50 protein-coding genes and 5 tRNA genes (1 of these 55 cut by a window edge) are annotated in these 56917 nt (G+C 65.9%); 28 read left to right on the top strand and 27 right to left on the bottom strand.

The window, feature by feature from the left end; translation table 11 throughout:
- Positions 1–405 carry the 5' portion of a TetR/AcrR family transcriptional regulator gene (locus tag BMW87_RS31655; RefSeq protein ID WP_093059556.1) on the bottom strand. It extends 204 nt beyond the left edge of the window, so the window shows 405 of its 609 coding nt (coding positions 1–405); it begins with the start codon at positions 403–405; the stop codon falls past the left edge of the window.
- A 109-nt stretch (positions 406–514) separates the two neighbouring features.
- On the opposite strand from BMW87_RS31655, the gene BMW87_RS31650 reads away from it, so the two are divergent.
- The 3 genes from BMW87_RS31650 (at position 515) to BMW87_RS31640 (ending at position 6413) form a co-directional block, all read left to right on the top strand.
- On the top strand, positions 515–1546 hold the full coding sequence (locus BMW87_RS31650) for an MBL fold metallo-hydrolase (RefSeq protein ID WP_093081867.1): 1032 nt from the start codon (positions 515–517) through the stop codon (positions 1544–1546).
- A 129-nt stretch (positions 1547–1675) separates the two neighbouring features.
- Entirely contained in the window at positions 1676–3796 is a 2121-nt protein-coding gene (locus BMW87_RS31645) for a TonB-dependent siderophore receptor (protein ID WP_093081864.1), read from the top strand.
- Between the two features lie 52 nt (positions 3797–3848).
- Positions 3849–6413 (top strand): PepSY domain-containing protein, encoded by a 2565-nt coding sequence (locus tag BMW87_RS31640; RefSeq protein ID WP_093081862.1) that lies wholly within the window; start codon positions 3849–3851, stop codon positions 6411–6413.
- Between the two features lie 79 nt (positions 6414–6492).
- Here the strand turns inward: BMW87_RS31640 and BMW87_RS35610 are convergent, their stop codons facing one another.
- The 8 genes from BMW87_RS35610 to BMW87_RS31605 form a co-directional block, all read right to left on the bottom strand.
- A complete protein-coding gene (locus BMW87_RS35610; RefSeq protein WP_256216992.1) occupies positions 6493–6792 on the bottom strand; it encodes a TetR-type transcription factor C-terminal domain-containing protein in 300 nt (99 codons plus the stop codon).
- A complete protein-coding gene (locus BMW87_RS31635; RefSeq protein ID WP_093081859.1) occupies positions 6729–7634 on the bottom strand; it encodes a 2OG-Fe(II) oxygenase in 906 nt (301 codons plus the stop codon). Before BMW87_RS31635 ends, BMW87_RS35610 begins: the two co-directional genes overlap by 64 nt.
- Positions 7635–7653: 19 nt before the next feature.
- Positions 7654–8325 carry a hypothetical protein gene (locus BMW87_RS31630; protein WP_093081857.1) on the bottom strand — a complete coding sequence of 224 codons (672 nt, stop codon included), beginning with the start codon at positions 8323–8325 and terminating at the stop codon, positions 7654–7656.
- A 51-nt stretch (positions 8326–8376) separates the two neighbouring features.
- The gene (locus BMW87_RS31625; protein WP_256216991.1) at positions 8377–9030 is read right to left on the bottom strand and encodes a hypothetical protein; all 654 of its coding nucleotides are present in this window, start codon (positions 9028–9030) and stop codon (positions 8377–8379) included.
- Entirely contained in the window at positions 9027–10430 is a 1404-nt protein-coding gene (locus BMW87_RS31620) for a cytochrome-c peroxidase (RefSeq protein ID WP_093081854.1), read from the bottom strand. Before BMW87_RS31620 ends, BMW87_RS31625 begins: the two co-directional genes overlap by 4 nt.
- Before the next feature lie 157 nt (positions 10431–10587).
- A complete protein-coding gene (locus BMW87_RS31615; RefSeq protein ID WP_093081852.1) occupies positions 10588–13044 on the bottom strand; it encodes an alkaline phosphatase family protein in 2457 nt (818 codons plus the stop codon).
- 557 nt (positions 13045–13601) lie between these two features.
- On the bottom strand, positions 13602–14813 hold the full coding sequence (locus tag BMW87_RS31610; protein WP_093081849.1) for an MFS transporter: 1212 nt from the start codon (positions 14811–14813) through the stop codon (positions 13602–13604).
- 168 nt (positions 14814–14981) lie between these two features.
- Positions 14982–15770, bottom strand: a complete 789-nt coding sequence (locus BMW87_RS31605) for a DeoR/GlpR family DNA-binding transcription regulator (protein WP_093059624.1) — start codon at positions 15768–15770, stop codon at positions 14982–14984.
- Positions 15771–15982: 212 nt separating this feature from the next.
- On the opposite strand from BMW87_RS31605, the gene deoC reads away from it, so the two are divergent.
- From deoC to BMW87_RS31560, 9 genes are all read left to right on the top strand, one after another.
- Entirely contained in the window at positions 15983–17062 is a 1080-nt protein-coding gene (gene deoC / locus BMW87_RS31600; protein ID WP_093081847.1) for a deoxyribose-phosphate aldolase, read from the top strand.
- Positions 17063–17066: 4 nt separating this feature from the next.
- Positions 17067–19475 carry an aldehyde dehydrogenase family protein gene (locus tag BMW87_RS31595; protein WP_093081844.1) on the top strand — a complete coding sequence of 803 codons (2409 nt, stop codon included), beginning with the start codon at positions 17067–17069 and terminating at the stop codon, positions 19473–19475.
- A 123-nt stretch (positions 19476–19598) separates the two neighbouring features.
- Positions 19599–20051, top strand: a complete 453-nt coding sequence (locus BMW87_RS31590; RefSeq protein ID WP_093059596.1) for an RbsD/FucU family protein — start codon at positions 19599–19601, stop codon at positions 20049–20051.
- A gap of 4 nt (positions 20052–20055) precedes the next feature.
- Entirely contained in the window at positions 20056–21000 is a 945-nt protein-coding gene (rbsK, locus tag BMW87_RS31585) for a ribokinase (protein WP_093081843.1), read from the top strand.
- 13 nt (positions 21001–21013) lie between these two features.
- Entirely contained in the window at positions 21014–22066 is a 1053-nt protein-coding gene (locus tag BMW87_RS31580; protein ID WP_177192888.1) for an ABC transporter permease, read from the top strand.
- Between the two features lie 8 nt (positions 22067–22074).
- A complete protein-coding gene (locus BMW87_RS31575; protein ID WP_093059600.1) occupies positions 22075–23079 on the top strand; it encodes a substrate-binding domain-containing protein in 1005 nt (334 codons plus the stop codon).
- Positions 23080–23090: 11 nt separating this feature from the next.
- A complete protein-coding gene (locus BMW87_RS31570) occupies positions 23091–24680 on the top strand; it encodes a sugar ABC transporter ATP-binding protein (protein ID WP_177192887.1) in 1590 nt (529 codons plus the stop codon).
- A complete protein-coding gene (locus BMW87_RS31565) occupies positions 24677–25720 on the top strand; it encodes an ABC transporter permease (RefSeq protein WP_093059604.1) in 1044 nt (347 codons plus the stop codon). Before BMW87_RS31570 ends, BMW87_RS31565 begins: the two co-directional genes overlap by 4 nt.
- 432 nt (positions 25721–26152) lie before the next feature.
- On the top strand, positions 26153–26422 hold the full coding sequence (locus BMW87_RS31560) for a hypothetical protein (protein WP_093059610.1): 270 nt from the start codon (positions 26153–26155) through the stop codon (positions 26420–26422).
- A 12-nt stretch (positions 26423–26434) separates the two neighbouring features.
- On the opposite strand, the gene BMW87_RS31555 is transcribed toward BMW87_RS31560, so the two are convergent.
- From BMW87_RS31555 to BMW87_RS31515, 9 genes are all read right to left on the bottom strand, one after another.
- Entirely contained in the window at positions 26435–27196 is a 762-nt protein-coding gene (locus BMW87_RS31555; RefSeq protein WP_093059616.1) for an ABC transporter permease, read from the bottom strand.
- Positions 27193–28269 carry an ABC transporter ATP-binding protein gene (locus tag BMW87_RS31550; protein WP_093081841.1) on the bottom strand — a complete coding sequence of 359 codons (1077 nt, stop codon included), beginning with the start codon at positions 28267–28269 and terminating at the stop codon, positions 27193–27195. Before BMW87_RS31550 ends, BMW87_RS31555 begins: the two co-directional genes overlap by 4 nt.
- A 9-nt stretch (positions 28270–28278) precedes the next feature.
- Positions 28279–30672: a DNA polymerase II gene (locus BMW87_RS31545; RefSeq protein ID WP_093081885.1), complete on the bottom strand. Its 2394-nt coding sequence runs from the start codon at positions 30670–30672 to the stop codon at positions 28279–28281.
- A 244-nt stretch (positions 30673–30916) separates the two neighbouring features.
- A tRNA-Ser gene (locus BMW87_RS31540) sits at positions 30917–31004 on the bottom strand.
- Between the two features lie 32 nt (positions 31005–31036).
- Positions 31037–32299: a radical SAM family heme chaperone HemW gene (gene hemW, locus BMW87_RS31535; RefSeq protein ID WP_093059679.1), complete on the bottom strand. Its 1263-nt coding sequence runs from the start codon at positions 32297–32299 to the stop codon at positions 31037–31039.
- Positions 32299–32898, bottom strand: coding sequence for a non-canonical purine NTP pyrophosphatase (locus BMW87_RS31530; protein ID WP_093081840.1), 600 nt, complete (start codon positions 32896–32898; stop codon positions 32299–32301). Before BMW87_RS31530 ends, hemW begins: the two co-directional genes overlap by 1 nt.
- A 53-nt stretch (positions 32899–32951) precedes the next feature.
- A complete protein-coding gene (rph, locus tag BMW87_RS31525) occupies positions 32952–33686 on the bottom strand; it encodes a ribonuclease PH (protein ID WP_093059683.1) in 735 nt (244 codons plus the stop codon).
- Positions 33687–33726: 40 nt separating this feature from the next.
- Positions 33727–34635, bottom strand: a complete 909-nt coding sequence (locus BMW87_RS31520; RefSeq protein ID WP_093059685.1) for a PP2C family protein-serine/threonine phosphatase — start codon at positions 34633–34635, stop codon at positions 33727–33729.
- A gap of 4 nt (positions 34636–34639) precedes the next feature.
- The gene (locus BMW87_RS31515) at positions 34640–35647 is read right to left on the bottom strand and encodes a serine/threonine protein kinase (RefSeq protein ID WP_042673779.1); all 1008 of its coding nucleotides are present in this window, start codon (positions 35645–35647) and stop codon (positions 34640–34642) included.
- A 91-nt stretch (positions 35648–35738) separates the two neighbouring features.
- Here BMW87_RS31515 and BMW87_RS31510 point away from each other — a divergent pair, with 91 nt between their 5' ends.
- The 4 genes from BMW87_RS31510 to BMW87_RS31495 all read left to right on the top strand — a co-directional run bounded on the left by BMW87_RS31510 (position 35739) and on the right by BMW87_RS31495 (position 39890).
- The gene (locus BMW87_RS31510) at positions 35739–36662 is read left to right on the top strand and encodes a YicC/YloC family endoribonuclease (RefSeq protein ID WP_093059687.1); all 924 of its coding nucleotides are present in this window, start codon (positions 35739–35741) and stop codon (positions 36660–36662) included.
- 14 nt (positions 36663–36676) lie between these two features.
- Positions 36677–37297 carry a guanylate kinase gene (gene gmk, locus BMW87_RS31505; protein ID WP_093059689.1) on the top strand — a complete coding sequence of 207 codons (621 nt, stop codon included), beginning with the start codon at positions 36677–36679 and terminating at the stop codon, positions 37295–37297.
- Positions 37298–37337: 40 nt separating this feature from the next.
- The gene (rpoZ, locus tag BMW87_RS31500) at positions 37338–37541 is read left to right on the top strand and encodes a DNA-directed RNA polymerase subunit omega (protein WP_007835875.1); all 204 of its coding nucleotides are present in this window, start codon (positions 37338–37340) and stop codon (positions 37539–37541) included.
- A gap of 93 nt (positions 37542–37634) precedes the next feature.
- Positions 37635–39890, top strand: a complete 2256-nt coding sequence (locus tag BMW87_RS31495) for a RelA/SpoT family protein (RefSeq protein WP_093081838.1) — start codon at positions 37635–37637, stop codon at positions 39888–39890.
- Between the two features lie 7 nt (positions 39891–39897).
- On the opposite strand, the gene greB is transcribed toward BMW87_RS31495, so the two are convergent.
- From greB to hrcA, 5 genes are all read right to left on the bottom strand, one after another.
- Positions 39898–40473 carry a transcription elongation factor GreB gene (greB, locus tag BMW87_RS31490; protein WP_093059692.1) on the bottom strand — a complete coding sequence of 192 codons (576 nt, stop codon included), beginning with the start codon at positions 40471–40473 and terminating at the stop codon, positions 39898–39900.
- A 57-nt stretch (positions 40474–40530) separates the two neighbouring features.
- A tRNA-Arg gene (locus tag BMW87_RS31485) sits at positions 40531–40607 on the bottom strand.
- Positions 40608–40724: 117 nt separating this feature from the next.
- A tRNA-Arg gene (locus tag BMW87_RS31480) sits at positions 40725–40801 on the bottom strand.
- A gap of 62 nt (positions 40802–40863) precedes the next feature.
- Positions 40864–40940, bottom strand: a tRNA-Ile gene (locus BMW87_RS31475).
- A gap of 31 nt (positions 40941–40971) precedes the next feature.
- Positions 40972–41979, bottom strand: coding sequence for a heat-inducible transcriptional repressor HrcA (hrcA, locus tag BMW87_RS31470; protein WP_093059694.1), 1008 nt, complete (start codon positions 41977–41979; stop codon positions 40972–40974).
- A gap of 31 nt (positions 41980–42010) precedes the next feature.
- Here hrcA and BMW87_RS31465 point away from each other — a divergent pair, with 31 nt between their 5' ends.
- From BMW87_RS31465 to rapZ, 3 genes are read left to right on the top strand one after another with little or no spacing between them, the layout of a single operon-like run.
- Entirely contained in the window at positions 42011–42922 is a 912-nt protein-coding gene (locus BMW87_RS31465; protein ID WP_093059696.1) for an NAD kinase, read from the top strand.
- Between the two features lies 1 nt (position 42923).
- Positions 42924–44606, top strand: a complete 1683-nt coding sequence (recN, locus tag BMW87_RS31460) for a DNA repair protein RecN (RefSeq protein WP_093081836.1) — start codon at positions 42924–42926, stop codon at positions 44604–44606.
- Positions 44603–45481: an RNase adapter RapZ gene (rapZ, locus tag BMW87_RS31455; RefSeq protein ID WP_093059700.1), complete on the top strand. Its 879-nt coding sequence runs from the start codon at positions 44603–44605 to the stop codon at positions 45479–45481. The genes recN and rapZ overlap by 4 nt, the downstream gene beginning before the upstream one ends.
- A gap of 32 nt (positions 45482–45513) precedes the next feature.
- Here rapZ and mutY read toward each other — a convergent pair whose 3' ends face one another.
- From mutY to mutM, 3 genes are all read right to left on the bottom strand, one after another.
- A complete protein-coding gene (gene mutY / locus BMW87_RS31450) occupies positions 45514–46548 on the bottom strand; it encodes an A/G-specific adenine glycosylase (protein WP_093081834.1) in 1035 nt (344 codons plus the stop codon).
- 34 nt (positions 46549–46582) lie between these two features.
- Complete coding sequence (locus BMW87_RS31445) at positions 46583–48544, bottom strand: dynamin family protein (protein ID WP_093081831.1); 1962 nt, start codon at positions 48542–48544, stop codon at positions 46583–46585.
- A gap of 112 nt (positions 48545–48656) precedes the next feature.
- The gene (gene mutM, locus BMW87_RS31440; protein WP_093081828.1) at positions 48657–49469 is read right to left on the bottom strand and encodes a bifunctional DNA-formamidopyrimidine glycosylase/DNA-(apurinic or apyrimidinic site) lyase; all 813 of its coding nucleotides are present in this window, start codon (positions 49467–49469) and stop codon (positions 48657–48659) included.
- A gap of 80 nt (positions 49470–49549) precedes the next feature.
- On the opposite strand from mutM, the gene BMW87_RS31435 reads away from it, so the two are divergent.
- The 8 genes from BMW87_RS31435 (at position 49550) to BMW87_RS31400 (ending at position 56111) form a co-directional block, all read left to right on the top strand.
- Entirely contained in the window at positions 49550–51415 is a 1866-nt protein-coding gene (locus tag BMW87_RS31435; protein ID WP_093081826.1) for a tetratricopeptide repeat protein, read from the top strand.
- An 88-nt stretch (positions 51416–51503) separates the two neighbouring features.
- Positions 51504–51950 carry a lipoprotein insertase outer membrane protein LolB gene (locus BMW87_RS31430; RefSeq protein ID WP_256216990.1) on the top strand — a complete coding sequence of 149 codons (447 nt, stop codon included), beginning with the start codon at positions 51504–51506 and terminating at the stop codon, positions 51948–51950.
- Entirely contained in the window at positions 51947–52828 is an 882-nt protein-coding gene (ispE, locus tag BMW87_RS31425) for a 4-(cytidine 5'-diphospho)-2-C-methyl-D-erythritol kinase (protein ID WP_093081821.1), read from the top strand. Before BMW87_RS31430 ends, ispE begins: the two co-directional genes overlap by 4 nt.
- 70 nt (positions 52829–52898) lie before the next feature.
- Positions 52899–52975, top strand: a tRNA-Gln gene (locus tag BMW87_RS31420).
- A 140-nt stretch (positions 52976–53115) separates the two neighbouring features.
- Positions 53116–54090 (top strand): ribose-phosphate pyrophosphokinase, encoded by a 975-nt coding sequence (locus tag BMW87_RS31415; protein ID WP_081269883.1) that lies wholly within the window; start codon positions 53116–53118, stop codon positions 54088–54090.
- 85 nt (positions 54091–54175) lie between these two features.
- Positions 54176–54862: a 50S ribosomal protein L25/general stress protein Ctc gene (locus BMW87_RS31410; protein ID WP_093059712.1), complete on the top strand. Its 687-nt coding sequence runs from the start codon at positions 54176–54178 to the stop codon at positions 54860–54862.
- 82 nt (positions 54863–54944) lie between these two features.
- Positions 54945–55577 carry an aminoacyl-tRNA hydrolase gene (pth, locus tag BMW87_RS31405; RefSeq protein WP_093059713.1) on the top strand — a complete coding sequence of 211 codons (633 nt, stop codon included), beginning with the start codon at positions 54945–54947 and terminating at the stop codon, positions 55575–55577.
- A gap of 36 nt (positions 55578–55613) precedes the next feature.
- Positions 55614–56111 (top strand): hypothetical protein, encoded by a 498-nt coding sequence (locus tag BMW87_RS31400; protein ID WP_177192886.1) that lies wholly within the window; start codon positions 55614–55616, stop codon positions 56109–56111.
- Here BMW87_RS31400 and BMW87_RS31395 read toward each other — a convergent pair.
- Entirely contained in the window at positions 56108–56383 is a 276-nt protein-coding gene (locus tag BMW87_RS31395; protein ID WP_093059717.1) for a YfhL family 4Fe-4S dicluster ferredoxin, read from the bottom strand. The genes BMW87_RS31400 and BMW87_RS31395 overlap by 4 nt on opposite strands.
- A 103-nt stretch (positions 56384–56486) precedes the next feature.
- Between BMW87_RS31395 and BMW87_RS31390 the strand changes: the two genes are divergently transcribed.
- Positions 56487–56917 (top strand): ABC transporter permease (locus BMW87_RS31390; protein WP_143062640.1); only part of this gene is annotated, 431 nt, incomplete at its 3' end.

Here is a 56917-nt window from a genome sequence, read left to right as displayed (position 1 = left end):
CACCCCGCCTTCCTTCTGGCCCAGGCGATTCATCATCTCCTGCACGCGTTCGGGCGAATGGATGGCGGCCGCGATGGCCACGCGTGCGAGGTCGAGAAAGTTGTCGTCGGCCAGCAGGGACATTTTCTGCATCAGCAACGCCAGCAACTGCTCGCGCACCGGCGCATCGGCGCGATAGGGCAGCTCTTCCTGGCTCGCGGCGCTTTCCCACAGCACGCGCAGGATCTCGGCGAAGAGTTCGTCCTTGCTCGGAAAGTGGTTGTACAGCGTGCGCTTCGAAACCTCGGCGCGGGCGGCGATCTTGTCGACGCTCGTAGCCTCGAAGCCGCTGGCGCGGAACTCGGCGATGGCGGCCTGGACGATCGCCTCGCGCTTGCGGTCGGTAAGACGTATAGCCTGGGTCATGGGCGGATTTTACACCGCTGAGTTTACTTTTTTGAATTTCGCTGTACACTCCGAAAAATTACACCGCGTGGTGTACTTTTTATCCTCCCTCTTGATCGGAGTGCTCCGCATGACCAACCAGTCCCTCTGCCTTCGCCGCAGCGAGCCCGTCGTTCGCGCCTCGTCGCCGCGACAGCTTGACGGCAAGTTCCGCAACGTCGTGCCGCGCGAAGAACCCGGCTTCGCCAAGACGCTCGCCATCGCCTGGCGCATATTGACGCAGAAGCCCGACACCACGGTGCCGCGCGCGCCGATTCCGGTGCAGCCCCTCAGCGCGGCAGCACTGGCCGCCGCACCCGACGCAAGCCTGTTCCGTCTCGGGCATTCCACCCTGCTCCTGAAGCTCGCCGGCGAGTTCTGGCTTACCGACCCGGTGTTCTCCGAACGCGCATCACCGTTCCAGTGGATGGGGCCGAAGCGCTTTCATGCGCCGCCCATTGCCATCGACGATCTGCCGCCGATCAAGGGCGTGATCCTGTCGCACGACCACTACGACCATCTCGACCACGCAGCCATCATGAAGCTGGCGCCCAAGGTGGATGTGTTCATCACGCCCATCGGCGTGGGCGACCGCCTGATCGCCTGGGGCGTGGACGCGGCCAAGGTGCAGCAGCTCGACTGGTGGCAGCAGACGGCTGTGGCGGGCGTGCGGCTGGTGGCGGTGCCGGCGCAGCATTTTTCCGGGCGCAGCCTTACCGACAGCGATCGCACCCTGTGGGTGTCGTGGGTGATCATGGCCGGCGACCTGCGCCTGTTCTTCAGCGGCGACACCGGCTACCACGCCGACTTCAAGACCATCGGCGAGCGCTTCGGCCCCTTCGATGTGACGATGCTCGAAACCGGCGCGTACGACGCACAGTGGCCCGAAGTGCACATGCAGCCCGAAGAAACGCTGCAGGCCCATCTCGATCTCAAAGGCCGCTGGCTGATGCCCGTGCACAACGGCACCTTCGACCTGGCGATGCACGCCTGGCACGAGCCCTTCGACCGCATCCAGGCACTGGCTGAAGCAGCCGGCATCGAGCTGGCCACACCGGCCATGGGCGAACAACTGTCGCTGGCCCAGCCGCACACGGGGCGGCGCTGGTGGCGCGAGCTCTAGCAGCAAACTCCGCATCGAAGGCACCCGCACAAAATAGAGAATGATTCTCATCCGTACGCATGAGATAAACTTCGCGTGAATTCTCTTTGAGTACTGCGCGCTTGCACGCGGCGCGGGCTCGCACGCTCCATGCACAAGCTTCTTCTGGCAACGCCACTCGCGCTCGCGGGCGCCGTTTCTTACTCTCACGCACAAACGCCCGATCCCGCCTCCGATGCGTCCGGGCAACTCAGCACAGTCACGGTGCAATCCAGCGCGGCCAACGGATTCGTCGCGAACACCGTGGAGGCCGGCACATTCCGGGGCGCTAACATCCTGGAGGTTCCCGCGACGGTCAACACGGTCACGAGCGACGTGTTCGAACTCCAGGGCGCGACAGGTATCTACGACGTGCTGCGCAACACCGCCGGCGTGACGCGCCAGCAGAACGGCGGCGACACCTTCGACCAGCTCGTGATCCGCGGCATCGCGGTCGAGAACCGGACGAACTACCGGCTCAACGGCTCCCTCGCAATTCCCAACGTCTCCGAGATCCCCATGGAGAACAAGGAGCGCGTCGAGGTGCTGAAGGGCGCCTCTGCGCTCTACTACGGCTTCACCACGCCGGCCGGCATCATCAACCTGGTGACCAAGCGCGCCGGCAGCACGCCGGTGACTTCCGTCGGCCTCACCGTCGACGACAAGGGCTCCTTGCAGGCCTCCACCGACATCGGGCGCCAATTCGGCGACCAGAACCAGTTCGGGGTGCGAATCAACGCGGCCGGCGGCCGCGTCGGCTCCAACATCGACGGCATAGACGGCAATCGCCGGTTCGTGTCGGCCGCTTTCGACTGGCGCGTCAACAGCCGCCTCACCCTCAAGGCCGACGTCGAAAACTACCGCAAGCGCATCACCGAGCAGGCCGGCATCACGAGGCCGGCGGCCGTCAACGGCGTGATCACCCTGCCAGCCCTGCCCGACCCGGACAGGCTGCTGGGCCCGGCCTGGGCGGTCTTCGACGCCGAAGTCACCAACACCCAGCTGCGCGCCGACTATTCGCTCAGCGACAACTGGGCACTGACGGTGGAAGCCGGTCACTCCGAAGCCGAGCGCGACCGCAGGCTCGCCAGCTTCAGCAACTACAACGTGCTGACCGGCGCAGGCCGCATCACCGGCAACGACCAGAGCCTGAAGCAGACCTCCGACCTGTTCCGCACGGAGCTTTTCGGCACCTTCTCGACCGGCAGCGTGCAGCACGAACTCACCATCGGCGCCGCGCAGAGCAAGAAAACGCAGGATCCGATCTACCAGCGCAACTACGGCGGCGCGAGCACCGCGCAGAACCTGTACAACCCGGTCGTCATCGGCTACCTGCCGCTGACCGCGCTCCCGACCCGGCCCACCACCGGGGCACAGGACAGCAAGGAACTGGGTCTTTACGCACTCGACCGCATCACCTTCTCGCCGCAATGGCAACTGGTGGTCGGTGCGCGCCATACGCACTTCGAGAGCACGCAGGGCGCGAGCGCCACGATCCCCCTGATCGCATTCGACGTGCGCAAGACCACGCCGCTCGCGGCGCTCAGCTACAAGTTCACGCCGGACCTGGTGGGCTACGTGTCGTACGCGCAAGGTGTCGAGGAAGGCGAAATCGCACCCGCCGGCACCACCAACCAGAACGCCCACATGCCGCCCGGCGTGAGCAAGCAGAAAGAAATCGGCCTGCGCTGGCTCACCAGCGGGGGCATGCTGCTGTCCGGCGCCTTGTTCGACATCGAACGCCCGGGCGCCTACACCAACAGCGCCAACACCTTCGTGGCCGACGGCCGGCAGCGCTACCGCGGCCTCGAACTCTCGGCACAGGGCCGCCTGACCCGCGCACTCGCTTGGCAACTCTCGGCCCAATCGCTCGACGCAGAGTTCCGCGACATCAACGCGCAGTACAACGGGAAGATGCCCGAGAACACCGCCAAGCAAACGGCCAGCGCCTTCCTCTCGTACGACATCGCGGCAGTGCCGGGCCTGTCGGTCAATGGCGGGGCCTACTACACGGGGCGGCGCCCGGTGGACGACCTGAACCAGGCGTTCATCGGCGGAAACACCATCTTCGGCCTGGGCGCCCGCTACGTCACGCAGCTGTTCGGCAAGCGCACCCTGTGGCAGATCAACATCGACAACGTCGCCGACAAGCGCTACTGGGCGGCGGCCGGCACGCGGCTGGCCGTTGGAACGCCGCGCTCGGTCAAGGCAACGCTGAAGATCGATCTCTGACACCAACAACAACCCAGCCGCGCCCACGGCGGCCCCAACCCCACTTCCCGACATGGCCCTCCTGAGGCGCGCCTGGTTCCAGATCCACTGGTTCATCGGCATCACGGCCGGGTCCGTGCTCGTGCTGATCGGGCTGACCGGCGCCACGCTCTCCTTTCGCGCCGAGATCATCGACGCGATCAATCCCGAACTGCGCCATGCGCCCAACCCGGGCGGCGCGACGGCGCTGTTGCCCGCGGCACTGGCACAGCAGCTGCAGGCGGCGCATCCGAAGCGCCGGATCGTCACGCTCACCGTGTTTGCCGAACCCGGGCGGCCGGCGCGCGTCAACTTCGCCCCACCGGAAGGCCAGCGCCAGGGCGAAGTACGGCTGGTCGATCCATGGACGGCCGAGCTGCTGCCCGAGCCGAAGGGAGACGCCTTCTTCGAGTTCGTCGAAAGCCTGCACCGATGGCTCCTGCTGCCCCGCGACACAGGCAAGCCCGTCACCGGCACCCTGGCCACGGGCCTGTTGATCCTGGCGTTGTCGGGCCTCTATCTGCGCTGGCCGCGCCGGCCGCTTGCCTGGCGGGCCTGGCTGAAGCTGGACTTCGCGCTCACCGGTCGCGCATTCCTCTGGAACCTGCATGCGGTGGTCGGCACCATTGCACTGCTGGCGTACCTGGCCTCCAGCCTGACGGGCCTCTACTGGGGCTTCGATGGTGTGCGAACGCTGGTCGACAACGCAGCAGGCGAAGGTCGCATGGTCCGCACGCAGCGCATGCAGGCCGGCGGCGCGGCTGCCAAGGCAACTGCGGCGCCCAAGCCCGACCTGCAACGAGTGTGGCAATCCTTCCTGCAGGAAACCAACGGCGACTGGAGCCTGGTCACGCTGCGCATGCCCACGCGCAACGCAACGCAGATCGAAGCGACCTACCTGCGTGCCAACCCGGAGCACGAGCGCGCACGCAACCGCCTCTATCTCGACGCCGTCACCGGCGAAGCCACGCAACATGAACGCTACGCCGACAAGCCATTGGCGGGCCGGCTGGTCAACAGCATCTATCCGCTGCACATGGGAACCTACTGGGGCCTGCCGGGCCGCATCGTGATGACGCTCAGCAGCCTGGGGCTGTCGCTGTTCGCGATCACCGGATGGATGCTCTATCTCGGGCGCCGACGCACGAAGCGCGCGGTGCGCGACGAACGCGCACGCCTCAGCCCGGCCCTGCCACTGGACAGCCACGGCGCCGAGCCCGTGCTGCTCACCTTCGCGACCCAGACCGGCCATGCAGAGCGCATCGCGTTGCAGACGGCGGCGGTGCTGCAATCGGCTGGCGTCGCGGTGGTGCTGCAGCCACTGGTGCGCCTGAGCGTGGATGCGCTGCAGCGCTACCGCAAGGTGCTGCTGGTGGCCAGCACCTTCGGCGACGGCGATCCGCCAGACAGCCTGCGCGCCTTTGCACGCCAGTTCGCGCGACAGACCGGTTCCGGCTTGCAAAACGTGCACTACGGTTTGCTCGCATTGGGCGACAGGCACTACGCCAACTTCTGCGGCTTCGGCAGGGCGCTCGACCACGATCTGCGCGGCCATGGCGCGCAGGCGCTGTTCCCGATGATCGAGGTGAGCAACGGCGATGCCGGCGCCCTCGCGCGCTGGCAGCAGTCGCTGGCCGACACGTTCGCCGTGCAGGTCGACACTTGGCAAACGCACCAGCCGAAGGTGGCACCCTTCGAGCCGTGGCGCCTCGTGCGCCGCACCCTGCTCAACGCAGGCAGTCAAGGTGCCCCCCTCTTCGAGATCGAACTGGCCCGCCCCGATTCGGAAGCCTGGAAGCCAGGCGCACTCGTCGAACTGCTGCCGCGCCAGGCTGGCCCCGCGGTTGAACAGTTCCTGCGCAGCGCCGGGCTCGACGGACGAACGCTCGTCCGCTTCGATGGCCATGAGCGCACGCTCGAAGATGCCCTGTCTCGCAGCACGCTTACGACAGCGACATCCGCCGCAACCGCGCAGGCGTTGGCCAACACACTGGTGCCGCTGGCGCCGCGCAGCTACTCGGTGGCATCGATCACAACGGACGGTTGCGTGCAATTGCTGGTGCGCCAGGTCCGCCACGATGACGGACTGGGCATCGCATCGGGCTGGCTGACCGCCTCGGCTCCCGCTGACGCCGCCATCGAGCTGCGCCTGCTGCCCAATCCCGGTTTTGCGCTGGTCGACGACGAGGTGCCGTGCATCTTCATCGGCAACGGTTCCGGCTTCGCGGGCCTGCGCGCGCATCTTCGCGAACGCGCGCGGCGAGGACACGGGCGCAACTGGCTGGTCTACGGCGAGCGGAACGCCGCGCACGATTCCTTCTGCGCCACGGACATCGCGCAATGGCAGGCCGCCGGAGCGCTGGAGCGCGTCGACCTGGTGTTCTCCCGCGACCAAGCCCAACGCCGGTACGTGCAAGACCAGTTGCGCGAGGCTGCCGATGCGTTGCGGCAATGGGTTGCCGAGCGTGCCGTGATCTATGTCTGCGGCAGCCTCGAAGGCATGGCTCCGGGCGTCGATTCGGTGCTGCGCGAGGCTCTGGGTGAACAGGTCTTCGATGACCTGGTCGCGCAGGGCCGCTATCGCCGCGATGTCTATTGAGTCACGGCGGGACGCCGTACCCGGCGAGGGCCCGGCTCATGTGCAGCATCCCGAAGAGATTGGTCTCGAGTTGCTCGCGCTACTGCTTGCGCGTTGTCTTCCGTGGCTCGATGTCCATCCCTGAGATGCCGTTCACGAACAGCTGAGTCGCGATCGGGACCATCTGCTCGTAGGTGAATCGCCCCTCGGGGCGGAACCAGGTGAACATCCAGTTGAGCATGCCGAACAGGAACATCTGTCGAGCTGACGATCGTCGGCGCCTTGAAACGGTCTTGCGCCGATCCGCAGAAATCCGGATGGGCACGAAGACGATCTTCAAAGCCCCGCGAAGGGCCTCGCGACTTCGCCGGCGGCCACGAAGCGGCGCTCGCGCATCCATTTGGTCATGACCCACTTCTCGCCCCGGGTCACGATCGCGCTGGCGTGCAGGGAGCGCGTGTCGACGCGGCCGTTTTCATCGGTGTACTCGAAGTAGCAGGCATTGCCGCGAATCGGCGAAACCGCCAGGCCGAGTTGCGGAAAGACGGTCTGGCCGCCGTCCTGCACGTCGTTGAGATAGGTCACCAGGGTGCTCACGCGCTGGCCGCTTCGCGCGATGGATTCACGGTTGGCGGCGTTGGTGGGCGCCAGATAGTCGTAGTGAGGCTCGCTGCCCGCGCCGCTCGGGTAGTACAGCACCTGCAGCCCCTCGCCGTTTTCCAGCGGAAGGTTCATCAGCGCCGACAGGCGCCGATCGAGACGGGCGACCAGATCGTTCTCGCCCAGGCGGAAGAACATGCCCCAGCTGGCGCGCTTGTCGCTCACCACATCGCGGCCGCTCATCGGATCGACCAGCGTGGAAGGCTTCAGGCGCGGGCGCGCCATTTCGATGATGGCCTTGCACTCGTCGGCATCCACGACGTTGCCGAGCGCGGCAAAGACCGGATCTTCGCCGCGCGAGTGCACGACGATCTCGCGGTCGGCCGCTGCAATCCGCGTGCCTGGTGCAAGTCGCGCCACGGGCCTGGCCGGAGCTTCGTCCGGCAGTTCGATGGCGTCGGCCGGCATCGCTGCGCCACGCTGGCGCGCATCGACATAAGCCGCGACGATGGCCTGCGCCGCGCGCTCGTTCATGCCTTGCTTGAGCATGGTGGCCACCAACGCGTGCGGCGCTTGGCCGGCATTGAGGTTGTGCGTGAGCCAGCGGCCCAGGTCAGGCGAGAAGCGGATGACGGTGCTCATGAGGCACCACAGGTGCGAGTCAAACCGGCCCCATCCGGGCGACCCAGCCCTTGTCGCCGAGCGTGAAGCCCTGGCGCAGTTGCAACTGCCCGCCCGCGCCATTCGTGATGCGCGTGATCATCGGGAACACGCGCTGCGCGTCGGCGTTCTGCATCCACGGCACCGTGTCGATCTGGTAGGTGTAGCTCACCACCGCCAGCGGATGGCTTGCGTCGGATGCATCGACCTTGACGTCGACGATCTTCTCGCGCTTGAGGTGCGCCACGCAGAAGTCGTTGGCGTGCTCGGTGCCGTGGTTTGCATACGGATGCGGCTTGTAGAACTTGCGGCCGGCGTCGGTCAGCTCGAATCGCTTGACCGCGCCGTCCGGGTTCTCGCTGCTCTTCGGTACGGAGACGGTGGTGCTGTGCACCAGGCCCAGTTGTTCCATCACCGGAAACTGGATGGCGTGGCGTGCACCGGAGCCGGCCTCGGCTTCGGTCAGGTCGATCGGCCAGTCGAACATTGAAAGGCAGATGTCGCCACGCTGGGCCAAGTGGTCATCCAGTGCAGCCGCGAGGTTCTCGGCGGTGGGTGCCTTGGCATCGTGGCTGGCGCTGCATGCGGCCAGCGCACAGACGATGGCGATGCCCGTCAGGGTCTTGATCGAAGTCCGGGTGTGCCGGCCCGGGCGGATGGAGCGGAGATTCATGGGGTCTCTGGTTGATTTACGGGTAGCAGGCAGTGCATGGCGATCGCGGACCTAGTGCGCATCCAGTTCGTCCGCGACCCAGCCGCGCCGCGTGAGGTGAACGCCAAGGCGCACCTGCATCGTTCCTTCGCGCTGGATGGCGCGCGCCAGCAACGGAAAGACCTGCTGCACTTCGGGCGCTGTTGCCCAGGGATCGGGCGCGATGCGGTAGGTGAAGAGCAACGAGGTCGCGGTGCGGCCATCGCGTGTTTGCGGCGGGTCCCAGCCGATCAGGCGATCCAGGCTCAGGGTGGCCGCACAGAAGTCGGCCGGGTGCGTGACCGTCTGCGTCGTGGTGCGTATCACCACGGGCACCTGGAGGTAGTACTTGCGCCCCGCATCGGTCAGCGCGTATTCGCGGGCCGGCACGGTGATGGCGACATCCTTGCCGGTCACCAGGCCCAGCTTTTCGAGCACCGGCATCTGCTGCGCATCGGGCTCGTGCGATCCGGCCGGCACCGTGATCGGCCAGGCGTATTTGGCCAGGCAGACGTGCCCGCGCTGCGCGAGATAGTCGTTGACTGTCGCCGTGAAGTTGTCGCGATCCGGAAAGCGCGCCTGTTCGTTGTCGCAGCCGGCGAGCAAGACCAGCGAGGCCAGCAACACCAGCAGGGACGCGACGCCGCCGACGCGTCGGGCAAGGACTGAGGTTGTGTTCGTCTTCACTTCACGCACCTGCCCGTGGTCGGTGCGGCGGAGGGAGGCTGGTAACCGTCACTGAACGTGCCCAGGAAGCAGACCAGGTCGGCGATCTGCTGCGGTGTCATGACCGACGGGGAGCCGGGCGCGCGCGGCCGCGTGCCGCTGGCAAGCGTCTTCTCGCCGCCCTCGCCGGTGCCCAGCGGCACTTCCTCGTCGATGCTGCCTTGCTGCGAGCGCGGCAGGTCGTTGTACTTGTTGACCGTTGCGCCCGGCACATGGGTAGGTTGCAACGCCCAGCTCGGGTTGGCCTGCGGCGCACCGGAGCCGTCGTTGTTGGCGGGGTACCAATACTCCGGGTTGGTGTCCCGCGTGTTGTAGAAGTTGACGACCTGCTCCAGCGAGTGGAGCACGCCGTTATGGAAGAAGGCACCCCGCGTCGCCACGTTGCGCAACCCGGGAACCTTGAACATGCCGCAGTACGGGTTGGGCGTGTCCGGCGTGGCGGGCGTGTGGTCGGTGCGGTAGGGGCCGCACAGTCCCATGTCGAAGTATTTCGGGTCGTCGTTGGCCGGAATCGGATCCGGATTGTTCGGGATCGACCTGTCATTGCGCGGCGCACCCAGGGCCTGGTAGGTGAAGTCCGTCATCAGGCCGGTGTTGCCGTTGAAGTTGGCGCCCGTGTAGTGGCAGCCCGAGCAATTGGTGACGCCGGTGCTGTGAAACAGAACCTCGCCGCGCCGCTCGGCCGGCGTCAGCGTGCCGCCGAGCTTGTTGAAGACATGGAGGTCGTACTTGCTGCTGTACGGGTGAAAGCTGATGTCTTCAGTCTCCAGCGCCTGGATCGCGCGGCCGAGGGCGTCGAAGGCGGTGTCGGTGTTGTCGAACACATCGGCGCCAAAAGCCTGCTTGAACAAGCCGGCATAGGTGCTGCTCTGGACCACCTTCATGACGGCCTCCTTGGAGGCGTTGTTCATCTCGAGCGGGTTGAGCAGCGGCATTCCGGCCTGTGTCGCCAGCGTCGCCGCGCGGCCATCCGCCATGAAGCCGCCGCCGGGCGAACTGGTGGTCACGCCGTCGGGGTTCGGCGCGTTGTCGTCGTAGGCCGGCGTCGATTCCCTGTAGCGCAGCGAGGGCACGGCACGCGCGCCGGTCTGCGTGATGTCGGAGCCCAGCTGCACCGAGATGCTGTTCGGCGGACCGTAGGCGTATTGCGGGTCATGGCAGCTCGCGCACGACATATTCTTGCCGCTCGACAGGTTCTTGTCGAAGAAAGCTAACTGCCCGACCTGTGCGCCCAGGCTCAGGGGCGGCTTGCGCGGGCCGGTGGCGCTGCCAGCCGTCGTTGCAGTGCTCTTGCCATCGCAAGCCACCAAAGCCAATAGCGCTACCGAGAGCGCCATGACGAGCGGGACTGTCTTGTCCATTGCCAGATTCATCATTCACCGTTGCATCTCGCAAGAGCTGCCATGTCGCCTTGGATGAGTTCGCCTTGCGCGAGCTCGAAGGCCATAAAAAGCTGTTCCAGGCGGCCCCGCGAAGGATTCCGCCTGGAACGCCGCCTCTTGGCGGGCGGCTTTCTGCTTACTTGGTCGCCCAGACGTTGTTCTGGCTCGCGTCAGGACCCACTTGCGGGGTGATCTGGCCTTCCAGCTTGCCCGTGAGGGCGTCCTGTACACCCACGATGTCGTTCGCGTACAGCTTCTGGGTGTAGTTGGCCGGGATCACATAGGCATGGTTGATCGGCCGCACGGAGTCGAAGTGCGTGTCCGCGCTGTTCTGGTATTCCGGCAGCGCAAGGATGTTGGCCGTGATGAACGCTTCCGTGTATTTGGTGCGGTTCAGGTAAGACGCATCCACGGCCGGGTCGGCGATCTGGAACATGTCCTGCAGCGTGCGCAGGAACGCGAAGTGGCTGTATGCATCGCTGTCCGCAACCTGCTTCTTCGCCGTGCCCACGTCCTGCTGGTTGGACATGATGCCGAAGATCGAATTGCCGTGACCGAAGTTGCCTGCGGCGTAGTTGGCCGGCGGGGTGGTGGCTGTCGCCTTGCCGCTCGCGTCCACGGTCACCGGCGCCGCGCCGGAAGTCGGGCCGCCCGCGTTCCAGCCGCAGCAGGAGCCGTTGCTGCCGCCTTCGCCTTCGTCGTACATCACGACGATCGCGACGCGCTTGTGCGGGTTCTTCCACAGCGCCGAGCTGCGGATCTTGTTGACCACCATGCCCAGGTAGATGTCGGCGCGCACGGTGCCGGCGGCCTGGCCGTCGTTGTTGGTGTTCGCGCAGCTCGTGTCGGAGCCGACACCGTGCATGTCGTCGCACTGGTCCGGAACGATGAAGTTGATGTTGCCCACATCGCCCGTGTCCAGGTCCTTGCCGAACTGGTCGTAGATCCAGCCGCCCGGAACCGGGAAGATCGATGACTTGAGCCAGTCCGCTTCCTGGTACTGCGTGCCGAAGATGGTGCGGTTGTTGGCCACGAAATCGGGCAGGCTGCGGGCGCCCTGGAAGGCGATCGACGGGCCGTGCTTGACCTTGTAGAGGCCGCCCTGCGCGGCGAAGTTAGGGGAACCGACGAGAGTGGGCGGGGCGGAGCCGTCGAGGCTGGTGGCGCCCTTGAGCTTGCTCGAGTCGTACGTGGCGGTCACGGCGTTATCGAGGATGCTGTCGGCGCGCACGTCCTGCCCGGGGTTCATCGACTCGCTGTAGGTGCGGATGGTCAGGCCCGCCTTGGACATCGCCGTGAACAGGTTGCTGCCCGGGATGTTGTGCACGGTGCCGCCGGTCGGGTTGTCACCGCAAGTCGCGTCGGCTGCGGAGTAATGGGAGCGGCTCTGGCTGTTCGCCGGCGGGAGCTTGCCCTGAGCGGGCATGGTCTGGCCGTCGGAGGCCGCACCACCGGCAAATGCGACGTCCTTGATTTCGTAGGGGCTGCCGGGAACGGCGCCGCAACCGAACCAGTTGTCGTCGGTGATGCCGAAGTCGTCGCCGCCGCCCAGCGCGGTGTAGTTCGGCTCGGACGGGTTGCCGGTCGAGTAGTACGTCTTCAGCTGGTTGTAGTTGTTCAGGATGTAGTTGATGTTGGCCGCGCGCGGGTTGCCGACGATCACGTCGGTCGACTTGTTTTCCTCGACGATGACGAAGATGTTGTCGTAAGCCGGCACGCCTTCCACGTTGAAGGCCGCCTGCTGCGCCTGCGCGAAGGTAATGGGCGCCTGCTTCTGCGTCGGCACCGTGGGGGTGGCCTTGGTGCCATCGCTGTTGGTGAGCGTCACGCTCGACAGACCTGCGAGGCGGGGATCGCCGCCCAAGACGGCCAGGTTGTCGGGGAACAGGTCCTTGCGGTCGAGCTTGGTCGTCGCGTAGGTGTAGCGGTTGGTCAGCTGGTTGTCTTCATACAGCGCCGCATACTGGGTCGCGCCGGCCAGGGTGTTGACGTCTGCCAGCGGATCGGTGAACGCGGCCGTGCCCAGATTGAAGGCCGGCCCATTGAGGCGTGCGACGAGGTTGGCCTTTTCGGCCGCGTAGCTGCTGCCGTTGGCTTCCACCAGGCGTTGCGCTTCGCTCGACAACGGGCTGATGACGATCTTGCCCGCGCCCTGGTCGGCGATCTGGGCAGTCGAGGCGCGCAGGATCAGGTGGCTGGCCACGGTAGCGCCGGTCGCGGTATTGATCGCGGCGGTGCCGATATCGGCCACCAGCGGTCCGGTCTGGGTGGTCGTCAGCGTGAACTTGCCGCTGGCATCGGTGGTGGTCGAGACTTCGCCGCTGTCGAGCACACCATTGCCGTTGGCATCGACGAAGACCGTGGCCTTCTGGTAGTAGCCAGGCTTCAGGGTCGGGTTGCCCGTGGTGCTGCCCGGCACGTAGCCGCTGGCGGTCACCACGCCGCTGAAGGTCGTGCCGGGAGTGCTGGCGGGCGGAGTGGTGATCGGAAAGAAGCCGCCGCCCCCGTCGTTTCCTCCCCCGCAAGCGGCGAGCACGCAAGCTGCAACCGTCGTCAATGACGTGAGCAAAGCCTTTTTATCGAGAATTGGCATGTATATCCTGGGGCAGTGAGTTATGGATGGTTTTTACCGACCGGCAAGGGACAGCTGGGCATCGTCTTTTTCAGCAAGAAGCGCCAGATCGAGGAGGAATGTAGAAATAACGGGTGACATTCATGTGTCAAAAGAGCGATGAATATCCAATTCACGGAGCACGTGCCGACCCGTAATTTCGCTGCTTCCGCAATTAACTGACCGCAAGCTGACCGGAGAATTAGAAGACGATTAGCAACTAATTAGAAAAGAATTAGGAATGCAGCTTGCGGATAGACCTTCGGCCTTGCCATCCAGCGAGTGGAGATCGGTTCGCGCAGAGCTTCGCCTCCGGAATTTCCTGTTTAGAAATTGGAGATGGAGTTCTGCCGGGGAAGTCCTGGACGGAAATTTCTGCGTCAAGTGCGCCGTTTTTCGGCAGCAATAGATTCACGGAATCAATGAATCCTCTGAGGCACGGCTCTACCCCGACCTGATTGCGAGCGCGGAATCAGAGACCCTCAGGCCTGGTGCGAGTTGGCGGGTCATGCAATTGACCACCGCCGAATTTGTGGAATTCAGCGCCCGTGGCGCGGAATCCAATACGCCAGCGTCCCCGCCGCAGCGAAGGCGATCAGTCCGGTCACCGCGATTCCCGCGGCAAGGGACAGGCCGCCCGCCAGCAGAGACAGCAACGCCGGGCCGCACGAGGAGCCGATGTCGGACATCAGACGCCATATGCCGAGGAAGTGCGCGCGCCCGTGACGCGGCGAGTGGTCGGCGCCGAGGGTCATGATCATTCCCGAGCCGATACCGTTTCCGAAGCCGATCGCCAGTGCAGCGATCAACAGCGTGAGAACGCCGGACGTCAGGGGCATCAGCAGCATTGCCAGCCCCATGATCAGCATCGACGGCACCGCGACCCAGCGCCTGCCCTTCCTGTCCATCACCTTGCCGGCCGGGTAGAACACCAGCATGTCGACACCACCGGCCAGGCCGTAGATCAGCGAGGCCACCGAGGGCGCAAGCATCAGGTGGTCGGCCCACAGCGGGATCACGGCCTGGCGCGAAGCGCGCACTGCGCTGACCAGCACCACGCCGACACCGAGCGTGAGGAACACATGACGGTGATCCCGCAGCGTCGAGACAACGGACGTCGAAGCCGGCGCCGCCTGCCCGGCCGGGAGCGGCGGCGCCTCGAGGTCGGGGATGCGCGCGCCGATGGCCGCAGCCGCCATCACCGCCACGATGCCGACCACATAGGCCGCCGACAGGCCGAACACATGCACCGCCCCGGCAGCGAGAAAAGGCCCGGCGAACATGCCGATGCGCATGACGCCGCCCAGCGTCGACAGCGCCCGCGCGCGGTATTCGATGGGCACCGCCTCGGTCATGTAGCTCTGGCGCGCGAGGTTGTAGACCGCCTGCGACATGCCCACCATGAAGCACCCCGTGGCGAACAGGCCGAGATGCGAAGTCAGCACGCACAGGAGCATGCCAAGACCGCTCCACACACCCGCCGCAACGATGGCCCAGCGCTCGCCCCAGCGCATGGTGATCATCGATGCCGGGATGTTGTTGAGCAGCGAGCCGATGCCGATCATCGCGATCACCAGCGCGGCCATGGGCACGGAAGCACCGAGGCCGCGCGCGGTCAGCGGCACGATCGGCAGGATGGCGCCCTCACCCAATCCGAACAACAGCGAAGGGGCGAAGGCCGGTACGGCGATGCGCCAAAGAGAGAACGAAGGCGTGGGGGAAGAGGTCGAGGCGGCGGGCGGGATTGACATGCGCGGAAGGGTTCGGATTTGTTGCCGCCACCCGCCGGGCGGACAAAGGCGCAGCAATTGTCTCGCCGATGCCGAATGTCTGCAGGGCCTCTCCTTTCCTCACTCCGTCCTGCGCTGCAAAGCCTGCGCGGCGGCCACGTGGATTGCGGGCCTGCGATGCCCGGCATCTCAAGCGGTTGTGGGCCGCGCAAACTCGATCGGCAGATCCTTGAACTGCTTGCGCAGGCCCGGCACGGGCGCCCCGCCCACCACGATGCGCGCAAACGCATCGAGCGGACTGAAGAAAGCGGGCCTCAGGCGATTGAGCTTGCTTTCATCCACGATCAGGAAGCTCTGCGACGCGCTGCGGATCGCCGCCTGCTTCACCGGTACTTCGTGAAAATTGGAACAGCTCGCGCCCCGCTCCAGGTCCAGTCCGCCGGCCGAGATGAAGGCCTTGTTCACGCCCAGCCGGTTGAGATATTGCAGCCCCTCGTCTGAAAAGAACGTGGCCGACGACGCGTGGTACAGCCCGCCCAGCAGCATCAACTGCGTGTTCGGCCGGCGGCTGAGGATCGACGCGATGTTCGTGGAGTAACACACCACGCTCAATGGCATGTCGGGCGGCAAGGCCTCCGCGAAATGGACCATGGTGGTGCCGCAGTCGATGAACAGGCTGTCGTGCGCCTGCACCCACGTGGCGGCGCGTTCGCAGGCCACGCGCTTGTGCGCCGCGTGCTGGTCGCTGGCCTCGTCGAGCGAGTACCTGTCGGCGCCCGGCAGCGTGGTCGCAAGCACGTAGCCGCCGAGGGCGGTGAGCGGTGAATCGGCGGCCGACAGGTCGCGGCGGATCGTCATTTCCGTCACGTCCAGCCGCTGGGCGGCCTGCTTGATCGGCAACGGTCCGCCGGCCTCGACGAGCTCCTGCATCTTTGCAAGGCGCAAGGCCCGGGCCTCGGCGCCGGCGGTCTTTCGCATGTTCTGGTTCCTCTGGTCCACAAGCCTGAGTATCGGGCATCAAAAATGTTATTTCAAAAACATCTTGCGCAGATAAATGTTATTGAAATAACATTCACACCAATGCGCCACCGGCCCTGCACGGCGGTCTGCACAACGATCGGAGACAAAGACATGCCCCTTGCCTGCCTGCCGCTCACGCGGCGCCTGCGCGCCCCGGCGCCCTTCACTCCATGACCTCCACTTCCCTCGTTCGCGCCAGCGGCGCGGTGCGCTCGCGCCCCGTCTCGACCGTCGCGGCCGCTTCGCCCCCGGCTGCCGTTGCCGGCGCCGCGGCGACGGCGCCCGACAAGAAGCCGCACACCATCGCGCGCAACACCGCGCAACCCTTCGACACCGGCTGGTTCGACAACATCCGCGTCAACCTCTCGGCCGCCGAACGCCGCGTGGCCACGCTGCCCGGTCGCCGCTCGGTCAAGAAAGATGCGCAGGCCGGCTGGCTGCTCAAGGCCATCACCTGCATCGACCTGACCACTCTCAACGGCGACGACACGGCCGAGCGCGTGCGCAGGCTGTGCGCCAAGGCCGTGACCCCCGTGCGCCCCGACCTGCTGGTTGCGCTGGGCTTTGCAGATCGCACGCTGCACACCGGCGCGGTCTGCGTCTATCACCGCTTCGTGGCCACGGCCGTGGATGCGCTCGCGGGCATCGGCATTCCGGTGGCGGCGGTGTCCACGGGCTTTCCGGCGGGGCTGATTCCGCACGAGCTCAAGCTCAAGGAGATCGAAGCATCGGTGCGCGACGGCGCGGCCGAGATCGACATCGTCATCACGCGCGAACACGTGCTCACCGGGCAGTGGCAAAAGCTCTACGACGAGATGCGCGACTTTCGCCTGGCAGCGGGCGATGCGCACGTGAAAGCCATCCTGGCCACGGGCGAACTGAAGACGCTGCGCAACGTCGCCAAGGCCTCGATGGTCTGCATGATGGCCGGCGCCGATTTCATAAAGACCTCCACCGGCAAGGAAGGCGTGAACGCCACGCCGCTGGTCACGCTGGTGATGCTGCGCATGATCCGCGAGTACGAAGCCCGCACGGGTTTTCGCGTGGGCTACAAGCCCGCCGGCGGCGTCTCCACCGCCAAGACCGCGCTCGACTACCAGGTGCTCATGAAGGAAGAGCTGGGCCGCGCCTGGCTCGAGCCCGACCTGTTCCGCATCGGCGCCTCCACCCTGCTGGCCGACATCGAGCGCCAGCTGGAACACCACGTCACGGGCCGCTACTCGGCCTTCCACCGCCACCCGATCGGATGACCCGATGAGCAGCAACAGCAGCGTCGCACGCTATTTCGACACCATGGACTACGGCCCCGCGCCAGAGAGCGACACCGACGCCCGCCAATGGCTCTCGCGCCATGCAGAAGGCTTCGGCCACTTCATCGGCGGGCACTTCACCCCCGCATCGGCCGGCCCGCATTTCGACACGGCCGAACCAGCCACCGGCCAGCGGCTCGCCGGCATCGCACAGGGGTCCGCGCAGGACGTGGACGCCGCCGTCGCCGCGGCGCGCGCCGCGCAGCCCGGCTGGCTGGCGCTCGGCGGCCACGGCCGTGCACGGCATCTGTACGCCCTGGCGCGCATGGTGCAGCGCCATGCGCGCCTGCTCGCGGTGGTCGAGGCGCTGGACAACGGCAAGCCGATCCGCGAGAGCCGCGACCTCGACGTGCCGCTGGTGGCGCGCCACTTCTATCACCACGCCGGCTGGGCCCAGCTGCAGGAGCGCGAGTTCGCCGACCAGGTGCCGCTGGGCGTGATCGGCCAGATCATTCCCTGGAACTTCCCGCTGCTGATGCTGGCCTGGAAGATCGCGCCCGCGCTGGCGCTGGGCAACACGGTGGTGCTCAAGCCCGCGGAGTTCACGCCGCTGAGCGCCCTGCTGTTCGCCGAACTCGCGGCGCAGGCCGGCCTGCCCGCCGGCGTGCTGAACGTGGTGACCGGCAACGGTGCCACGGGCGCGGCGCTGGTGGCGCACGAAGGTGTCGACAAGATCGCTTTCACCGGCTCGACCGACGTGGGCCGCCTGATCCGCGAAGCCACCGCCGGCTCGGGCAAGTCGCTCACGCTGGAGCTGGGCGGCAAGTCGCCCTTCATCGTGTTCGACGACGCCGACATCGATGCCGCCGTGGAAGGCGTGGTCGACGCCATCTGGTTCAACCAGGGCCAGGTGTGCTGCGCCGGCTCGCGGCTGCTGCTGCAGGAGGGCATTGCGGCCGACTTCATCGAACGCCTCAAGCGCCGCATGCAGAGCCTTCGCGTGGGCCTGCCGCTGGACAAGGCGATCGACATCGGCAGCCTGATCGACCCTTCGCAGCTCGAACGCGTGCGTTCGCTGGTGGCCACCGGCGTGCGCGAAGGCGCAGTCTGCTACCAGCCGCCGGGCGCGCTGCCAGCGGGCGGCAGCTTCTTTCCGCCCACGCTGCTGACGGGTGTGCACCCTGCCTCCACCGTTGCGACCGAAGAGATCTTCGGCCCGGTGCTGGTGACCATGACCTTCCGCACGCCAGACGAGGCCGTGGCACTGGCCAACAACACGCGCTACGGTCTCGCGGCCAGCGTGTGGAGCGAGACCATCGGCCTTGCGCTGGGTATCGCGCCGCAGCTGCAGGCCGGCGTGGTGTGGGTCAACGCCACCAATCTGTTCGACGCGGGCGTGGGCTTCGGCGGCTACCGCGAATCGGGCTACGGCCGCGAAGGCGGACGCGAGGGCTGCTACGAATACCTGAAGCCGCGCGCATGGGCCGAGCGCAAGCCGCGTTCGGCAACTGCATTTGCCCAAGCTGCGAACGAGGCAGACAAGGCACCGGTCGCCGCGGGGCTTCCGGCCATCGACCGCACGGCCAAGCTGTTCATCGGCGGCAAGCAGGTGCGCCCGGATGGCGAGCTCTCGCACCCCGTGTTCTCCGCCACCGGCCAGCGGCTCGGCGAGGTGGGCACCGGCAACCGCAAGGACATCCGCAACGCCGTGGCCGCCGCGCGCGCCGCCACGGGCTGGTCGAGCGCCACGCCGCACCGCCGCGCGCAGGCGCTCTACTACCTGGCCGAAAACCTCTCGGCGCGCGCCGGCGAATTCGCCGCGCGCCTCACAAGCCTGACCGGCGCGGCCGCGCGCGCCGCACAGGCCGAAGTCGACGCCGCCGTGAGCCGCCTCTTCGCCTACGGTGCGTGGGCCGACAAGTACGAAGGCACGGTGCACGTGCCGCCGCTGCGCGGCGTGGCACTGGCCACCATCGAGGCCATCGGCGTGGTCGGCGTGGTGTGCCCCGACGAAGCGCCGCTCTTGTCCTTCGTGAGCCTGCTCGCGCCGCTGCTCGCCATGGGCAACCGCACGGTGATCGTGCCGAGCGAGAAGCATCCGCTGATCGCGACCGACTTCTACCAGGTGCTCGAAACCTCCGACCTGCCGGCCGGCGTGGTCAACCTCGTGACCGGCCCTGTCGCCGGCCTTGCGCAGACGCTGGCCGAGCACGACGACGTCGATGCGCTGTGGGTCTTCGGTGCGAAGGAGCTGTCGCGCACCGCGGAGCGGCTGTCGATCGGCAACCTCAAGCGCACGCTGGTCGATCACGGCCTGGCCACCGACTGGCACGACGGCGTGGCGGCCGAAGGCCCGCTGTTCCTGCGGCATGCCACGCAGGTCAAGAACATCTGGATCCCCTATGGCGAATGAGCGCTGTCAGTGCTTCCAAAGCCTCGAAAACCAAGGGAAATCCCTCAATAGCAAACGTTTGCGCAAACGTTTTCTTTCCCTAAGATCGCAGCCAACCGAACCGTTCCATCGCCAGGAGTCCGCATGCTGAAGTCCATCCATCCGCTGCTCAATGCCGACGTGCTGTACGCCCTGCGCGCCATGGGCCATGGCGACGAACTGGTGCTGTGCGATGCCAACTTTCCGGCCGACTCGGTGGCGCGCCAGACCACGCTGGGCCGGCTGCTTCGCATCGACGGCGTGGGCACCACGGAAGCGGCGCGCGCCATCCTGTCGGTGCTGCCGCTCGACGAGGCGGTGGACGATCCGGCGCGCCGCATGGAAATCATGGGCCAGCCGCACGAGATTCCGCCGGTGCAGCAGGAAATGCAGCGCGAGATCGACGCCGCCGAGGGGCGCGCGCGCCCGCTGGGCTCGATCGAACGCTTCGCCTTCTATGAAGCCGCGCGCCGCGCCTACTGCGTGATCGCCACCGGCGAGCGCCGCTTCTACGGCTGCTTCATCTTCAAAAAGGGCGTGCTCGCGCCGCAGGCCTGACCCCATGACCGTCCTCACTTCCAGGCAGCACGGCGTCGCCGTGCTCGGCATCTTCGTTGCCGACCTTGCGTTTCGCGCGTCCAGCCTTCCGGGCGTGGGCCAGACCATCGCCGGCTCTGGCTTCGCAATGGGCCCGGGCGGCAAGGGATCGAACCAGGCCGTGGCAGCCGCACGCGCAGGCGCCGGGGTCACGTTCATCTCCAAGCTGGGGCAGGACGCCTTCGGCAACGACGCGCTCGCCCTGTGGTCGCGCGAGGGCATCACGCCGCGCGCGCCGCAGGTGACGGCGCAGCCGACCGGCGCGGCGTTCATCTACGTTCATGAAGTCACCGGCGACAACGCCATCATCGTGGTGCCAGGCGCCGCGATGCTGATCGACGCCGCCGACGTCGACGCGGCAGCCGATGCGATCCGCGGCGCACGCGTGTTCGTCACCCAGCTCGAGCAGCCGGCCGCCGCCGCGCGCCGCGGGCTGGAGATTGCCCGCGAGGCCGGCACGCTCACCGTGTTCAACCCCGCGCCCGCCCTGCCCTTCGACGACGCGCTCTACGCACTGTGCGACTACATCACGCCCAACGAGCACGAAGCCGCAGCCCTGAGCGGCATGCCCGTCGAAACCATCGAGGACGCGCGCCGCGCGGGCGACTTCTTCCTCGCCAAGGGCGTGGGCTGCGCGCTCATCACGCTCGGCGACAAGGGCGCCCTGCTGCACAGCGCCAGCGGCTCCGAGCACATTCCGGTGTTCCGCGCCGGCGCGGTGAAGGAAACCACCGGCGCGGGCGACGCCTTCAACGGCGGCTTTGCGGCCGCGCTGGCCGAGGGCGCCACCGCCCGCGAGGCGGCGCGCTTCGGCGCGGCGGTCGCGGCCATCTCCGTGACACGTGCCGGCACGGCGCCCTCGATGCCCACGCGCGCCGAGGTCGATGCGCTGCTGGCCCGCGTCGCCTGACAGGACCCTGCCCATGAAGCTCAGGTTTTCAGACCGCGAACTCAACTTCCTGGTCGGCATCAACGTCCTCATCCTCGTGGTGGCGACGGTGCTGTCCAAGGGGGACTTTCTCGACGTCTACAACTTCCAGTCCATGGGTGGCCAGCTGCCCGAACTCGGCCTGCTGGCCATGGGCGTGGCGCTGTCGATGATCTCGGGCAACGGCGGCATCGACCTGTCGGGCGTGGCGCTGGCCAACCTGGCGGGCGTGGTGGCCGCCACCCTCGCGCCGCAGCTGGTCGCACCCGATGTGTCGCCCTGGCTCTACACCGGCTGGTTCGCCGCCATCGCGCTGGCGGTGGGCCTGGCCGGCGGATTGCTCAACGGCGTGCTGATCGCGAAGGCGGGCCTCACGCCCATCCTCTGCACGCTGGGCACGCAGCTGCTCTACACCGGCCTGGCAGTGGTGCTCACGGGTGGCTCCAGCCTGCGCGTGGGCGATGCCGAGGCGCTCTCGGCCATCGGCAACGAGATGGTGCTGGGCGTGCCGATTCCGTTCGTGATCTTCCTCGTGATGCTGCTGGCCGTCGGCTGGCTGCTGCGGCAAAGCCCCTTCGGCATCCGCCTGTTCCTGCTCGGCACCAACGCCAAGGCAGCGCGCTACGCCGGCATCTCGCAGGCCCGCATGCTGATCGCGACCTACGCGCTGTGCGGATTCCTCGCAGCCGTGGCCGGCGTGATCATTGCCGCGCGCACCGCGAGCGTGAAGTCGGACTACGGCAACTCCTACCTGCTGATCGCCATCCTCATCACGGTGATGGCGGGCGTGCGGCCGCAGGGCGGCTACGGACGCATGGTGTGCCTGTTCTTCTCGGCGGTGGCGCTGCAGCTGCTGTCGAGCACCTTCAACCTGCTGGGCATTTCCAACTTCTTCCGCGACTGCGCCTGGGGCCTGCTGCTGCTGTTCTTCCTGGCCTACGGGCGCTTCGGCCTGCAGGACCTGCGCATCTTTCTTTCCACTTCGCGCTCCAGCGCACCGCCGCACCAGCTCCCTCCTGGCGCGACGCAAAGAAACCCCGAGGGCTAGGAGACAACATGCTGAAGAAAACAAAGATCGCCTGCACCGCACTCGCCCTCACCACCGTGGCCTTCGCCTCGGCACTGCACGCGCAGGGCAAGCCGCAAGACATCGTCACCGTGGTGAAGATCACCGGCATCAGCTGGTTCAACCGCATGGAAGTGGGGGTGAAGGAATTCGGCGCGAGCACGCCGGGCGTGACCACGCGCCAGATCGGCCCGGCCCAGTCGGACGCCGCGCAGCAACAGCGCCTGGTCGAAGACCTGGTGGCCAAGAAGGTCGACGCCATCGCCGTGGTCTCGATGGACCCGCCCACGCTGGAGCCGGTGCTCAAGCGCGCGATGGAGCGCGGCATCAAGGTCGTGACGCACGAGGCCGACAACCAGAAAAACACCATGGTCGACATCGAAGCCTTCGACAACACGGCCTACGGCGCGCGCATCAACGAGCGCCTGGCGGCCTGCATGGGCCAGCAGGGCAAGTGGACCTCGCTGGTGGGTTCGCTGGGCAGCCAGTCGCAGGTGCAGTGGGCCGACGGCGGCGCCTCGAACGCGAAGAAGTACCCCAAGATGCAGCTCGTCGATGCCAAGAACGAATCGCTCAACGACGCCGAGAAGGCCTACGGCAAGGCCAAGGAAATGCTGCGCAAGCACCCCGACCTGAAGGGCTTCCAGGGCTCGTCGTCGCTCGACGTGCTGGGCATCGGCCGGGCCGTGGAAGAAGCCGGCCTGCAGGGCAAGGTCTGCGTGTTCGGCACGGGCCTGCCCAGCGAGGCGGCCAAGTTCCTCGAGTCGGGCGCGGTCGGCGGCATTGCCTTCTGGGACCCGAAGGATGCCGGCCTCGTCATGAACAAGGCAGCCAAGATGCTGATCGACGGCAAGACCATCACCGACGGCACCGACATGGGCGTGCCGGGCTACAACAAGGTCTCGGTCAAGAAGGGACCGGGCGTCGGCATCGTCGTCACGGGCCAGGCCTGGGTCGAGGTCGACAAGCAGAACTACAAGAAGTACGCCTTCTGAGCCTGCGAACCATGACTCTTGCAGCAGCGCCCTCCACGCCCGTTCCGCACTTTCCGGCCGCGCCGGCGGGGCGCCGCGTCTTTCTCGAGGTGCAGGACGTGCACAAGCGCTTCGCGGGCGTGCACGCGCTGCGCGGCATCGACCTGACGATCGAGGCCGGCGAGATCTACCACCTGCTCGGCGAGAACGGCTGCGGCAAGAGCACGCTGATCAAGATCATCTCGGGCGCGCAGCCGCCGAGCCAGGGCCGCATCGTGATCGACGGCAGGCCGCACGATGCGCTGTCGCCGCTTCAGGCGCTCACGCTCGGCATCGAGACGGTCTACCAGGATCTGTCCCTGCTGCCGAACATGAGCGTGGCCGAGAACGTCGCGCTCAGCGAGCAGTTGGTGAGCACCGGCGGCAAGCTGGCGCGCTGTTTCGACGGCAAGGCGGTCGCGGCCACGGCCGTGCGTGCGCTGGAGACGGTGAAGCTGCCGACCGACGCCGCCTTCCTGGCGCGCCGCGTCGACGAACTGCCCATTGCCACGCGCCAGCTGGTGGCGATCGCGCGCGCCGTGGCCACGCGCGCGCGCATGGTCATCATGGATGAGCCCACCACCTCGCTCACGCAGAAGGAAGTGGACAACCTCGTGCACGTGGTCGAGGCGCTGCGCGCGCAGGGCGTGGCGGTGCTGTTCGTGAGCCACAAGCTCGACGAGTGCATGGCCATGGGCGGCCAGGCCATCGTGTTCCGCGACGGCACCAAGGTCGCGCAGGGACCGATCAAGGGTTTCACCAAGGCCGAGCTCGCGCACTGGATGACCGGCAAGCAGCTCGACGGCGCCCGCTACCGTCACCGCTCGCACGACGGCGACGTGCTGCTGGAGGTCGAGGCGCTGGGCCGCGGCACGCAATTCAGCGACGTGGGCTTCACGCTGCACAAGGGCGAGATCCTGGGCATCACCGGGCTGCTCGACTCGGGGCGCAACGAGCTGGCGATGGCGCTCGCGGGCGTGCAGGCCGCGGACCGCGGCCGCATCTCGCTCGCAGCGAAGGAGATCACGCTGAAGACACCGGCCGACGGCATCCGCCAGGGCATCGGCTATGTGCCCGAAGACCGGCTCAGCGAAGGCCTCTTTCTCGACAAGCCCATCCGCGACAACATCGTCACGGCCGTGCTCGGCCGCCTGCGCGGGCGCTTCGGCGCGCTCGATGCGCGCCAGTGCCAGGCGCTGGCCGAACGCACCGTGGCCGACCTGCAGATCGCTACGCCCGACGTGGACCGCCCGGTGCAGTCGCTCTCGGGCGGCAACCAGCAGCGCGTGCTCATCGGCCGCTGGCTCGCCATCGATCCGCGGGTGCTGATCCTGCACGGCCCGACCGTGGGCGTGGACGTCGGCTCGAAAGACACCATCTACCGCATCGTGCAGCGGCTGGCCGAGCAGGGGCTGGGCGTGATCCTGGTCAGCGACGACCTGCAGGAACTGCTGCAGAACTGCGACCGCATCCTGCTGATGCGCAAGGGCCGCATCGCCCACGACTTCGACGCGCAAGGGCTGGCCGAAAGCGAGCTGTACCGCGCGCTGGTTTCCGACACCCCCTCTCCCGCATTCTCATGACGGCTTCCACCATGCAAGCGCACACCACCGCTGTGCCCGCAGCGCCCGAGCCCCGGGCCCGCACGTCCTGGCGCCACTGGCTCGCGCAGCGCCCCTCGGTCTTCACACTGGCGCTGATCGTTCTGGTGAGCCTGGTGGTGGGCGCGATCAACCCGAGCTTCTTCCAGTTGCCGGTGCTGTTCGACATCGTGCGCGCCTGCACGGTGCTGGGCCTGTTCGCGCTCGGCGTGCTGATCGTGCTGGCCGCGGGCGGCATCGACGTGTCGTTCGCGGCGATTGCCGCGCTCACGATGTACAGCATCACCAAGCTCGTGCTGAACTACTTTCCGGAAGCGCCGATCGCGCTGCTGCTGGTGGCGGGTGCGGCCAGCGGCGCGGTGCTCGGCGTGCTCAACGGCCTGCTGGTGCACTGGCTCAAGGCGCCCTCGCTGATCGTGACCATCGGCACGCAGTACCTGTACCGCGGCATCCTGCTGACCTTTGTCGGCACCGTGTTCTTCATGAACGTGCCGCTGCCGATGGATGCCTTCGGCAAGCTCGCGCTCTGGCGCTTCGACACGCCGCAGGGCCTGCACGCGGTGCTGCCGGCCACCGTGCTGGTGCTGGCTGGCGCGGCGGTGCTGACCTGGTGGCTGCTGAACCGCACGCTGATCGGCCGCGCGGTGTACGCCATCGGCGGCAGCCTGGCAATCGCGGAGCGGCTGGGCTACAACCTGCGCACCGTTCACGTCTTCGTGTTCGCGTACGCGGGTTTCCTGTCGGGCCTGGCGGGCATCGTGCATGTGTCGAGCACGCGGCTGGCCAATCCTTTCGACCTGGTGGGCAACGAACTGGACGTGATCGCCGCCGTGATCCTCGGCGGCGCCCGCATCACCGGCGGCAGCGGCACCGTGGGCGGCACGCTGCTCGGCGTGGTGCTGGTCACGCTGATCAATAACGTGCTGATCCTGGCGGGAGTGCCCAGCACCTGGCAGAAGGTCATCATCGGAGCCTTCATCCTCGTGGCCGGGGCTTGCTTCGCGATGCGCAAGCAGGGCTGAGGGCTTCACGCCGCTACGCGCGAGCAGGTTGACGGCCTTCGGGATGTGAAGGCCCGGCAGCCATGTCGCCGCGCCCGGCTCGACTGAAGCCGCCCTCGTTTGCCCTGAGCTCCGGGGAAAGTGGCACTGGCAGTGGACAGCACCGATCGGCGGCATGCGTGTGCGCGTCGATGAGGCCCTGCATTACCAACCTCCCCCAAGGTTCACGCACCGGATGTCTGGGCCTGCCGCCCCCTCGCCGCCCCCTCGTTCGACGGAAGAAATCTTCTCGTCTGAAATCCCCTTTTGCGGCAATTCTAGAAATGGGGGTGCCATTTCTCTTGTCTCTGCATGCATGGCGATTGATCCTGCGTGCCGATCCCGGGCCCTTCGGGGCCCTTTCCATGGGATATGCTGCGCCGCGCAATCTTTGTTTGAACTTGGAGTAACTCGATGGAAGACGTGAAGATCCTTCAGATCATGCCCGCCGAAGGGTGGGTCGCTGTGTACGACGGCGGCGATGAAGGAGAAATGGAAGAGCCGCTGGCCTGTTTTGCGCTGGTGCAGGTCGACTACAAGAATGGCGACGGCATCCAGACCGAAGTGCGCGGAATGGCGCCCGACGAAAAGCTCATGGCGTTCGTGGAAGACGCTACCAACTTCGTGACGGTTCGCCGCGCTGAAGAAGCCGACGACGAAGAGGAAGACGAGGCGGCCGAGTAGTTACACACCCAATCAAACCTTGAGCCTGTACCCGGTCTTGAAGATCCAGCGCACGGCGATCAGGCACAGCGCCAGGAAAACCAGCGTCACGCTCATGCTGATCGGCAGGCTCACGTCGGAGACGCCGTAGAAGCTCCACCGGAACCCGCTGATCAGGTAGACCACCGGATTGAACAGCGAGACCTTCTGCCAGAACGGCGGCAGCATGTTGATCGAATAGAAGCTCCCACCGAGGAAGGTCAGCGGCGTGACGATCATCAAGGGAATGATCTGCAGCTTTTCGAAGCCGTCAGCCCAGACGCCGATGATGAAACCGAACAGGCTGAACGTCACCGCGGTGAGCACGAGGAACGCCACCATCCACAGCGGGTGCGCGATCTCGTACGACACGAACAACCGGGCGGTGATCAAGATGATGACTCCGAGGATGATCGACTTGCTCGCCGCCGCGCCGACGTAACCGCACACGACCTCGACATACGAGACGGGAGCGGACAGCACCTCGTAGATCGTGCCCGAGAACTTGGGAAAGTAGATGCCGAACGAGGCATTGGCGATGCTCTGCGTCAGCAGCGAGAGCATCACCAGGCCCGGGATGATGTAGGCGCCGTAGGCGATGCCGTCGACATCCACCATGCGCGAGCCGATGGCCGAACCGAAAACGACGAAATAGAGCGACGTGGAGAGCACGGGCGAGGCCACGCTCTGCATCAGCGTGCGCCACGTGCGCGCCATCTCGAACAGGTAGATGGCGCGGATTGCGTACATGTTCATGCTTGCCCCCTCACCAGGCTGACGAAGATTTCCTCCAGCGAGCTTTCGGAGGAGTGCAGGTCCTTGAAATCGATTCCGAGTTCGCCGAGCTGGCGCAAGAGGCCGGCGATCTGGTTGTCGTCGCCCTGCTTGTCGAAGGTATAGATCAGCGAGTGGCCGTCGTCGGCCAGATCGAGCTGGTAGCGGCCGACGAGTGCTTCGGGAATGGCAGCCAGCGCGTTCCGAAGGCTCAGCGTCAATTGCTTCTTGCCGAGTTTTTTCATCAGCGCGGCCTTGTCCTCCACCAGGATGAGCTCGCCCTTGCGAATCACGCCGATGCGGTCGGCCATCTCCTCGGCCTCTTCGATGTAATGCGTGGTCAGGATGATGGTGACGCCGCTTTCCCGCAGCTTGCGCACCATCTCCCACATGCCGCGCCGCAACTCCACGTCGACGCCGGCGGTGGGCTCGTCGAGAAAAAGAATCCGGGGTTCATGCGACAGGGCCTTGGCGATCATCACGCGACGCTTCATGCCGCCCGAAAGCGCCATGATCTTGGAGTCCTTCTTGTCCCAGAGGGAAAGATCGCGAAGCACCTTCTCGATATGGGCCGGATTGGGCGAGTAGCCGAACAGGCCGCGGCTGAAGCTCACCGTGCCCCATACGGTTTCGAAGGCGTCGGTGGCCAGCTCCTGGGGCACCAGCCCGATCTTCGTGCGTGCGGCCCGGAAGTCGGTGACGATGTCGTGCCCATCGGCCAGCACCGTGCCTTCGCTCGGGTTGACGATGCCGCAGATGATGTTGATCAGCGTTGTCTTGCCCGCCCCGTTGGGGCCGAGCAGCGCGAATATCTCTCCTTGGTGGATGTCCAGATCGACACGCTTGAGTGCCTGGAATCCCGACGCGTAAGTCTTGGAAAGCTGATTGACCGAGACGATTGAAGGCACGAGACCTCTCTTGAGTCTGTAGGGGGAGTCTGGAATCTTACGCTTGGGTCGCGCTGGGGCTGAGGCTGCACTCGCTGCCTCCTGGAGCGCGCAGTCGAAGTGGCAACCGGCCGCCTCAAAAGCTGAGGAGGTCTTGAGCACTTCCATTCGATCTCGCTAGAAGAGCCCGCGTTGTGACGTCGTCAAAGCCATGAAGCTTTCTCCAATGGGCTGAAGAATGGCATCGGCAATCGGCTGAAGCTGCCTGGTCAGGTAGTGCTCGTAGTCGATTCGGGACTGACGAATCTCCATGGGTTCAGGGCCGCTGCGAGTCATGACATACCGGATCCAGCCGCCGTTCTGATACTGCCTGGGTCGGTTGACCCGACTGTTGTGATCGTCGGCAATCCTTGCCGCACGTACCTGCGGCGGTACGTTGACCAGGTAGGCATCGAGGCGGTGGCGCAGGCGCTTCCTGTAGATGAGCAGGTCGTCCATCTTGCCCGCCAGCAGCGCCTCTGCATAGTCGGTCACGAACTCCTTGTAGGGCTCGTCGTGGAAGATGCGCGAAAGCAGGCCCTCCTGGAACTGGCGCGCCAACGGGGTCCAGTCGCTGCGGGCCATCTCGAGACCGCGGTAGACCATCTCTTCCTTGCCGTTGGCGTCGACGCTCAGGCCCGCATACCGCTTCTTGCTGCCCACGTCCGAGCCGCGAATGGTCGGCATGAAGAACTTCTTGTAGTGGGTGTCGAACTCGATCTCGAGGAAGTTCTGCAGGCCGTGCTCCTCGCGAAGGGAGTTCGTCCACCACGCATTGATGTCTCTCACCAAGGTGGTCGCGACGGCGTGCGCGTTCTCGTTGGTGTGGGTACGCCTGAGCCAGATGAAGATGGAGTCGGTGTCGCCGTAGATGACTTCGTAGTCCCGGTCTTCCACGAATTCGCGCGTGAGCTTCATCATCTCGTGGCCACGAAGGGTGATGGCGGACACCAGCTTGGGATTGAAGAAACGGCAGTCGGCTGCACCCAGCACGCCGGCGAAGGAGTTCATGAGCAGCTTCAGGGCCTGGGACAGCGGCTCGTTCTTCGTCCGCTTGGCCTCGTCCCGGGCGCGCCAGAGCGTGGTCACGATTTCCGGCAGGCAGTGCTTTTCGCGCGAGAAGACAGTTCCCTGCGGGCCCTTGACGAGCATGGTCGCGTCGCCAGCGTTCGAGCCCTCGATGAAGCCGACCGGATCGACAAGAAAGGTTCGGATGATCGAGGGGTAGAGGCTCTTGTAGTCCAGCACCACGACGGAGTCGTAGAACCCCGGCTTCGAGTCCATCACGTAGCCGCCGGGGTAGGCCTTGCTCGCAATCTCGCCCACGTTCGGCGCCACGTAGCCCTGGCGATGCATCCGCGGCAGGTAGTGGTGGCTGAACGCGGCGATGGAGCCACCGAAGTGGTCGGCCTGCAGGCCTGTGGTCTGGGCCCGCTCCATCACGAACTGCAGCAGCTTCGCCTTGTCGAAGATGCGCAGGACCAGCTCGCAGTCCCGGATGTTGTAGAGCGCGAGCGCGGGCTTGTCTTCCTGGTACCGCCGCTCGATCTCCGCCATCTTGTCGTACTCGTCGCCGATGGCCTTGCCCTCGCCCAGCAACGTTTGCGAGACGGTCTCCAGGCTGAAGGAGGGAAAGCTCCACACGGCGGCCTTGAGGGCGTCGATGCCGTCGATGATCACCCGGCCGGGCATGGGCGCGAACAGGTAGCCCTGCTTGCCCGGATGGGTGCGCCATTCGATGGGCCGCCGCTCCCGCCCCAGAAGGAGCTGCGTCCCACACTCGTTGGCTGTCTTCTGAAGCACTCGCAGGTCGAACTGGATGACGTTCCAGCCGATGATGACGTCCGGGTCGTTTCGCTCGAACCAGTCGTTGAGCTTCTCGATCATGGCCTTGCGGGTCGGGCAATAGATGAGCGAAAAGTCCATGGGCCCACCCGACCCTGATGACTGCTCGCTCGGCTCGGGTGGCGGCTCGCCCAGCATGAACACGACACGGTCTTGCGTACCGTCCAGCGCAATCGAATAGAGCGCTTCGTGCTGGCTGGTCTCGATGTCCAGCGACACCACCTTCAGCACCGGCCGGAACTCGGGCGCTGGCTTGAGCTTGCAGTCGACGATGGTGGAGCGGTCTGCCCGCCCTCCTTCCACCAGCACGCCAGCGGTGATGAACCGTTCCATCAGGTAGCGATCGTGCGGGCGCACATCGGCTTCGAGCAAGGGAACGCCCTGTGCCTGGAGAGCACGCATCAACCGGCCGAGCTGGCGGAAGTGCTTCGCATAGACACCAGTGACGGGTTCCTGATGAAAAGTCTTCAGCTCGAGCTCACGCATCTGCAGGCCTGGCATGGCCATGAGGTGCGCTTCTACCGCCGCCCTGTGCCGGGTTGCGACGAATGCGACGGAGGTCTGGGAGGTCAGGACCACTTTCACCGGCCCCGCATCTGTTGCCAGCCAGTACTCGATCTCCGTGCCGGCGGGAGCATCCCGCCAGTGGCGAGTGAGGATGAAGCCCTTGAGTTCGGTGGACGTCACGAGAGCTTGGCGAATCGGATAGGGCAAGAGAGTGGACTTGGCGTGGCCGATTTTCGCCCGGACCTGTCCAATTGCCGTTTGCGCAGGCGGGGGCCAGGCAGTCCCGTGTCATCTGCCCCGCTGGAAGTCAACCACGCTTGTGCAAAGCAGTCCAAAACGAACCAGCTCAGCACAACAATAAAAGGGGGCAAAAAAGGGGCAAAGTATCCGCCCTGCTCGCAAGCCCGCGTGAATACCGGGTTGCTGGCGGAGAGTGTGAGATTCGAACTCACGGACGCTTTCACGTCGGCAGTTTTCAAGACTGCTGGTTTAAACCACTCACCCAACTCTCCGGAACTGCCGATTTTATGCCGACGGCGCCGCCCTACTCTTCGTCGGGCAGGAACATCGCCTGCAGATCGCTCAGAAAATCCAGCCCGCGCTCGGTCGGCCACACGCGGAACAGGTCGCGTGCCACGAGCCCCTTGCGCTCCGCTTCTTCCAGACCGCGTTGGATCGACGTCATCGCCAGCCCCGTGCGTTCGCTGAATTGCGGCAGCGTGAAGCCGGTCTTCAGCCTCAGTGCATTGAGCATGAACTCGAACGGCAGATCGGCCAGTGCCACTTCGTCGCTCTGCGACACCGCGGCGCCCGCGCGCGCGTTCTCCATGTACAGGCGCGGCTCGCGAAAGCGCACCTGCCGCACGATACGGTGCGCAAAGCTCAACTTGCTGTGCGCGCCGGCCCCAATACCGAGATAGTCGCCGAACTGCCAGTAGTTGAGGTTGTGCGCGCATTGGTGCCCCTCACGCGCATAGGCCGACACCTCGTAGCGCGACATGCCGTTGGCGCTGGTGCGCTCGGTGATGCGGTCGAGCATGGCGTAGGCGATGTCGTCCTCGGGCAGCGTGGGTGGGAACTTGGCGAACCAGGTGTTGGGCTCGATGGTCAGGTGGTACACCGAGATGTGCGGCGGCGCGAGGGCCAGTGCCTGCGAGAGGTCGGCGTCGAGGCCTTCCAAAGTCTGGCCTGGCAGCGCGTACATCAGGTCGAGGTTGAAGGTGTCGAAGGTGCTCGCGGCCTCTTCCAGGGCAGCGATGGCCTGCGCGCGGTCATGCACGCGGCCCAGCGCCTTCAGGTGCTCGTCGTTGAAGCTCTGCACGCCCACCGAAAGGCGCGTGACGCCGGCCGAGCGGTACGCGCGGAAGCGGTTGCGCTCGAAGGTGCCGGGGTTGGCTTCCAGCGTGATCTCGCAGTCGGGCGCGAGCTTGAGGCGTGCGCGCACGTCGCCCAGCAAGCGGTCGATGGCTTGCGGCGAAAACAGGCTGGGCGTGCCGCCGCCGATGAAGATGGTGTGGACCGTGCGGCCCCAGATGAGCGGCAGTGCGGCGTCGAGATCGGCTACCAGCGCGTCGATGTACGCCGCTTCGGGAATGCCGTCGATCTCGGCCTCGCTCGTGGCGCGCCATTCGTGCGAGTTGAAGTCGCAGTACGGGCACTTGCGCAGGCACCACGGCAGGTGGATGTAGAGCGACAACGGCGGCAGCGCGCTGAGCTGCAGCGGACCGGGCCGCATCCAGTGCAGCACGTCGTTGGCCTGCGGCGCGCCCGTGGGCTGCGCCGGCAGGATCGGGAAGGTGGTGGCCATTACAGCCAGCGCTCGCGCATCAACGCCAGCATGGCCTGCGCCGCGCGACCGCGGTGGCTGTTGGCGTTCTTCACTTCTGGCGGCAGCTGGGCAAAGGTCTTGCCGAAGGCCGGCAGGAACATGACGGGGTCGAAGCCGAAGCCGTTGTCGCCAACGGGCGCGGGCGCGATCTCGCCGACCACGCGGCCGACGGCGATGAGCGGCTCGGGGTCGTCATGGCTGCGCAGCGCGACCAGCGTGCTCACGAGCGCGGCGCGGCGGTTGGCCACGCCGTCGAGCTGTTCGAGCAGCGCCTTCACGTTGTTGGCGTCGCCCTTGGTGTAGCCGAACTGCGTGGCGTAGAAGGCGGTGTCGACGCCCGGCAGGCCGCCGAAGGCATCGACACACAGGCCCGCGTCGTCGGCCATGGCCGGCAGGCCGGTGGCGGCGCTGGCATGGCGCGCCTTGGTCAGCGCGTTCTCGACGAAGGTGCGGAAGGGTTCTTCAGCCTCGCTCACGCCCAGCGCCGACTGAGGCACCAGGGTGACGGCCAGTTCGGCAAACAGTTGCTGGAGTTCAGCGAGCTTGCCTGCGTTGTTGGAAGCCAGAACCAGTTTCATAAAAAGTCAAAAGTGGCTGTGACGCCCGATTGACGAGCGCCAGTAGCTGTTGGTCAGTTCGATGGCAGCAGCGCCTGCTGCTGCAGGGTCACGAGCTCGCCGATGCCCTTCTCGGCCAGGCCGAGCAGGATGTTCATTTCGTCGCGCGTGAAGGCCACGCCTTCGGCCGTGCCCTGCACTTCGACGAAATGGCCGGCGCCGGTCATGACGACATTCATGTCGGTGTCGCAGGCCGAGTCTTCGGTGTACTCGAGGTCGAGCAGCGGTGTGCCTTCGACGATGCCAACCGAGATGGCGGCCACGTGGCCCTTGATGGGCGAGGCCTTGAGGGTGCCGGCGGCCAGCAGCTTGTTGACGGCGTCCTGCGCGGCGACAAAGGCGCCGGTGATGGCCGCGGTGCGCGTGCCGCCGTCTGCCTGCAGCACGTCGCAGTCAAGGTGGATGGTGCGTTCGCCGAGCACGGCGAGGTCGAATACAGCGCGCATCGAGCGGCCGATGAGGCGCTGGATTTCCTGCGTGCGGCCGGTCTGCTTGCCCTTGGCTGCCTCGCGGCTGCTGCGGGTGTGCGTGGCGCGCGGCAGCATGCCGTATTCGGCGGTGACCCAGCCTTCGCCGCTGCCCTTCTTGTGCGGCGGCACCTTTTCTTCGACCGAGGCGGTGCACAGCACACGGGTCTGGCCGAACTCGATCAGCACCGAGCCTTCGGCGTGGATGGTGAAGCCGCGGGTGATGCGTACGGGGCGCAGCTGGTCGGCGGCGCGGCCGCCGCTCCGTGTGAAAGCAGTCATTTGTTTGAGAACCGGAAAGAAAAAGAAAAGCCGCGCGCGCTCAGGTCTTGCGTGCGGCGGAACGGCGAATGGCTTCGTTGATTTCGGCGATGGAGCGCTCGATGGCGTCTTCGTCGAGGTCGTCGATTTCGTTGTCCGACGGCATGCCTGCCTGGATGGTCGAGGCGAACACGCCGTCTTCGATGGTTTCGGTGGATACGCCGCTGCGATCGTCGCCCGTGCTGTCGGGCATTTCCCATTCGAGCGCGATCAGCGTGACGTTGTCGCTGTGGGCGCCGCCCTTGCGCAAGGCCATCTCGGCGAGATCGGGCGCGGCGTCGGACACGGGCTTGTCGGACGAGAGGGTGTGCACGATCAATTCGTCATCGAGCACGCCCCAGACGCCGTCGGAGCACAACATGATGCGGTCGCCGCGCTGCAGCTGCAGCGGCGCCGAGACGTCGAACAGCGGCGTGGTCGGCGAGCCGAGGCAGGTCAGCAGCAGATTGCGGTTGACGGGCATGTCGGAGCCGTGCGGCTTGGGGCGTTCGGCGTGCGAGTGGTCGCGCGTGCGCACCAGCAGGCGGCCGTCGCGCACGACGTACAGGCGCGAATCGCCGCAGTGCATCCAGGTGGCGGTCGTGCCCTGGAGCACGGCCGCGACGACGGTGGTGCGCGGAGTATCGAGCATGGCCTTGTGGCTCGCGTAACGCATGATCTGCTGATGCGCGGCCATGGCCGACTCGGCCAGGAAGGCCTTCGCGTCCTTCACGACCGGGCGCGCCTCGCGCTGATAGAGCGCGGCAATGGTCTGCAGCGCCAGCTGCGCCGCAACCTCGCCTTCCGGGTGGCCGCCCATGCCGTCGGCCAGCACGAACAGGCTCGATTCCCGCGTGTAGCAATAGCCCATGCGGTCTTCGTTCTTGAGACGTCCGCCCTTGCGGCTGACCTGGAAGACGGAGAATTTCATGATGTCATGCAGGGCGCGTGGTGGGCGCAGCAGCCTTGGGCAGACTCTTCTTGTCGAAGGAGCGGATGTTGTCGATCGACAGGCGCACTTTCTCGCCCACCGTGAGCTTGGTGTAGCGGCGCTCGCCTTCGCGGCTGAGCTCCTTCTGCAGCGCGAAGACCGATTGCGGGCGCGACAGCGGGTCGAGCGACATGCACCACTCGACCACCTCGATCAGGTTGTCGGAGTACACGCCCCGCAGGCGCGACAGCGACAGGCTGAGCCGGTCTTTCTCGATGCGCCTGGGCGCGTCATTGGGCGGATAGCCCTGCATGCAGGCGTAGATGCAGGCGCCGATGGCGTAGATGTCGGTCCACGGGCCCATCGACGAATCGCGCCGGTACATCTCGGGGGCGGCGAAGCCGGGGGTGTACATCGGGCGGATGAAGATGCCTTCCTTGCTGAGCACTTCGCGCGCGGCGCCGAAGTCGATCAGCACGGCGCGGTCGTCGTCGGTGACGAAGATGTTGGCCGGCTTGATGTCCAGGTGCAGCATCTTGTACTGGTGGACGATGCGCAGGCCGCGCAGGATCTCGTCGAACAGCGAACGGATGGTCGACTCGCGAAACACCTTCTGCTTCTTCAGGTCGCGCGCCGTGACCACGAAATCCTGCAGGGTCGCGCCCTCCAGGTAGTTCATGACCATGTAGACGGTTTCGTTCTCGCGGAAGAAATTGAGCACGCTGACCACCGAGGCGTGCGAGATCTGCGCGAGCGAGCGGCCCTCTTCGAAGAAGCTCTTGAGCCCCAGCCGGTAGAGTGACAGCTTCTCCGGCGGCACCTGCGGCGCGAGCTCGCCCGGCCCCCGCGTGGCAAGCGAAGACGGCAGATATTCCTTGATGGCCACCTGCTGTCCGCTGGGGTCGATGGCGAGATAGACGACACCGAACCCACCTGCGGAAAGCCGGCGTACAACGCGGTAACCACCAATGACCGTATCGGGCAACAGGGGCGTAGGCTTGACCTTTGACATAATCCGGGAGTTTCGCCCGAAGGCGATGGTGCGGCAAGCGAACGCCGTGCCGACGCCTCGGTGCATGCAAGCAAAACCACAGTGAGGCGCAATGCCAGTTTACAGCATGACCGGCTACGCCAGCGGCCAGAACGGGTCCGCAGGCAGCCACTCCGAAGCCGAGGCACGGCCTGCCGCCGCGGGTCGGCTCGGGGTAGAAATCCGCTCGGTCAACAGCCGCTTCCTCGATCTCACCTTCAAATTGCCGGAGGAACTGCGCCAGCATGAAACCGCGCTGCGCGAGCTGCTCACGGGCAAGCTCAAGCGCGGCAAGGTCGAAGTACGGGCCGCCATCGAGAACACGGCCCAGGCCGGTGTGGTCGAGCCCTCCGTCAAGCTGCTCCAGCGGCTCAACGGGGTGCAGGACAGCATCAAGGCCTGGTTGCCCAGCGCCCGCGACCTGAGCGTAGCCGACGTGCTGCGCCTGGCCGGCGGCGACAGCGCCGCCCGCGGCGACTGGGGCCCCGACCTGCTCGATGTCGCCGGCAAGGCGCTCGAAGGCCTGATGTCGGCCCGCCAGCGCGAAGGCGCGCGGCTGGCCAAGATGCTCGAAGCCCATCTGGGCCAGTTGCGCACCCTGGTGCTGCAGGCGGGCCCGCTGGTGCCGCAACTGGTCGAACAGCAGCGCACCCGCTTCCTGGAGCGCTGGCAGGAGGCCATGGGCCTGACCGCCGGCACGGGCGGCACGCTGCCCGAAGCCGCCCAGGACCGCGCGCTGACCGAAGCCACCGCCTTTGCGATCCGCATCGACGTGGCCGAAGAGCTCACCCGGCTGAACTCGCACCTCGACGAGATCGAGCGGCTGCTAAAAAAGGGCGGAGAAATCGGCAAGCGCCTCGACTTCCTGATCCAGGAGCTGCACCGCGAGGCCAACACGCTGGGCTCGAAGTCGGCGGCGCTGGAGCTCACGCGCATCGGCGTGGACATGAAGGTCCTGATCGAGCAGATGCGCGAGCAGGTGCAGAACATCGAATGACGACGAGCGAAAGAATGGATTACCCCGGCAATATCTTCGTGGTGGCCGCGCCCAGCGGGGCCGGCAAATCGAGCCTTGTCAAGGCGCTCATGGAGCTCGATTCGGCCGTGCAGCCCTCGGTCTCGCACACGACCCGGTCGCCGCGCGGGCAGGAAAAGCACGGCCGCGAGTACTTTTTTGCCTCGCCGACGGAGTTCGACGCCCTGATCGCGGCGGACGGCTTCGTGGAATGGGCCCATGTGCACGGCCACCGGTACGGCACCTCCAAGAGGGCCATCGAGGAGCGGATCGCCCAGGGGGCCGACGTCATCCTCGAAATCGACTTCCAGGGTGCACTGCAGATCCGCAAGACCTTCGCCAACGCGGTCATGATCTTCATCCTGCCGCCCAGCTGGGAAGAATTGCGCTCCCGCCTCGAACGGCGCGGCGAAGACAGCGCCTCGGTCATCGAATTGCGCCTGAAGAACGCCGCCGAAGAGATGGCCAGGGCGGGGGAATTCGACTTCGTTATAATCAACGAGTTATTTGAGCGCGCGCTTTTCGATCTCAAGGCGATCGTCCACGCTCAGCGGCTCCGGTATTCCGCACAGCGCCGTGCACGTGCCGACACATTCGCCGCACTGAACATCCCCTGATATCCGAGTTCATCCGCTCACAGACAGAAAGATTCTCATCATGGCCCGCATCACCGTCGAAGACTGTCTCGTCAATATTCCGAACCGTTTCCAGCTCGTCCTGGCCGCCACGTACCGTGCGCGCATGCTGAGCCAGGGCCATGCCCCCAAGATCGAGAGCAAGAACAAGCCCGCCGTGACCGCCCTGCGCGAAATCGCCGAAGGCAAGATCGGCCTCGAAATGCTCAAGAAGGTGCCGGGCTGATCTGACGCAGCCCTGCAACGAAAAGGCACCGCAAAGCGGTGCTTTTTTTATGCCTGAACGCGTCCATACAGCGGTCACGCTAAAGTGGTAGCCATGAGCGCGGTAGCCAAATCTCAGTCCCATGCCCCCAAGGGCACGCCGAAGCCGAGTCCGGCTGCGCTGAACGCGGCCGCCGCAAGCTTTGCCGCACTGACCGCGCGCCTCGACTACCTGAGCCCCGAAGACACCGAGCTGGTCCGCCGCGCCTACCGCTTCGCCGACGAGGCCCACCTCGGACAGCTGCGCAACAGCGGCGAGCCGTACATTACCCACCCCATCGCCGTGGCGGCGCAATGCGCCGAGTGGAAGCTCGATGCGCAGGCGCTGATGGCGGCCCTGCTCCACGACGCCATCGAAGACTGCGGCGTCACCAAGCCCGAACTCATCGAGCGCTTTGGCGCCCCGGTGGCCGAACTGGTCGACGGGCTGACCAAGCTCGACAAGCTGCAGTTCAACACCCGCGAAGAAAACCAGGCCGAGTCGTTCCGCAAGATGCTGCTGGCCATGGCGCGCGACGTGCGCGTGATCCTGGTCAAGCTGGCGGACCGCACGCACAACATGCGCACGCTGGCCGATGCGCCGCGCGAGAAGTGGGGTCGCATCTCGCGCGAAACGCTGGAGATCTACGCGCCCATCGCGCATCGCCTCGGGCTGAACCAGACCTACCGCGAGCTGCAGGAGCTGTCGTTCCGGCATCTGAAACCGTGGCGCTATGCCACGCTGTCGAAGGCCGTGGCCAAGGCGCGGGGCCGACGCCGCGACCTGATCCAGAAGGTGCAGCGCGAGGTCGAAACCGCCTTTGCCGCAGCAAACATGACGCTGCGCATCGCGGGGCGCGAGAAAACGCTCTATTCGATCTATCGCAAGATGGAAGAAAAGCACCTGAGCTTCGCCCAGGTGACCGACATCTACGGCTTCCGCCTGATCGTGCCGAACGTGATCGCCTGCTACACCGGCCTGGGCATCCTGCACCAGATGTACAAGCCCCTGCCGGGCAAGTTCAAGGACCACATCGCGATCGCCAAGCTCAACGGCTACCAGTCGCTGCACACCACGCTCGTCGGCCCTGCCGGCGTGAGCGTCGAGTTCCAGTTGAGGACCGAGGCAATGCATGTGGTGGCCGAATCGGGCGTGGCTGCACACTGGCTGTACAAGGCGGCCGAACCGAACGCGGCCAGCAACGACCGGCTGGGCACCAAGTGGCTGCAGTCGCTGCTCGACATTCAGGACGAAACACGCGACGCCGCCGAGTTCTGGGACCACGTCAAGGTCGACCTGTTTCCGGATGCGGTCTATGTGTTCACGCCCAAGAGCCAGATCATGGCCCTGCCCCGCGGCGCCACGGTGGTCGACTTTGCCTACGCCATCCACAGCAACATCGGCGACCACACCTCGGCCGCGCGCATCAACGGCGACCAGGTGCCGCTGCGCACCGAGCTCAAGAACGGCGACGTGGTCGAAGTGATCACCGCGCCGGTGTCGACGCCCAATCCGGCCTGGCTGGGCTTCGTGCGAACCGGCCGGGCGCGCTCCAAGATCCGCCACTATCTGAAGACCCTGGCGCACGCCGAGTCGGAAGGCCTTGGCGAAAAGCTGCTCGCGCAGGCACTGCGCGCCGAAGGCCTGAGCAAGCTGCCCGAGGAAGACGAGGAACACCAGGCGCTGTGGGAGAAGCTGCTGCGCTTCACCGGCAACCGCACCCGCTCCGAACTGCTGACCGACATTGGCCTGGGCAAGCGCATTGCCAGCATTGTCGCGAAGCGGCTGGTGGCAATGCTCTCCGAACTGGGCGAAAGGCCCGATGCGCTGCTGCTGAGCCGCGAGCGCTTCATCTCGCACGAAACCGTGTCGCAGGGGGCGGTCACGCTGGATGGAAGCGAAAACTCGTCGGTGCGCTTTGCGCTGTGCTGCCGGCCGATTCCGGGCGACCAGATCGTCGGCTACCTCGGCCATGGCGAAGGTCTGGTGGTACACACGGAAGACTGCGGCGTTGGCCAGCGGCTGCGCCATAAAGACAGCGAACGCTTCTTCGCCGTCGAGTGGGCGGACGAACCCACGCGCGCCTTCGAGACCGGCGTGGTCATCACCGTGCGCAACGACAAGGGCGTGCTGGCGCGGGTCGCAGCCACGCTGGCCGATGCGGAAGCAGACATCACCCATGTGGAAATGGCCGACGAAACCCCGCAGGATTCGACCGACCTGCGCTTCGTGATCGCCGTGCGCGACCGCACGCATCTGGATGCCGTGTTGCGCGCGGCCCGACGTACCGCGTCGGTGCTGACCGCGTCGAGGACGGTTCCCGCCCCCTGAGGCGCCGTTACGCCGCGGCTGGGCGCGGCGCCGGATAGCTCACGGACAGAATCTCGACCTCGTGCGCCCCGCCCGGCGTGACGAGCTTCACCACGTCGCCTTCGCGCGACTTGAGCAGCGCCCGCGCAATCGGCGAAATCCAGCTGACCTGCGACTTCGCGCTCTCCGCTTCGTCGATGCCTAGGATCGTGACGCTGCGCTCGTCACCCATCTCGTCGGCATAGCGAACGGTGGCGCCGAAGAAGATCTGATCGCGACCGTGGTGCACCGAAGGATCGGTGACCTCCGCGATTTCGAGGCGCTTGGTGAGAAAACGGATGCGGCGATCGATCTCGCGCAGGCGCTTCTTGCCGTAGAGGTAGTCGCCGTTCTCGGAGCGGTCACCGTTCTTGGCCGCCCAATGCACGGTTTCGACGATCTTCGGCCGCTCCTCGTCCATCAGCTGCAACAGTTCGTCGCGCAGGCGCGCGTAGCCTTCGGGGGTGATGTAGTTCTTGCTGCCTGCGGGCAACGGAGGCAAAGCGCCATCGGCGCCGTCGTCATCCCCGTCAGAGTCTGTTTCCTTGGTGAATGCCTTGCTCAAAGCAGAATCCTCCAAATGAAAAAAGCCCGCAACTTTCGTTGCGAGCTTTTCTTGTAATGGTGCGGCTGGCAGGAATTGAACCCACGACCCCTTGGTTCGTAGCCAAGTACTCTATCCAACTGAGCTACAGCCGCACAGCTTGCAATTATAGCCCGCTTTCTTCGACCCTTTTTGCATTTGCCCGGCCGAATCCACGCGAAGGCACAAAAGAAAAATGCCCGGAAGATGAATCTTCCGGGCATTTCTGGAGATGGTGCGGCTGGCAGGAATTGAACCCACGACCCCTTGGTTCGTAGCCAAGTACTCTATCCAACTGAGCTACAGCCGCTGAGCCTTCGATTATAGCCTGTTCTGAGGCTCGTTCCGAAAACGGGCAAAAACAAGAAGCAGTGGTAGGCCGTGATGGGCTTGAACCATCGACCAACGGATTATGAGTCCGCTGCTCTAACCAACTGAGCTAACGGCCCACGCGGCACGATTCTATTCGCGCTGCGGCGCCTACTTGCGATGGCTCAGCGCATTGCTCACCAGGCGCGACGTGATGTCGACGATCTGGATCATGCGCTCGTAGGGCATGCGCGTCGGCCCGATCACGCCCAGCGTACCCACGACCTGTCCATCGACCTCGTAGTTGGCGCTGACGATGGAGAGTTCTTCGAAGGGCACCACCTGGCTTTCGCCGCCAATGAAGATGCGCACCCCTTCGGCCTTGCTCGACACGTCGAGCAGGCGCATCAACTGGGCCTTCTGCTCGAAGAGTTCGAAGGCACGGCGCAACTGCCCCATGTCGCTGGAGAAATCGCTCACCGCCAGCAGGTTGCGCTCACCGGAGATCACGACGTCGTCTTCCTGCGCCTCGTTCAGCACTTCGGAACTGACCTGCACCGCGGCCTGCATCAGCGCAGCGATCTCGCCACGCAGCTTTTCGACCTCGGACTGGAGACGATCGCGCACCTGCTCGATAGTCAGGCCCGCATAGTGCGCATTGATGTAGTTCGAGGCCTCGACCAGCTGCGACTGCGAATAGTCGGCCTCCGGAAAGATCACCCTGTTCTGCACGTCGCCATCGGGCGAGACGATGATCACCAGCAGGCGCCGGTCAGAGAGCTTCAGGAACTCGATCTGCTTGAACACCGAAGCGCGCCGCGGCGCCATCACCACGCCAACGAACTGCGACAGGTTCGACAACAGATGCGCCGCATTGGCGATCACTTTCTGCGGCTGGTCGGGCGCGAGGCTCGGCGTGCTCATCTGTTCGCGCTGCGCGGTCAGCATGGTGTCGACGAAGAGGCGGTATCCACGGTGCGTCGGAATGCGGCCGGCCGAGGTGTGCGGGCTGGCGATCAGCCCCAGCGCCTCGAGGTCGGACATGACGTTGCGGATGGTCGCTGGCGACAGATCGAGCCCCGAGGAACGCGACAGCGTGCGCGAGCCGACGGGTTGCCCGTCGGCGATGTAGCGCTCGACGAGCGTCTTGAGCAGCAACTTGGCACGGTCGTCCAGCATTGCAAGATTTTAGTGTTGTAATTTGTGAGATATGACCTCTCGCTTTCGTCACGTCGCCCTGATCGGCAAATACCAGGCTTCCGGCGCCCGGGCGCAGGCGGACTCGCGCGACGGCGTCATGGAAGGCATTGGCGCCTTCCTCGAATCGCAAGGCTGCACGGTGTTCGTCGAGCGCTCGACCTGCGAGGAAGACGATGACGGCGCCCCTGCCCATCCACGCTACGAAGCCCTGAGCGTCGAGGAAATCGGCCAGCGCTGCGACCTCGGCCTGGTAGTCGGCGGCGACGGCACCATGCTCGGCATCGGCCGGCAGCTCGCCAGCTATGGCATCCCGCTGATCGGCATCAACCGCGGCCGGCTCGGCTTCATCACCGACATTCCGCTCGACAACTACCAGGCCACGCTGATCCCGATGCTGGCCGGCGAGTACGAGGAAGACCACCGCAGCCTGATGCACGCACAGGTCGTGCGCGACGGCGCCTCGGTGTTCGACGCGCTCGCCATGAACGACGTGGTCGTCAACCGCGGCGCCACCTCCGGCATGGTCGAGTTGCGCGTATCGGTGGGCCGCCATTTCGTGGCCAACCAGCGCGCCGACGGCCTGATCATCGCCACGCCCACAGGCTCGACGGCCTACGCACTGTCGGCCGGTGGGCCGCTGCTGCATCCGGCCGTGCCGGGCTGGGTGCTGGTACCGATCGCACCGCACACGCTGTCGAACCGCCCCGTGCTGCTGCCCGACGCCGACGAGATCGTGATCGAGCTGGTGGGCGGGCGTGACGCCAGCGCCAATTTCGACATGCAGTCGCTGGCCTCGCTCGCAATCGGCGACCGCGTGGTGGTGCGCCGCTCCGATTTCCGCGTGCGCTTTTTGCACCCGCGCGGCTGGAGCTATTTCGACACCTTGCGCAAGAAACTTCACTGGAACGAAGGGGGCTCCTGAAATGGCGCTGCGACGCATCGCACTGCGCGACTTCGTGATCGTGCGATCACTCGAACTCGACCTGTCCGGCGGCTTCACGGTATTGACCGGCGAAACCGGCGCGGGCAAATCCATCCTGATCGACGCGCTGCAACTGGCGCTGGGCAACCGCGCCGACGCTGGCGCGGTGCGCGAAGGGGCCGAACGGCTCGACGTGAGTGCCGAATTCGACGCCGACCCCGCCCTGGACACCTGGCTCGACGAAGGCGGCTTCGAAGCCGGCGACGCGCTGCTGCTGCGCCGCACCGTCGACCTGCAGGGCCGCAGCCGCGGCTGGATCAACGGCAGCCCAGCCACGGCCACGCAGTTGCGCGAGCTCGGCGACCGCCTGCTCGACATCCACGGCCAGCACGCCTGGCAAAGCCTGACGCGGCCTGAGGCAGTGCGCGGCCTGCTCGACGCCTACGCAGGCGTGCGCACCGATGCGCTCGACGCCGCGTGGCAAAGCTGGCGGCAGGCACTTTCCGCACTCGAACACGCGCGCTCGGCGCAGGACTCGCTGCAGCGCGAACGCGAGCGGCTGCAATGGCAGATTTCCGAAGTCGCCAAGCTCGCACCGGGCGTCGACGAGTGGGAAGAGCTGTCGACCAACCACTCGCGCATCTCCAACGCGCAGGCCCTGATCGACGCGGCCCAGGGTGCCAGCCAGGCACTGGAAGACGACGACAACGGCGCCCTCCCCGCGCTTACGCGCGCGCTCACGCTGCTGCAGAACTGCGAGCACATCGAGCCCGAGTTCCGCGCGCTGGGCGAAGTGCTCGCCTCATGCGTGGCCCAGGCCTCCGACGCTGCCCACACGCTGCACGGCTACCTGCGCGATGCCGACACCGATCCGCAAACCCTGGCCGAGCTGGACGAGCGCATGGGCCTGTGGATGTCGCTCGCGCGCCGCTACAAGCGCCCGCCCGCCGAACTGCCGGCGCTGCTCGCCGGCTGGCAGGCCGAACTGCAGGCGCTGGATGCGCAAAGCGATCTCGAAGGGCTTGAGCGCGCAGAACAGAACGCACAGCAGGCCTACATGAAGGAAGCCAAGGCGCTCGGCAAGGTCCGCAAGCAAGCTGCGCCGCGCCTCGCTCAAGCCGTCACCGATGCGATGCAGGGTCTCGGCATGCAGGGCGGACGCTTCGACGTCGAACTGCAGCCGCTGGCGCAGCCCAGCCGTGCCGGCCTCGAAGACGTGGCCTTTCTCGTGGCCGGCCACACCGGCAGCACGCCGCGCGCCATCGGCAAGGTGGCCTCGGGCGGCGAACTGTCGCGCATTGCGCTGGCCATCGCCGTCACCACCAGCCAGCTCGGCGCGGCGCAGACGCTGATCTTCGACGAGGTCGATGCCGGCGTCGGCGGTGCGGTCGCCGAGACCGTCGGCCGCCTCATGAAGCAGCTCGGCCGCGACCGCCAGGTTCTCGCCGTGACCCACCTGCCCCAGGTGGCCGCCTGTGCCGACCATCACCTCGTTGTGGCCAAGCGCCAGACGGCAGCAGCCGGCAAGGACGGCCCGCGCACCGAGAGCGGCGTGTCGCGCCTCGACGATGACAACCGCGCCAAGGAAATCGCCCGCATGCTGGGCGGTGAGAAGGTCTCGCAAACCTCGCTCGCGCACGCACGCGAAATGCTCGGCCACAAGACCTCGGTGACCGCGCCATGAACCTCGACCTCGTGCTCATCACGGGCATGTCGGGCTCCGGCAAGTCGGTGGCCCTGCATGCGCTGGAAGACGCTGGCTACTACTGCGTCGACAACCTGCCGCCCGAACTGCTGACATCCTTCATCGCCTTGCAGCACGAACAGCAGACGCCGCGCGTGGCCATTGCCATGGACGTGCGCAGCGGCGTCTCGCTACCAATCGTTCCACAGCAGCTCGAAGCGCTGCGGCGCGACGGCGAGATCTCGCTGCGTTCGCTGTTCCTCGACGCGACCACCGACGCCCTGCTGCGCCGCTACTCGGAAACCCGCCGCCGCCATCCACTCTCGCGCCAGGAAGGCCGTACCGACGTGCCCGAGCAGCACCGCGTGCTGATGCAGGCCATCGAGCTCGAACGCGAATTGCTGGCCGACCTGCGCGACGGCGCGGACGTGATCGACACGAGCCTGATCCGGCCGGCGCAGCTGCAGAGCTACATCAAGTCGCTGATCTCCGCGCCGCAAAGCGCGCTGACGCTGGTGTTCGAATCGTTCGCCTTCAAGCGCGGCGTGCCGCTCGATGCGGACTACGTGTTCGACGTGCGCATGCTGCCCAACCCGCACTACGTGCCCGCGCTGCGCCCGCTCACGGGCCGCGACGAGCCGGTGATCGAATGGCTGCGCGAGCACGACGACGTAGCGCGCATGTACAACGACATCGAACAGTTCCTCACGCATTGGCTCGATGCACTGGCGCGCGACCATCGCAGCTATGTGACGGTGGCCATCGGGTGCACGGGCGGGCAGCACCGTTCGGTGTTCCTGGTCGAGCAGCTGGCGCGCTCGTTCGGTGCGCGCTGGGGTGCGCTCAAGCGGCACCGCGAACTCGACGCGGCCTGACTGGACTGATCCGCCGACTAAAGATCGGCTGATTAAGCCTCGCTACCTTCCAGCAGCTTGCGCATCGGCGCCGGCAGGCCCAAGCGGCCCCACTCCTCGGCCTCGACCCATCGCGCGCCATCGCCTTGCGGCTGGCCGCCCTGAAGCTGCACCGGATGCAGATGCAGGTCCTTGTGGGTCAGCACATGCACGAAGGCCGGCAGGTCCTGCACGCCGCGTCGCGCGGCCGTCGGCAGTGCAGCCAGAAGATCTTCGCGGCTGTCGAACACGGGCAGGCAATAGAGCCCGGCCCAGATGCCCTTGGACGGCCGCTTCTCCAGCCACACGCGGCCTTGCGCATCGCGCGCCAGCAGCACCCAGAGCGACTGTGCACTGCGCTTGAGCTTGCGGGTCTTGACGGGGTAGCGCTCCGGCGCGCCTTCCCGCAGGGCCGCGCAGGTCTTGTTGACCGGGCAGATCATGCAGCTCGGCTTGCGCGGCAGGCACACCGTGGCGCCCAGGTCCATCACGCCTTGCGTGTAGCTCGCGATGGCTTCTTTCTGCTCTGCTGGCGGCAGCAATTGCGTTGCCAGGTCCCACAGCGCACGCTCCTGCGCCGCCGAAGACATGTCGCCCGCAAAGCCAAGCACGCGCGTCAGCACGCGCTTCACGTTGCCGTCGAGGATCGCCACGCGCTCGCCGAAGCAGAAGGCGGCAATGGCGGCCGAGGTCGATCGGCCGATGCCGGGCAAGGTGACGAGTTCGGCGGCCGTGCGCGGAAACTCGCCGCCGAAGCGCGCGACGACTTCCTGCGCGCAGCGATGCATGTTGCGCGCGCGGCTGTAGTAGCCCAGCCCGCTCCAGAGCCCGAAGACCTCGTCCTCGGTGCCGGCGGCCAGCGCCTTCACGTCGGGAAAGCGTTCGAGAAAACGCGCGAAGTAGCCGAGCACCGTCGTCACCTGCGTCTGCTGGAGCATCACCTCCGACAGCCACACGCGGTACGGGTCGCGGGTGTTCTGCCAAGGCAGCTGGCTGCGCCCGTGGCTGCGCTGCCAGCTCACGATCTGCGCTGCGAAATCCGGGGGCAATTGCAAGCCAGCAACCGCCGTGGAGGCGGAAGCTTCAGGCCGCACGCAGCTCGCCGACAGTCGCCGCGGCCTGCAGCTTTCCGTGCTGCGCGATCAGCGAAGTGAACTCGCGCAGCTGCACATGAAGCTCGGCGAGATTGCTTTCCTGCGCGGCCAGTTCGATCAGCCGTTCGTCGAGATTGCCCGCCGCGCTCTGGATGCGCTCGATCGCCTCGATGCGCTTGCTGAAGTTGCGGCGGCGCTCCTTGAGCTGCGCGTCGATCTGCGCGCTCGCGCCCTTGCTCCAGCGCTCGACCTCGGTCATGGCTGCTTCGTTGACGAGCCGCAGCCGGCTGGCCAGCGCGCGAACCAGCTTGTCGCAGAAATCGGCCTGCGCGAGCTTCAGCAGGTTGCCCACGCCCAGGTAGTGGATGTGGCTGCGTTCGATCTGTCCCAGCTCCTGCTCGAAGCCCGTCAGGTCGGGCTCGGCCGGCGCCTGCAGGGTGAAGCCCTGCTCGGCATTCAGCTGGCGGAAGGTGGCATGCAGCATCGACTGGATCTCGGCCGTGGTCGCCTGCACCTCGCGCAGGTTGTTGCGCAGCGAATCGAAAGTCTCGCCGTACACCTTGCGGACGTTGAACTTGACGCCCGGGCGCTTGAGCGCGGCCGACAGCCGCACCATGTCGGCCTTGAGTGCAGTGCGGCCGAGCACGGCATACACCTCGCGCAGCAGCTTGCCCTGCACCGAGCGCAGCGCCAGGATGCGCGTGTTGCTGCCTTCGAACTCGGCATGTTCCTGGTCGATGCGCGCACGCATGTGGCGGATCACCGAGACGTTCTTGCCGCGCAGCCCCTGCAGTTCGAGCGCCTGCTCGGCCAGGTCGCGCTGGCGCACTTTCAGGATGCGCTCGGCCTCGGCGCGCAGCGCGGTCATGCCCGCGTCGACCGCGAGCCGCAGCATGGTTTCGCGCTTGCCGAGCACGCCTTCGGCCAGCAACGATTCAAGCGCCGGCAGGCGGCTGGCCTGCAGCAACTGGCCGTCGTGCTGGATCTTGGCCTGCAGCCCCTTTTGCGCGGACACCGGCAGCACCTGCGCCAGCGGCACTTCGAGCAAACGGGCCGCGCCTTCGCGCTGGCGTTCGATCTGCTGCTCGATGTGCGAGGGCGTGCTCAGCGTGTCCCACATCGTGTCGATCTTGTTGAGCACCACGAAGCGCGTGTCGTTGCCTTCGTCCTCGGTGATCAGGTGCTCGCGCCAGATCGAGAGATCGGAGCGCGTCACGCCGGTTTCGGCGCCCAGGATGAAGACCACGGCGTGCGCCTGCGGAATCAGGCTCACCGTGAGTTCGGGCTCGGCGCCGATCGCGTTCAGGCCCGGGGTGTCGAGAATCACCAGCCCCTGCTCCAGCAGCGGGTGCGGCATGTTCAGCACCGCGTGGCGCCAGCGCGGAATTTCGACGCGGCCTTCGGCGTCCTGCACCGGGTTGTCGTCGGGGGTGTCGTCGTTCCAGAAGCCCAGCGTGCGCGCTTCATCCTTGGCGACCCAGCGCACCTCGGCCACCTTGCTCATGGCCTGCGCCAGATGCTCGGCGTTGCCGACGTCGATAGCTATCTCGGTCCAGCGCGTTGGCTTTTCGCGCCAATGGGCCAGCGAATGCGGCTCCAGCCGGGTCTCGATGGGCAGCAGGCGCAGCTTGGGCGCGAGCGCGGCGTCGTAGCCCAGCTCGGTCGGGCACATCGTGGTGCGGCCGGCGCTCGCGGGCATGATGCGCCGCCCGTAGCCGGCAAAGAAGATCGCGTTGATCAGCTCCGACTTGCCGCGCGAGAACTCGGCCACGAAGGCGACCATGACCTTGCTGGTACGGATCTGCGTTTCGAGCCCGCGCAGGCGCTCCGCCACTGCCTGGTCGAGCAGCTCGTTCTCGGTCAGCCAGCGGGACAGCCACTGCAGCCGGTGGGCGAAATTGCTCCGCCACGCACCGTGCTGATCGAGTTGTTGGTTGAAGGAGCGGCTCAAGGGAAATATGTAAGAAACAATTTACAAATATAGCATCGGGAGGCGAACAACCAACGTCTCCAAATTGTTTCTCCTGAGATCCACGTCTGAATCCGACATCCGGACCAGGCGCCTACTTCTGGCAATTGGGGCAATAGTAGGTGGAGCGCTGCCCCTGGCGTAGCTGCCGGATCGGCGTTGCACAAACCCGACAGGGCTCGCCGGCACGGCCATAAACGGTCGCTTCGAGCTGGAAATAGCCATTCTGTCCGTCCACATTGGAGAAATCTCGTAGCGTGCTGCCGCCCTTCTCCACCGCCCGGGCCAGGATTTCGCGCACGGCCGCATGAAGCTTGGCCGCCCGCGGACGGCTGATACGTGCCGCCGACAGCGTTGGCCGGATGCCCGCCTGGAACAACGCCTCCGACGCATAGATGTTGCCCACGCCCACCACCACGTCGCCCGCCAGCAGCACCTGCTTGACGGCGCTCTTGCGCTTCTTCAGGCCGGCGTGGAAGGCGTCGAGGTCGAAGGCATCGCCCAGTGGCTCCATGCCAAGGCCGCCGAGCAGCTTGATCGCCCATGGGGCGGCCTCGTCTTCCACGTAGACCACGGCGCCGAAGCGGCGCGGATCGTTGAGCCGCAGCGTGCCTCGGTCCGTGACCAGGTCGAAATGGTCGTGCGGCCCGGGCGGCGGCAATGCAGCGTCGAAACGCAGGCTGCCCGACATGCCCAGGTGCAACAGCAGGATGCCGCGATCGAGATCGATCAGCAGGTACTTGCCGCGCCGCCGCACCTCGCGCACCTGCCGCCCGACCAGCGCCTCGGGCAGCACCATCAGGGCCCAACGCAGAGGCTTGCCGATGCGCACCGCGTCGATGCGTGCGCCCGCGATGCGGTCGGCAAAGCCGCGACGGGTGACTTCGACTTCGGGAAGCTCAGGCATGAAAAGTAAATCTCCGGCAAATGCGGCGTTGACTAAGCCCCACGCAAGGTTCGTTCAAAAGCCTGGATTATTATGGTCGGATGAATCTTTCGCCCCGCCGACACCGCCTTGCGGCGGCCGCGTCTCTCGCTTTGCTGGCTTGTGCGGTTCACGCACAATCTTCCGCCCCTGCAACCCCCAACGGCCCTGCGCTGACCATCGAACAATCGGCACAGCCGAAGCCCTCGACAAGGCCCAAGCCCATTACAGCCAAGGCCGCCAGCGAACCCGCGCCGCAGCCCTCCGCGCTGACGGCCGACCTGTTCTACGAGATCCTGATGGGCGAGATGACCGCCCGCTCCGGAGATCCCGGCTCCGGCTACGCGCTGGTGCTCGATGCCGCCCGCCGGCTGCGCGACGGCAAGCTGTTCCAGCGCGCGGTCGAGATCGCCCTGCAATCGCGCTCCGGCGATGCGGCCCTCGCCGCCGCACGCGCATGGCAGGAAGCCCTGCCGACTTCGCGCGACGCACGCCGCATCGAACTGCAGATCCTCATTGCGCTGAATCGCATCAGCGAAACCGTCGAACCGCTGCGTGCCGAAGTGGCGGCCACGTCGCAGATCGAACGCCCGCTGCTGATGGCCGTGATCGTGCGCAATTACTCGCGCGCCGCCGACAAGAAGCTGGCCGCCTCGGTGGTCGAGCAGGCCCTGGTCGACGAGCTGAAGAACCCGACCACCGGCGGACTGGCCTGGGCCACCGTCGGTCGGCTGCGCCTGAATGCAGGCGATGCTTCCGGCGCACTGGAAGCCGCGCGCAAGGGCCAGGAGATCGACCCGAGCTCCGATGCACCCGCTGCATTGGCGCTCGAAATGATCGACCCCGGCCAGCCGCTCGCCGAGCCGATCGTCACGCGCTACCTGAACAACAACCCGAAGGCCACGCCCGACCTGCGCATTGCCTACGCTCGCGCGCTCGTCGAGGACAGGCGCTTCAACGATGCCACCACGCAACTCCAGGCAGTGACCACCTCGCGGCCCGAGCTGGCTGAGCCATGGCTGCTGCTCGGCAGCCTCCAGATGCAGGCCAAACAGGACGCCGCAGCCGAGACTTCGATCAAGCGCTTCATCGAACTGTCGAGCAGCCGCAGCGCCAGCAAGGACGCCGATGGCGATGCCAATGACGCCGCCGACCGCAAGCGCGGTGTGTCGCAGGCGTACTTCGCGCTGTCGCAACTGGCGGAACGGCGCAAGGACTTCACGGCGGCCGAGCGCTGGCTCGCGCGCGTCGACGGCCCGGACGAACTGGTGGCCGCGCAAACCCGCCGCGCAGCGCTGCTGGCCCGCCAGGGCAAGCTGCCCCAGGCGCGCGAAATCATCCGCGGCCTGCCCGAGCGCACGCCAGACGACAAGAAGCAGAAATTCCTTGCCGAAGTGCAACTGCTGCGCGATGCGAAGCAATACCAGGCGGCCTACGACATGCTCGCCCAGGCCTCGGTGGCGGCACCTGACGACGGCGACCTCGTCTATGACCAGGCCATGGTCGCCGAGAAGCTCAACCGCCTCGACGACATGGAGCGCCTGCTGCGCCGGCTCATCCAGCTCAAGCCCGAGAGCCAGAACGCATACAACGCGCTGGGCTATTCGTTCGCCGATCGCAAGATCCGGCTCGACGAGGCGCGCACGCTGATCCAGAAGGCGGTGCAGCTGGCGCCGGAAGATCCGTTCATCGCCGACAGCCTGGGCTGGGTCGAGTTCCGGCTCGGCAACACGGCCGAGGCGATCCGCATCCTCGAAGCGGCCTACAAGACGCGGCCCGATCCCGAAATCGGCGCGCATTTCGGCGAAGTCCTGTGGAGCACCGGCCAGAAAGACCGCGCGGTCACGATCTGGAAGGAAGCCCTGCTGAGCGATGCCGAAAACGAGACGCTGCAGGAAACGCTGAAACGCCTGCGAGTGAAGCCGTAGCATGGCTCACGCAGGGGCATTCGTGCCAACGCAGGCCGGCCACGGCCGCCGTACCCTTTTGGCGTCAGGTGGAGCCGCCTTTCTCCTGATGGCAGGCTGCGCGCAGCTGTCTGGCGGCTCTTCCGCACCGAAGACTTCGGACGGCTGGAGCGGCCGGATGTCGCTGCGCATCGAGAGCGAGCCGGTGCAGACCTTCGCTGCGCTGTTCGAGCTGCGCGGCTCCGCCGACTCGGGCGACCTCACACTCACGACACCCATCGGCAGCACGCTGGCGCAACTGCACTGGGCACCGGGCGAGGCCCTGCTGAAAGACGGCAACAAGACACGTCGCTTCGACTCCGTCGACGAACTGATCGAGGCCGCTACCGGCGCTGCAATTCCGGTCGGCGCCTTGTTCGGCTGGCTCGCGGGCCGCAACGACCCCGTTCCCGGCTGGAAGCCCGATCTTGCACAGCTCGGCAACGGACGGCTGCAGGCCGTGCGCGAATCGCCGAGCCCCCGGGCCGACCTGCGCATCGTGTTCGAGCGGTCATGAAGGCGATCTACGACCTTCCCGCGCCGGCCAAGCTCAATCTCTTCCTCCACATCACCGGCCAGCGCGACGACGGCTACCACCTGCTGCAGTCGGTCTTCATGCTGATCGACTGGTGCGACACGCTGCACGTCGAGCTGCGGCGCGATGGGCAGCTGAGCCGCGAAGACCTGACGACCGAGCTGCCCGCGGACGACCTGATCGTGCGCGCGGCACGCGCCCTGCAGGCTTTCGCCTCGCCCGGCCAGGGCGCGCATATCAGCGTGGCCAAGCACGTGCCGGCACAGGCGGGCATGGGCGGCGGCTCTTCGGATGCCGCCACCTGCCTGCTCGCGCTGAACCGCCTGTGGGGACTGAATCTGCCTCTGTCGCGGCTGGCGCACATCGGCCTGAAGCTGGGCGCGGACGTGCCCTTCTTCCTCGGCGGCCGCAATGCGTGGGTCGAGGGCATCGGCGAGGAAATCACACCGGTTACACTGCCATCGGCGCGTTTCGCGGTGGTCAAACCACCCGAGGGACTCGATACCCGATTAATTTTTTCGGCTTCCGATCTTCAACGCGCCACACCTGTTGCTATAATCTCGGGCTTTGCTGCAGATAGCGAATCGCTGGAAGCGACGAACCTGGGAAACCCGGTTTTCGACTTCGGCCACAACGACCTGCAGCCGGTTGCCCAGCGACTTTGCCCCGCCGTCACCGACGCCATCGAATGGCTCGGTGCCCAGGGGTTGAAGGCCCGGATGACCGGCTCCGGAAGTTCGGTGTTCGCGAAGATGCCGCAAGCGCCGCAGGAAGCGGAACTGCTCGAAGCCCCCGAAGGCTGGCAGGTTCGTCAATGCAGCAACCTGGAAGTCCATCCGCTCTTGGGATGGGCAACCTGAAGATAATCGAACCGTTCATTCGGTTCGATGCGACATATATCGGTTGATGGTGAAAACCATCGACCCGTGTAGGGGAGTCGCCAAGCTGGTTAAGGCACTGGATTTTGATTCCAGCATGCAAAGGTTCGAATCCTTTCTCCCCTGCCAAATCTTCAACGACTGCGGCCCAACGGCCGCAGTCTTCTTTTGCAGCCCACCCGCTGCAATAATCGGCGGCTCACCGGCCGCCACGCATCACAAACCTTTTGGCGGCTTCCTAAGCCAATTTGCACTGCCGGGACGCGCTCATGCAGGCTAATCACCCTGATTTCATGGTTTTCACCGGCAACGCCAATCCGGGCCTTGCTGCAGAAATCGCGCACAACCTCGGCACCTCGCTGGGCGCCGCTCGCGTCGGTCGCTTCTCCGACGGTGAAGTCACCGTCGAGATCAACCAGAACGTCCGGGCGCGCGATGTGTTCGTGGTGCAGTCGACCTGCGCACCGACCAACGAAAACCTGATGGAACTGCTGATCATGGTCGACGCGCTCAAGCGCGCTTCGGCCGAACGCATCAGCGCCGTGATTCCCTATTTCGGCTATGCCCGCCAGGACCGCCGCCCGCGTTCGAGCCGCGTGCCGATCTCGGCCAAGGTCGTGGCCAACCTGCTGGAAACCGTCGGTGTCGAGCGCGTGCTCACGATGGACCTGCACGCCGACCAGATTCAGGGCTTCTTCGACATTCCCGTCGACAACATCTACGCCTCGCCGGTGCTGCTCGGCGACCTGCGCGCCAAGAACTACGAAGACCTGATCGTGGTCTCGCCCGACGTCGGCGGCGTGGTTCGCGCCCGTGCGCTGGCCAAGCAATTGAACTGCGACCTCGCCATCATCGACAAGCGCCGCCCGAAGGCCAACGTCAGCGAAGTCATGAACGTGATCGGCGAGATCGACGGCCGCAACTGCGTGATCATGGACGACATGATCGATACGGCCGGCACGCTGGTCAAAGCAGCCGAAGTGCTGAAAGAGCGCGGCGCCAAGAGCGTCTACGCCTACTGCACGCACCCGATCTTCTCGGGCCCGGCCATCGAGCGCATCACGCAGGGCTCGGCCCTGGACGAAGTGGTCGTGACCAACACCATTCCCCTTTCCGACGGCGCCAATGCCTGCGGAAAGATCCGCCAGCTCTCCGTGGCACCGCTGATCGCCGAAACGATCCAGCGCATTGCCAAGGGCGAGTCGGTGATGAGTTTGTTCTCGGACCAGGACAACCTGTTCTGACCCGAGCCAAAGAGCGGGCTTCTTTTCTGAAGCCTTTTTGAACCGGAGTCGCACTGGTCGCGGTGGACTCTCACAGGAGCTAGTTATGAAATTCGTCGCTTTTGAGCGCGCAAAGCAGGGCACGGGTGCGAGCCGCCGTCTCCGCATCTCGGGCAAGACCCCCGGCATCGTCTACGGTGGCGACACCCAGCCGCAACTGATCGAAATCGATCACAACGCGCTGTGGCACGCCCTGAAGAAGGAAGCCTTCCATTCGAGCGTGCTCGAAATGGAACTGGGCGGCAACGTCAGCAAGGTTCTGCTGCGCGACGTGCAATACCACCCGTTCCGCCAGCTGGTGCAACACATCGACTTCCAGCGCGTCGATGCCAAGACCCGCATGACCCTGAAGGTGCCGCTGCACTTCAAGGGTGAAGAAGAATCCGAAGCCGTCAAGATCGACCTGAACCTGGTCAATCACGTGACGACCGAACTCGAACTGAACTGCCTGCCGACCGACCTGCCGGAGTTCATCGAAGTCGACCTGTCGGGCCTGAAGAAGAACGGCACCGTCACGCTGAAGGACATCAAGCTGCCCAAGGGCGTGAAGTGGGTCAGCCACGGCAAGGTCAACCCGGTGCTGGCTTCGGCCGTGTCGCCGGCGGCTGAAGAAGTCGACGCCCCCGCTGAAGGCGCTGCCGATGCAGCCGCCGCAGCAGCGCCGGCCGGCAAGGGTGGCAAGGCTGCTCCTGCAGCCAAGACCCCCGCCGCCAAGACGCCTGCCAAGAAGTAATTCGCTTCTTCGCATTCGTTGCTGCAGAAGGCCCGCCCCGTGCGGGCCTTCTGCTTTTCCGGCGACGGGATAATCCACGACTATGATCAAGCTGTTTGTCGGCCTCGGAAACCCGGGCCCCGAGTACGAAGCCACGCGGCACAACGCGGGCTTCTGGTGGATCGACGCCCTCGCGCGCGAGTGGAAACTCAATCTCGTGCCCGAGCGCAGCTACCACGGCCTTGCCGCACGCGCCAACATCGGCGGCCAGAGCATCTGGCTGCTGGAGCCGCAGACCTTCATGAACCTGTCTGGCAAGTCGGTGGCCGCCCTCGCCCGTTTCTTCAAGATCGCGCCCGAGGAAATCCTCGTGGCGCACGACGAGCTCGACGTGGTCCCGGGCCAGGTCAAGCTCAAGTTTGGCGGCAGCCATGCCGGCCACAACGGGCTGCGCGACATCCACGCGCAACTGGGCACCGGCGACTACTGGCGCCTGCGCCTGGGCATCGGACACCCCGGCGTGAAGTCGGAGGTCGTCAACTGGGTGCTCAAGAAGCCGCTGAAGGAACAACGCGAAGCGATCGAGGACGCCATCACTCGCACCCTGCACGCGATCCCCGCGCTGGTGGCGGGCGAGATGGAGAAGGCGACCCTTGTCATTCACACGAGCAAACCGCCCCGGCCCAAACCGCCGCGGCGGGAGCCCGGCGACGGGGGCACGCCTGCCGCCACCTAGCCGGCCATCGCAGTGCAGGAGGGAGAGAAATAAAAAATGAGTGAAGAGAAGAAAAGAAGAAAAAGAAGCGGAACGATGGCAATTGCTATCTTTTCAATAGCAATTTGCACCGCATCCATGGGAGCCTCAGCCCAGAACGCCGCTCAAACCTGGCGTTGCGGCAGCACCTATTCCGACCAGCCCTGTGAAGGCGGCAAGACGGTGAAGGTGAACGACCACCGCAGTGACGAGGACCGCCGGGCCGCCGACGCCGGCACACGCAGCGCGCAAACCCACGCCGACCGCCTGGAACGCACCCGCCTGTCACAGGAAAAAGCAGCCCATGACCGAGACCAGCGGGCCGCACGCGAAGCAAGAAGCGCCGCCCTGGCGGAAAGACGGCTCGCCATGTCAGAGCAAAGAGAGCGGGACCGCTCACGCAAGGAGGCCGGCGCGGCTCGCAAATCGAGCATGAGCTTCAGCGGCGGCCAGAGCGCGAAGGCAGCCGGCGACGCGCCTGAGCGCAAGAAAAAGAAGCGGAAGTCGGCCGACTAAGCGCCGGTCGAAGCAGCCGTCACCTTGATCGCCGTGAGGCGCTGGTACTTCTGCATCAGCGTCTCGCGGCTTTCCACGTGCTCTGGATTCAGGGGAATGCAGGCCACCGGGCAGATCTGCACGCACTGCGGCTCATCGAAATGGCCGACGCACTCGGTGCACTTGTGCGGATCGATTTCGTAGAACTCCGCGCCCATGTAAATCGCATCGTTCGGGCACTCGGGCTCGCAGACATCGCAGTTGATGCATTCGTCGGTGATCATGAGGGCCATCCCCCGATTATCGCGGGCTCGGCCAAGCGGGCCGCCTGTGAATGACAAAGGCCACATTCAGGGCACACTTGTTGCAGGAGTCAGTTATGCTGCGCCCCGCCCCATGAGTCTGTTTCTATTCAAGCGCCTCGCCACGCTGATCGGCACGTTGATCGGCGCCTCGGTCATCGTTTTCCTCGTCCTCGAGATCCTGCCCGGCAACGCCGCGCAGATGTTGATGGGGCCGGACGCATCGCCCGAAGCAGTGGCCGCCCTTGCCACCAAGCTCGGCCTAGACCAGCCCGCATGGACCCGCTACTGGCACTGGATAGGCGGCCTGCTCACCGGCAACCTCGGCGACAGCTACGCCTACAGCTCGCCGGTGCTCGACCTGATCCTGGAGCGCCTCGCGCTCACCGTGCCGCTCGCCATGCTGGCGATGGCCCTCACCGTCGTGATTGCGCTGCTCGTCGGCGTTACGGCCGCTGCGCGCCACAACAAGCTCGGCGACGTCGGCCTGATGGGCATGGCCCAGGTCGGCATCGCGATCCCGAA

The organism is Variovorax sp. OV084, from assembly GCF_900111625.1.
Lineage (GTDB): Bacteria > Pseudomonadota > Gammaproteobacteria > Burkholderiales > Burkholderiaceae_C > Variovorax.
Note: the sequence above shows the minus strand (reverse complement) of the source record. Positions and strands in the feature narration are given on the sequence as shown.

Coding starts and splice junctions, on each gene's coding strand:
- BMW87_RS31520 (WP_093059685.1), bottom strand. CDS start 34,635: ATGAAATTCTCCGTCTTCCAGGTCAGCCGCAAGGGCGGACGTCTCAAG.
- hrcA (WP_093059694.1), bottom strand. CDS start 41,979: ATGCTGGACGACCGTGCCAAGTTGCTGCTCAAGACGCTCGTCGAGCGC.
- BMW87_RS31610 (WP_093081849.1), bottom strand. CDS start 14,813: ATGTCAATCCCGCCCGCCGCCTCGACCTCTTCCCCCACGCCTTCGTTC.
- BMW87_RS31605 (WP_093059624.1), bottom strand. CDS start 15,770: ATGCGAAAGACCGCCGGCGCCGAGGCCCGGGCCTTGCGCCTTGCAAAG.
- BMW87_RS31570 (WP_177192887.1), top strand. CDS start 23,091: ATGACTCTTGCAGCAGCGCCCTCCACGCCCGTTCCGCACTTTCCGGCC.
- BMW87_RS31430 (WP_256216990.1), top strand. CDS start 51,504: ATGGCAGGCTGCGCGCAGCTGTCTGGCGGCTCTTCCGCACCGAAGACT.
- BMW87_RS31650 (WP_093081867.1), top strand. CDS start 515: ATGACCAACCAGTCCCTCTGCCTTCGCCGCAGCGAGCCCGTCGTTCGC.
- BMW87_RS31415 (WP_081269883.1), top strand. CDS start 53,116: ATGCAGGCTAATCACCCTGATTTCATGGTTTTCACCGGCAACGCCAAT.
- BMW87_RS31595 (WP_093081844.1), top strand. CDS start 17,067: ATGAGCAGCAACAGCAGCGTCGCACGCTATTTCGACACCATGGACTAC.
- hemW (WP_093059679.1), bottom strand. CDS start 32,299: ATGGCCACCACCTTCCCGATCCTGCCGGCGCAGCCCACGGGCGCGCCG.
- BMW87_RS31635 (WP_093081859.1), bottom strand. CDS start 7,634: ATGAGCACCGTCATCCGCTTCTCGCCTGACCTGGGCCGCTGGCTCACG.
- BMW87_RS31550 (WP_093081841.1), bottom strand. CDS start 28,269: ATGGAAGTGCTCAAGACCTCCTCAGCTTTTGAGGCGGCCGGTTGCCAC.
- BMW87_RS31410 (WP_093059712.1), top strand. CDS start 54,176: ATGAAATTCGTCGCTTTTGAGCGCGCAAAGCAGGGCACGGGTGCGAGC.
- mutM (WP_093081828.1), bottom strand. CDS start 49,469: ATGCCTGAGCTTCCCGAAGTCGAAGTCACCCGTCGCGGCTTTGCCGAC.
- BMW87_RS31395 (WP_093059717.1), bottom strand. CDS start 56,383: ATGGCCCTCATGATCACCGACGAATGCATCAACTGCGATGTCTGCGAG.
- BMW87_RS31515 (WP_042673779.1), bottom strand. CDS start 35,647: ATGTCAAAGGTCAAGCCTACGCCCCTGTTGCCCGATACGGTCATTGGT.
- BMW87_RS31590 (WP_093059596.1), top strand. CDS start 19,599: ATGCTGAAGTCCATCCATCCGCTGCTCAATGCCGACGTGCTGTACGCC.
- deoC (WP_093081847.1), top strand. CDS start 15,983: ATGACCTCCACTTCCCTCGTTCGCGCCAGCGGCGCGGTGCGCTCGCGC.
- BMW87_RS31495 (WP_093081838.1), top strand. CDS start 37,635: ATGAGCGCGGTAGCCAAATCTCAGTCCCATGCCCCCAAGGGCACGCCG.
- BMW87_RS31435 (WP_093081826.1), top strand. CDS start 49,550: ATGAATCTTTCGCCCCGCCGACACCGCCTTGCGGCGGCCGCGTCTCTC.
- BMW87_RS31630 (WP_093081857.1), bottom strand. CDS start 8,325: ATGAATCTCCGCTCCATCCGCCCGGGCCGGCACACCCGGACTTCGATC.
- rph (WP_093059683.1), bottom strand. CDS start 33,686: ATGACTGCTTTCACACGGAGCGGCGGCCGCGCCGCCGACCAGCTGCGC.
- BMW87_RS31555 (WP_093059616.1), bottom strand. CDS start 27,196: ATGAACATGTACGCAATCCGCGCCATCTACCTGTTCGAGATGGCGCGC.
- BMW87_RS31400 (WP_177192886.1), top strand. CDS start 55,614: ATGAGTGAAGAGAAGAAAAGAAGAAAAAGAAGCGGAACGATGGCAATT.
- BMW87_RS31465 (WP_093059696.1), top strand. CDS start 42,011: ATGACCTCTCGCTTTCGTCACGTCGCCCTGATCGGCAAATACCAGGCT.
- BMW87_RS31565 (WP_093059604.1), top strand. CDS start 24,677: ATGACGGCTTCCACCATGCAAGCGCACACCACCGCTGTGCCCGCAGCG.
- rapZ (WP_093059700.1), top strand. CDS start 44,603: ATGAACCTCGACCTCGTGCTCATCACGGGCATGTCGGGCTCCGGCAAG.
- BMW87_RS31575 (WP_093059600.1), top strand. CDS start 22,075: ATGCTGAAGAAAACAAAGATCGCCTGCACCGCACTCGCCCTCACCACC.
- BMW87_RS35610 (WP_256216992.1), bottom strand. CDS start 6,792: ATGGATGCGCGAGCGCCGCTTCGTGGCCGCCGGCGAAGTCGCGAGGCC.
- ispE (WP_093081821.1), top strand. CDS start 51,947: ATGAAGGCGATCTACGACCTTCCCGCGCCGGCCAAGCTCAATCTCTTC.
- BMW87_RS31645 (WP_093081864.1), top strand. CDS start 1,676: ATGCACAAGCTTCTTCTGGCAACGCCACTCGCGCTCGCGGGCGCCGTT.
- BMW87_RS31510 (WP_093059687.1), top strand. CDS start 35,739: ATGCCAGTTTACAGCATGACCGGCTACGCCAGCGGCCAGAACGGGTCC.
- gmk (WP_093059689.1), top strand. CDS start 36,677: ATGGATTACCCCGGCAATATCTTCGTGGTGGCCGCGCCCAGCGGGGCC.
- pth (WP_093059713.1), top strand. CDS start 54,945: ATGATCAAGCTGTTTGTCGGCCTCGGAAACCCGGGCCCCGAGTACGAA.
- BMW87_RS31560 (WP_093059610.1), top strand. CDS start 26,153: ATGGAAGACGTGAAGATCCTTCAGATCATGCCCGCCGAAGGGTGGGTC.
- recN (WP_093081836.1), top strand. CDS start 42,924: ATGGCGCTGCGACGCATCGCACTGCGCGACTTCGTGATCGTGCGATCA.
- BMW87_RS31620 (WP_093081854.1), bottom strand. CDS start 10,430: ATGGACAAGACAGTCCCGCTCGTCATGGCGCTCTCGGTAGCGCTATTG.
- BMW87_RS31530 (WP_093081840.1), bottom strand. CDS start 32,898: ATGAAACTGGTTCTGGCTTCCAACAACGCAGGCAAGCTCGCTGAACTC.
- BMW87_RS31580 (WP_177192888.1), top strand. CDS start 21,014: ATGAAGCTCAGGTTTTCAGACCGCGAACTCAACTTCCTGGTCGGCATC.
- rpoZ (WP_007835875.1), top strand. CDS start 37,338: ATGGCCCGCATCACCGTCGAAGACTGTCTCGTCAATATTCCGAACCGT.
- BMW87_RS31640 (WP_093081862.1), top strand. CDS start 3,849: ATGGCCCTCCTGAGGCGCGCCTGGTTCCAGATCCACTGGTTCATCGGC.
- rbsK (WP_093081843.1), top strand. CDS start 20,056: ATGACCGTCCTCACTTCCAGGCAGCACGGCGTCGCCGTGCTCGGCATC.
- BMW87_RS31615 (WP_093081852.1), bottom strand. CDS start 13,044: ATGCCAATTCTCGATAAAAAGGCTTTGCTCACGTCATTGACGACGGTT.